This window comes from Bacillus glycinifermentans (assembly GCF_001042475.2).
In the GTDB taxonomy this organism is placed as follows: Bacteria; Bacillota; Bacilli; order Bacillales; family Bacillaceae; genus Bacillus; species Bacillus glycinifermentans.
Map to the genome: position 1 here is coordinate 115344 of NZ_LECW02000015.1, position 57671 is coordinate 173014.

A 57671-nucleotide genomic window follows, 5' to 3' on the forward strand; every position below is an offset into this window, starting at 1 on the left:
GCTCCTCGATGAAACGAAAACGGCTATGGGCGGCCGCCTTTTAAAGCAATGGATCGACCGGCCGCTGATCAGAAAAGGGCAGATCGAAGAGCGCCAGGAGATTGTCGAAACGCTGATTGCCCATCTGTTTGAACGGGAGGATCTGCGCGAGCGGCTGAAAGAAGTGTACGACCTCGAACGGCTTGCCGGCCGGGTCGCATACGGAAACGTCAACGCAAGAGACTTGATCCAGCTGAAAGAATCGCTAAAACAAGTCCCGGCGATTAAAGATCTAGTCGCTTCTCTCAATCATCCAAAGGCAAAAGCGCGTGCTGAAAAAATCGATCCATGCGGCGATTTGCTTGAGCTTTTGGAGGAGGCGCTCTACGAAAACCCGCCGCTTTCATTGAAAGAAGGAAACTTGATAAAAGACGGCTACAACGCGAAGCTTGACGAATACCGGGATGCGAGCAAGAACGGAAAAGACTGGATTGCGAAGCTCGAGCAAGAGGAGCGCCAGTACACAGGCATCCGTTCGCTGAAAGTCGGCTTTAATAAAGTATTCGGCTACTATATCGAAGTGACGAAAGCGAACATCCATCTTCTCGAAGAAGGCAGGTATGAACGGAAGCAGACGCTCGCAAACGCTGAACGCTATATCACGCCTGAACTGAAAGAAAAGGAAGCTTTGATTCTCGAAGCGGAAAACAATATATGCGAGCTTGAATATGAGCTGTTTTCCGAGCTTCGCGATCGGGTGAAAGAATATATTCCCCGCCTGCAGCGGCTGGCGAAAATGATGAGCGAGCTCGATGTGCTGCAATGCTTTGCGACGATCAGCGAAAACCGCCATTACGTTAAACCTGAGTTTTCCGAAGACGTCGTTCAGGTAGTCGACGGACGGCATCCGGTCGTCGAAAAAGTGATGGACAGCCAGTCGTATGTACCGAACAGCTGCGAAATGGGCGAAGGCAGACAAATGCTTTTGATTACAGGACCGAACATGTCAGGTAAAAGCACGTACATGAGACAAATGGCGCTGATTTCCATTTTGGCGCAAATCGGCTGCTTCGTTCCCGCGAAAAAAGCGGTTTTGCCGATCTTTGATCAGATTTTCACGAGAATCGGCGCAGCCGATGACTTAATTTCGGGACAGAGCACCTTTATGGTAGAAATGCTTGAAGCCAAAAACGCGATCGTCCATGCAACGAAAAACAGCTTGGTTTTATTCGATGAGATCGGGCGCGGGACATCCACATACGACGGAATGGCGCTCGCCCAAGCGATCATCGAATATGTGCATAACCATATCGGCGCGAAAACGCTCTTCTCCACGCACTACCATGAGCTGACAGCGCTTGAAGAGAAGCTTTCCGACTTGAAAAACGTTCACGTTCGGGCGGAAGAATACGAGGGGAAAGTCGTCTTTCTTCACCAAATTAAAGAAGGCGCCGCAGACAAAAGCTACGGCATCCATGTCGCCCAGCTTGCGGAGCTCCCCGACGATTTAATCAGCCGGGCCAAAACGATCCTGCAAGAGCTTGAAGCAGGCGCAAAAGAACCGGCCGTTTCCCAAGCGGTGCCAGTACAAGCAGAAACAGCCGGAAAATCCCAGGCGCCTGCGGTTGAGCCGGCGCAGCTGTCCTTCTTTGAGACGGACAAGCCGCGGGAAAAGCAGGCCAAGCTGTCCAAAAAAGAACAGGGTGTGCTTGACGAATTTAAGGCGCTGAATCTGCTTGATATGACGCCTTTACAAGTGATGAATGAGCTGTACAGGCTGCAAAAAAAATTAAAATAAAGAGAGGTGACCGCACTTGGCAAAAATCGTTCAGCTTCCCGACGATTTATCAAATAAAATCGCGGCGGGAGAAGTTGTCGAAAGACCGGCCTCCGTCGTCAAAGAGCTTGTTGAAAATGCGATTGACGCAAACAGCTCGGTGATCGAAATCGATGTCGAAGAAGCAGGGCTTTCGTCCATCAAAGTTCTTGACGATGGCGAAGGGATGGATGCGGAAGACTGCAAAACGGCTTTTTTGCGCCATGCTACAAGCAAAATCAAGAATGAAAACGATCTGTTCCGCGTCAGAACGCTTGGGTTTCGCGGAGAAGCTTTGCCAAGTATCGCGTCTGTCTCACATTTAAGCATCAAAACGAGCACAGGGGAAGGCGCGGGAACCCATCTGACGCTTCAGGGAGGAAGAATCATTTCCGAGCAAAAATCGTCTAGCAGGCGGGGAACCGAAATTACGGTGTCCAATCTGTTTTTCAATACACCGGCAAGGCTGAAATATATGAAAACGATCCATACGGAGCTCGGCAATATTACAGATGTCGTCAACAGAATCGCCCTCGCGCATCCGGAAGTGTCACTCAGGCTGCGCCATCAAGGGAAAACCTTGCTGCAGACAAACGGAAACGGGGATGTCCGCCATGTACTGGCAGCGATATACGGTACGGCCGTCGCAAGAAAAATGATTCCTCTTCACGCGAGTTCCCTCGATTTTGAAGTGAAAGGCTATATCGCGCTCCCGGAAATCACGAGGGCATCGCGAAATTACATGTCATCCGTCGTCAACGGCAGATACATTAAAAATTTTCCGCTCGTCAAAGCGATTCATGAAGGCTACCATACGCTGCTTCCGATCGGGCGGCATCCGATCACGTTTATTGAAATCAACATGGACCCGCTCCTGGTCGACGTCAACGTGCATCCGTCAAAGCTCGAAGTCAGACTGAGCAAAGAGACAGAGCTCCATGAGCTCCTCCGCGACGCCATTAAAGACGTCTTCAAACAGAGGCAGCTCATTCCTAGTGTACAGGCGCCGAAAAAAACGGCGCCGCCCATCATCAAACCCGAGCAGCAAAAGCTGGACTTCGACAATCGGCCTGAACCGGCTGATGAGCCAAAGACAGAACGGGAAACAGCTCCGGCCTACTCACCGATGAAATTAAGCTCGATTGTCAAGGAAGCGCCGATCCATACGGAGGAAAGAGAAGAAAACATCGCGCAGGAAGCGCCTCCCGAACCGCCGGAAATCGAAGTCCGCATGCCGGATGAGGAGGATGAAGCGCCTCCGTACATCGAACAAGAGGAAGAGATGGTCGAGCCGAAAGAGCGCGTCCCGATCATGTATCCGATCGGCCAGATGCACGGCACCTATATTCTCGCCCAAAACGAAAACGGCTTGTACATCATCGACCAGCACGCCGCACAGGAGCGGATTAAATACGAATACTTCCGCGAAAAAGTCGGGGAAGTCGAACCGAATGTCCAAGATCTCCTCGTTCCTTTGACGCTGCACTACTCAAAGAACGAAGCGATCATCATCGACGAGCACCTGGAAGACCTCGCAAAAGTCGGCGTCTTCCTCGAATCATTCGGCGCAGGCAGCTACATCGTCCGCTGCCATCCGACATGGTTTCCTAAGGACGAAGAAACGACGCTGATCGAGGAAATCATCCAGCAGGTTCTCGATAACCGGAACATCGATATCAAAAAATTGCGCGAAGAAGCGGCCATCATGATGAGCTGCAAAGGCTCCATCAAAGCCAACCACCACTTGCGCGACGACGAAATCAGAGCCCTGCTCGACGAACTCCGCCGGACGTCCGACCCCTTCACATGCCCGCACGGACGTCCGATTATCATTCATTATTCGACGTATGAGATGGAGAAGATGTTTAAGCGGGTGATGTAGCAAGGCTTTAAATGGTGGGTGAATAGGTTTGCCCACCATTTGCCCACCGATTAATTATTAAGGTACTTTTCGAAACGCAAAACGCTTTCTGTTTCATGTTTTTTTGTAATGTGAAGATAAACATCCGCTGTCATGTAAACAAGAGACGCCGGATATGATTGCGGCGTGGACGGCAGCAAGTGATTTTAGTGAACGAAAGAGAAAGATTGATAGAACAACAGAAAGAAATTGAAGAAACCATCAAAAAATTGATTTTAAAATTGAAAGATATGAAGATGTCATTTTAACAAAAGAAAGAGAACAAGAATCAAATAAAAGCAAACCCAGTCATATGAATCAAAAGAGAGCTGACATCATCTCGATAAGATTCGTATCAAAGACGATTCATGCCGACAACTTCTCATTACAATCATAAGAGCCTAGTTATAATATTGAGGCAGCAGGCTCTTATCATTTTTGACATTATTTTTTTGTATAACGCACCCAGTCGTAATGAGCGTATAGAGGTGTTACACCATTGTAGGAACCGAGCCAGTCATCGACACCAATACCATTCCACAAGTTCATCATGATCCTTCCTGGCGTAGTCGGAATTTGGCTCGTCGCGGTATGTTTTAATTGCCCATCGACATACCATTTAATCGAGTTTGGCTGCCAATCGAACGCATACGTATGATAGGCATTGGCTGCATCAAATCCGAGATTCACAAGCTTCTCATGGTTTCCTACACCATTCGTATAATAGTTAAATTCAACCTTTGTTGTGTCTTTTCCTAAAAATTCGATATCAATCTCATCCCAAGGAGTTCCATCCGTTGGACCTGTGTAAGTGAAGAACGATGAAACGATCCCTACGTTTTTAGCTGGTTTCATTCTGACTTCATAAAGTCCATAACCATATGTTTGAACAGAGCGATTTTCCCCGCAGTCAAACTTGTTATAAGATGGACTTGTTAGCCCCAAACGCATTTCACCTAATGACGTCATTGATACGTTATTTGCACGCCAAGTGCAGTTGAACACATCTCCATTCGAATAACCATTTGCTTTTTGCCATAAACCGGAGTTATAGCTGTTAAAAGGGTCATAAAACGATCCGCCTGCTTGAGCCGAGGCAGTAGAAGTGACTGTAGACAAACTCAAAAACAATCCAGTGACAAGAAGCAACACCACTCGTTTCATACGATAAGGCATGTTGGCATTCCCCTTTCATTGAAAGCGCCTTCTCAATTGATCATACCTGATTCTTTTAAAAGGGAACATCGGTCAAAATAATGATAATAACTTTTCATAAATAAAAACCCCCCGTTTAAAACGAAGAGGGGGATTTACCATGTAATCATATTTTCGATCATATTAGATTGCCAACCATTACTTCTCCTAATCAAGTTTATTTTCGAAAGAGAATCTTAAAAAAACTTTATATAACGTTTTAGTTGATTGTCGTTTACTTTCGAAACCTCAAATGTATTCGACGTATGAGATGGAGAAGATGTTTAAGCGGGTGATGTAATGATGAAACGCTCATAGCCGCTGGCAAATCAGCGGTTATGAGCGTTTTTGCTGTTTTTTATGTGGTGATTTTATTTTTGAAAGCATAAAAGCAGGAGCAGAGCCGCTCTTCAAGCAAGAAAACGATGCGCCGGTTGAAGAAGATTCTCTTACTGAGAACGACAATCAGGATGACCAGGAAGATGAGGTAAACGGAGCTGTATAGAGGGTGGACAAACCGTCCTCCTCTATGCACCTATGAAATTAGCCAACAAAAAAACCGAAGCGGTTGCTCCGGCTATGGTACACACAGTGGGCACCTCTATCATAGCACAGGGAGCGATGCAGGTGATCAGCCCAAGACAATTAGACGTCAACCAAGATTTATCGATTACACATAAAATTCAACGCGGAAAGTAACTGCCACCGTTTTATACAACGGCCTACGACGCCGAGGCACCGGAGTATGGAAAAACGATCACTGAAACAGCGAAGGGTGATTTTGCCTGTGTTAATTGGTTACAAGATTAAGTAGAAACTTTATAAAAACATTTAAATTCTTCTTTTGTCATACCAAAATAGATTTCATCAAAATATGAACCATTTGTATAAATCATATTTCGTAACCTGCCTTCTTCAACAAAATTAAGATTTTTGTGAAGAGTTATAGATTCATTGTTAAACGAGTAAACGCAAATGGTTGCCTTTTGATATCTAAGTTCAAAGAAATAGTATCTCAACACAGTTAAAATCATATCTTTACTAAAACCTTTCCCTCTATAGCTAGGGAAAACAGATAGGGCATAAGAAAATGTACCATTTTTAATATCACAATCAAATGTTTCAATCGTGCCGATTACATTTTCATCTTCATCTTCAGCAATAAAATAAAAATCGTCACTTTCATTTGAAGGAGTTTTTGATATAGTATCAATCCATTCTTGAATTTGTATTCTGGTTCGAGGAAAAGAAATTGAATTCAGATTCTTTAATATGTCACGATCCAAAGTATCAAATATATGTATATCTTCTTTTAAAGGTGCTCTTAACTTAATTTTACTACCGAGCCAATAAGCTGATTTCATTAAGCCTCATCCCTTTCTATAAAAATTTAAATCAATCAAATTATACCATTTTAAAATTGGTTGGAGAGGATTAAATAAAATATATAAAGCCAATCACCGTTAATTCAAATACCTATATTGTCCGGCGAACCGTGCCAGCCAGTGGGATTTCAAGATGGGGCTACTGTTATGAAGATTACAGAAAAAAACACGTTCTTTGGATTGATTAGAGGCTTTGTGGTACACTTTGACACGAAAGCAGAGCTGTATATTCATTCGAATGATGTAATTGTTCACCGTGTGTCAGGAGGGAAACAACTTGAGACTAAAAGCCCACTACTAAAGTAGTCAAGGTAGGAAAATATGTTTTCAAAGCGAATAAAGGTGCGAAAACGGCGAAAAGGGTTTCGACTAGTACTGCTAAAAGGCCAGGGGGATATCTCAAGGAAGATGTTGATGAACATGGCTATTTAAGCCCAGGGGTTAATCGTGCACCAGGGAACAAAAATATTGCTTCTGATAATCGAGTACAGTCTCACCACCCAATACAAAATGAATGGGCGAAAAGATGGGCTAAAGAAGGTGGATTTGATTATAACGAAAAGAAAGCATCCGCAATACTTCTCCCGTCAAGCTCTGGCCATTCACACGCAAAAATTTCTTCTATGCAGAGAAAGCGGAGAAAAATCGAGGGATTTAATACTGACATACGTTATGAATTTAATGTGAGTTATAGGGAAATGATTGAAGCAGGTGTTGATCAAAAAGCTACCCGAAAAGCAATGAAGGATGCATATAAATATTTCGATGGTTTGGGAGGTTTTGTAAAGTGATTGATTTATCAATGGTTTCAGATTTGATAAAAAATAAGCCGGCAAGTGAAACTGAAATTCAAGAGTCAGAAGATATTCTACAAGCTAAATTACCAAATGTGTATAAGGATTTATTAAGAAATACAAATGGTTTTTCAATTGGTGGCGGGGTGGCTATTTATGGTACAGAAGATATTGTGGAAAGAAACGAGACATGGGAAGTAGATGAATATGCAAGAGGATATGTCTCTATTGGCGATGATGGCGGAGGTAATGTTTTCCTAATGCTTCAAAATGAAAAGGAAACAGAAGTATTAATTGTAGATTCTGGGGATATGGATCCAAGCCATGCTACTGTAATTACTTCAGATTTTATTGAATGGGTGAATAGTGGTTGCATTATAAGTGAATCAGAACAGAAAACAATAAGTGAGCCACCTGATACCTGCAATATAGTGTTAGCAAAGACCCCTAATGGAGGATTGAAAGATTTAATAAGAATAAAGAATGTATTAGGGACTGAGATTTCAACAGCAGATCTACTAAAGGGTTCAAAAAATCCCCCTTACTTATTAATGGGGAGATTCCCATATGGAAAGGCAAAGAAACTAATTGAAAAATTAGGACCCATTGGTACGGTGCTGAGTATAGAGCCGATTGTCAAAGATAATAAACATTAGCAAATTAAAGAGAAATATTGCTGAAAATCACCAAAACCTTGATTGGCTATGGCCTTTCAAGGATTTTTTTATGTTCAAATCCGAGAAAAATCCCACACAAAGGGGGATAAAATAGGGGACTTTTTCTATTCCACTTTGTCATACGATAGAGACAAGGAAAACGAACGTGAATATCAGGTCCAAGACGGAGAGCCTGCGGACGCTGATCTTTTGCACATTGATATTGTGCAGCTGATTGGTGGCCGCTTTTTTTATGGCCAGAACGGGAGACGCACCTTTCCCTTATCAAGTGTGCACCTAGATGTATCGAATGATGATGATGGTCGTCAGCTTCACAGGAGGAGCGGCTGGAGTCTATGCAGTATTGCGCGCGACGGGGAATGCAAGCGGTGAGATCCCGTTTGCACATGAAGTCACTTTCACAGGCTCCTTTTAATCTTTGCGTCCTCCTGGAGAATAGCTGGAGCCATTTCAAATAAAAAAAGCGAATAGTGCAAGGTGTTGTTTATTCGATAAGGAGAATGAAATATGAAGATGAGAGATGTTTTATCAGCTAACACGAAGCAATAGCTTAAAAAGTATTAAGCACTCAACGAAGGAAGATGAATCTTTAACGAGGCGGGAGTGGAAGAGATCATGGGAGTCAGGAAAGACACATATAAACGACAAGGCGGCCGCATTCGCAGAAAACAGTAAATAGCCACGACGCCTAGTATGAGCAACGGGTGGTTAATAACGTAAAAAAAGAGATCTTCCGGTTACAGCTCCAAAAAGGTCATCACAAGACTTGAAAAAATGTATACAGGTTCTAAAATTGAAATCACCGACTATCAAAAAGGCTCGATTTTAAAGCCGGATGAGATGGATGCTTTGTGCGGGGATCAAGAGTCAGCGATGGGAGTCATGTTGGATAAGCTTGATAAGAGATCAAAGCTTGAAAAAGAGATGAGCGAAGTTAGCGAACATGATATAAGAATTGCCATGCTAAAAGAGAAACTTGACAAAACACTTGACCATGGTGAATATATTAAAATTGCTGATGAGATAGGATATGACAAACTTACAATTAAACAGCAAGTTATTTACAATCTGACATTTAAGAAGGCATTTTTAACGCTGCTGTGGATCTTGGGAAGGATTTTGTCGATGGAGGATTAAACTAGGCGGACAATTGACTATTTACACAAAGATCCGCAAGTAGTTAGTGATGCAATTCTAGGATATGACTTTCGGGCCTTTCAAAGTATGGTTGACACGTTGATGGATAACTTAATTTTAATGAAAAACGATCCTTCTATAAAGCAATTACTAATAAGCAGAATGCTTTAACAAGAGGATTGGCTCCTAGACAAACAAAAAAATAAAAAATTGGCCAATACCGAGAAAAGTAGCGGGAGGGAAATCTTAATGTGGAAAGCACATATAGAAGAGATTCGGAAAATAGAGAGAAAATATGGAGATGATCTCAATAAACCAGTCCCTATTGACGTCCTAAAAGAACTGGAACAAAGCGTTCAAGAAAAATTTTATGATGCAGTGCTACCTGAGGGATATAAACAGTTCCTCAGCACTGTCAATGGACTTGATTTTAATGGGGTGGTGATTTATGGGATAGACAGTTTTATAAGAGAACATGAAGCAGATGAAGAAATACATGGATTTATAGAAACAAATGAACTTTGGCATGAGAATGATTGGCAAAAAAAATATCTTTTCTTCGGAGATTCAGATGTCTCATTGTACTGTCTAGACACTACCGAAGAGAAATATTTAGAATTAGATAAGCCTTCAGGAACCATAATGAGCGAATACGAAAATTTTAATTCAATGTTAGAAGAGGCATTAAGAACAAGTCTTTCCTGAGCAAAATCGAGACTGAACAGGGCGCTATAATTGGCGCCTTCTTTCTTTTTGTGGTATATGGATTGTGGGAAAATTCTTTGGACTATCAACACAGTTGGCCAAGACACACTACGATACTATAAATACGGAGGTTAATTATGCAGAATATTAACTGGAGAAAGCGCAGTACGTTTAAAGAGGCAACGAAAGAGGAAGTTTATAGTCTTGAACAAACTCTCAACATCGAGTTTCCATTAGATTTCAAAGAATACATAAAAGAATTCAATGGCTGTTCCCCAGTAGATAAACATGTTATTGTTTTTGAGGGATTTAGAGAATCGATTAATAATCTGCTTAGCATTGGAGACCCAGAGAGACCAATTGATCTTTATAAAACATTCAAAAATGTTAAGGATAGATTAGTAGACAACGTTATTCCTTTTGCAACAGATGCAGGGGGCAACTTATTTTGCTTTGATTATAGAGATTCTGAAACAAACCCAACTGTGGTTTTTTGGGATCACGAAAAAGCATTTGAGAATCCAGAAGCTGCGGTAACCTATGTCTGTGATAATTTCACTGAATTAATTAACAGTCTGAGAGAGTATGACGAAGAGGAGTAAGGTGATCTCCATGTCAAAAAAAGAGTTAGTCTCCCTTGTGGAGAAACTAATGAATCCTGAAATAGATGATGAAACTTTAAGTGAGTATATCGACATGTTAGAAAAAAACGTACCTCACCCAGCACCTAGTGACCTAATTTTCTGGAGTGAAGAGGATTATTCAGCCGAGCAAATTGTTGATATAGCTCTTAACTACAAAGAGTAGGGGGAAGATTTTAGGCACCGATTATGGCGAACTCTTACGTATAAATTCCATCTTCACGTTGATATAGCCTCCTGCGGATTAACAGGAATAATTATGAAGCACTTAACTTTGGTTGAGTGCTTTTTTTATGCTCAAATCCGACAAAAAGGGGGACTTTTTTCTATTCCACTTTGTCATACGATAGAGACAAGAAAAACGAACGTATACCTGAGTCCAAGACGGAGTAACCTGCCGGCCGCTAATCAGTTGCATATTGATGTTGTGCAGCTGATTGGCGGCCGTTTTTTTAAGAGCCAGAAGGTAGACGCACATTTCCCTTATCAAGCGTTTACCCGGATGTATCGAATAATGATGAAGGTCTTTAGCTTCACAGGAGGAGCAGCTGGAGTCTATGCAGTACTGCGCGCGATAGTCTCGGGGAATGCAAGCGGTTAGATATCGGTTGCACAAGCAGTCATTTTTCATGCCCTCCTTAAAATCTTTACTTCCTCTTGGAGATTTGCTGGAGCTATTTCAATCATATTCAATAACAACAATTTTGTTTTTTGCATGTTGAAGAAAATGAATAATCTCGCGAACTAATTCCACTATTTCTTTTTTAAAGCCATCTGATGTATCTAGTTTGTTTACATCAAAATTTTTTATTTGGCTTATGGTTAAGGGAACATCTATCACCCAAGGTGAGTCATCGTGCCATCCTTCTTGATAAAAATATTCTTTGATCATTCCTTCTTTTTCAAGATTGTTATCCAATAAAGAATCTAATAAAGTCTCAAAGTATCCATTCCAGATGACGAACTTGTTTTCTCCATCAGACAAGACAAGTTCAGGTTCACCCTCAAACCCATCGTAAAATTTTGTATTTAACAACTCGATCAATCCTTACAATACAATGCACTTTTTTAAAACTCTTCTTTGGCGGTTCCAGCTTTTTCTGCCTCTAATTGCTTTATACCACTTATGTCATCCCTCGTTTTCTCTGATTTTAAAGAATCTTATGGTTGTTGTCCATGACAGGAAATGAAAAAAGGAAGAGGTTTGATAGTAGCGACAGCAGGGGAGTTGCTTGACGTTGCACGACAGCGATTAAGTACTCTAGTGAAACACATAAAGAAGGTAGGCATGGTGAGTTTGTTCCTTTTGAGTCATGTCAGGAATTGGCCTTTTTACGAAACAAACTGACATCTCTTGCAGCTTCATAGCTGTCCATTTGATTGTCTGTGCTGTCTCAAGACCTAACTATATCTGGCTTGAACCTGTTTTCTCATCCATATGTTTATAGAAAAATCGCCAAAAGTTGAATGGGGAAATAAAGAACGAACAGTTCACATGACTTGGTATGATAAGCAGTGCGATTAAATTTGAAATTCACCATCAACGTCCTAGAGAATATGGTGGGGGACACATGACAAAGAATTTAATTCCTGTGAAAGATTATTCAATAGGGGAGAAATTCATCCTTGGTGGCACCATATTAAAAAGACTCCAAACAGAGTCTTTTTTAAATATTTTCATAGTAACCCTTGACATCTTGATTTAGTTCCCAATATTTACTGCCATTCGAGCTTAGCAATCGATCAAACCATATTTCAAAATTCGAACCTAAATCCTGTGCCTCTTCAAATGGATCTATTGAATCTAAATAGAACATGTAATCTAATCCGTTGTGATATCTTTTTGTATCAATTACATAACGTCCATCAAAATGATACCCAATTAATATACATTCCTCAGGAAGATCTTGAACCTCGTTATATTGAATTACATCATTTATACTAAGAATCTCAATACCGTCAATAATCTCCATTCCATTATGCAATCTAAGAAATTCCTTATAATCATTAGGCAATGTAACCTTAAAGACATTTTCTAAGTGTGCAATTTCAGCTTCGGCTGCTGGATCATTAAAATTAAAATATGGATCTTCAAAAACAAAACCACCCGGCTGCAGCAGTGGAAATGTTCCATGAGTGTCAAGGATGCTTTTTAACCCTTTAAGTGTCAGCTTAATCAATTCACCCTCTTTAATATATCTCCACTCCCTTCTTCATAATGGTTACATCCATTATACATTTTTTCTGGATATTTATTTAAATTTGCATGTGGGTCTTTTTGTCTATATCTGTTCAACCCCTACACCACCCTCGAATTTAACGAGATTGGCGTTCCTTTGAATTCACTGAGGTGAATGGCCTTGATTCTATACTTTGACAGCGTGTTTAAGAAAGCCGTGACAGCATTTCAATAGGCGCAAGAGCGTATCGAGAGACTGTTTTTTTGAATTAACGACATAAATTTGAAACTTTTCATTTTTTAAATCGTAGATATAGTAATTTGAAAATGAAACATTTTATAGGGAGTGTTAAATTGAAGATTGCACTATGGATTATCTTAGCTATAGCAATTTCTCTTGGTTTAGTAATAGCAATCGGAATTTTGATGTTTCGGAGGGAAATAAAAAAGTTAAACCCTGACTATATTGTACAGTTTGTCAAAGCAAAATCAGGAAGCAGAAATGTCTCATTATCCATAAAGCACAATGGTGAAAATTGGGTAGATGTTAACGGACACGAGCAACTTCCTCTAGCAAGTACTGTCAAAATCATCTTAGCAATTGAATATGCGCAACAAGCAGCAGAAGGGAAAATTGACCCGCAAAAAGAAGTAAGGTTAAAGGAATTAGATAAATTCTATATTCCGAAAACAGATGGTGGTGCGCATGAGGCCTGGATTACTCAATTGAAAAAAGGCAAAGAGACAGATAGTGTTCCATTATGTGAGGTAGCAAATGGGATGATTGCCTACAGTTCTAATGCAAATACTGAATACCTAATTGAGGTGCTGGGCCTTCAAAACATCAATCGTGTTCCAAAGAGCTTAGGTATCTTAAATCATGAGCCTGTGTATCCCATTGTCAGCGCACTGTATATACCTGCCCAACTGATGAATGAAAAGAACTTATCGAAAGAAGAAGTACTAGACGTAATGAAAAACATGGACATGGATGAATACCGCAATAGAGCGATTGAAATTCATAATAGATGGCTGGGCAAACCGCTAACTGAACAAGAAATAAAACAAATAAGAAAAACTCTGGACATGGATTTTCAAAAAATTTGGTCCGATCGTTTGCCCCGATCAACTACTAGAGACTATGTATCTATTATGAAAAAACTAAACAGCAAAATACATTTTAATGCAAATGTATATAAATATCTCGATCCAGTCATGGAACAAATCATGAAAAACCAAAACAATCGTGAATGGCTTGTTCATGCGGGACAGAAGGGAGGATCTACTGCGTTTATTCTTACAATTGCAATGTATGCGACAGATAAAGAACGAAATCAGACAGAAATTGCTTTTTTTGCAAACGAATTAAATACATTAGAGAAAGCAAAACTTTCTCGAAATATGAACGGTTTTCAGCTGAAATTTTTAAAAGATTCGAAATTCCGCACACATATCAAAAAAGAATTATCCAGTTTAGCTTTGTATGATAGTTAAAGGTCAATTTCTTATACGGAAATTGGCTTTTTTAATAGAAATTTGCCTGCTGTATAAATTTCCGAAATGTTGTCTGTACCCCATGAAGGAATCAACCACACTTGCAATATGGATCTTTTTTGACCACAGTAATAGTCAAGTCGCTCGCATGACATTTTGCGAAAATCTTACCTGTTGCCGTCCTGGTGCAATTGATCGGTGCAAATTGAAGGAAGCACCGATGTCAGTGCTTCCCGGAGGATTGCTTTACATGAGCGGGGTCATGCGGGAACGGGTTATTTTGGTTATTTCTTTAAAAATTTACGAAAGCTGCACCAACAATGATAAGCAAAATGAACAAAACAACAATTAGCACAAAGGTATTACCGTAACCTGACATCATATTTCACCTCCTGCTTCCTTTTCTTCATATTACGTGAGAGGTGTACAAACTGTAACGGCTTATAGCGTTGAAGAATACGCCTTAATCTTGAGAGATACTAACTTGTCATTCGCGGAAGAAAATGATTCCTTGCCTATGACTACCGCCGTCTGACAAGCGGGGATTTCTGTATTTGGAATATCTGGGATTGTTATCCGGAACCTATCTAGATTATAATGGAAAAACAGAGGATAGCCTCATCTGTCTCAAAAAGATGGTCTATGCTCAAAAACAAATATTGAAAGGGGAATGTTTGTATGAAGTCTAACATGAAGATTGGCTTAGGGGTTCTTATCATTGGACTCAGCTTTCTTTGTCATGTGTCCACCGATAAAGTGGATGTAGCTTCAAGAAACATAACAAGCGCACCCAGTCATTATTTCTTTGCTTAATCAAAAAATATATATTTTTCATTTCCTTCTTCCAGCCGTTTTTAACGGCTTTTTGTATATACTTGAAAATACCCTCTTTTTACTTATCCTTAATCAACGATAGTAGGTTTATTGGCTCATTCTTAAAGATTTATTTTCGTGGGTGAACAGGATTTATTCTCCAGTATGCTTCTGTAAAGTGGTACACTCTATAGTGGTCATTACTTTAGTCATGCAGTTTTTGAGAAGCGAGGTATTGAAAATGAGCGGTTCAATCCTGGGAGAAACGCTGGATTCTGGCTAACAAGAATTCTCGGCAGAACTGAAAACTTGCCGTAAGGAACTAAAGGCTAAAACGCCATTTTTTCAAGTAGCTTTAAATAAGCTGTAACCATTTTACATACTTAAAAAACATCCAACACAGCCGTTAAACCATCGGCTGTGTTGTTCAATTGATCCGCTGGAAGAAGACGAACACATAAGTTCGCCTCCTTCGCTATAAAATCAAATCGGCACACCGTCAATTTTCCACTGTATAATAATCCCTTAAACCCTTGATATCCAAAGGTTTTACCCATCAGCCCATTATTCTGACACCTGAACTGTTGAATTAAACTCATTTCCATGTCTTCTCTATTTGGGCCATGTCAAGCATCGGCCTTTTTACTCTATTGTGGTTGGATTCTCATTTCCGAAGCAAACTGACGTGCTCCGGCAGCATCATAGATGTCCATTTGATGGTTCCCCGATGTTTTAAGTTGCCATCTTTCATGATATTCATCTGTTATGAGTCAAATTAGAATTAAAGGAAGCAGCTTTTAGCAGTGGTGAAAGCACCTAAGATAAATTTTAAGATAAAGCTCAATGGCTTTCTTTTCTTTAATTTATGTGTCATAGTACCGATATAATAATTAAGTAGAATTGAAAGAGTGATGCCCATTGTTATCCTTAGGAGATATCATAACAATAGAATTTGAAAACGAAAATCAAGAAAATATCATTGCGAAAAGCAAAGTGTCATCTATTGAAGAAAATGTTTTAAGAGTACATTATCCTGTTGATGTAGAGACAGGAAGAACCATTATTATTCCAACAAATACAATTGCGACGATTCACTTTGTAAATAAGCAACAGGATCTATATCAATTTGCCAGTGTAGTACAGGGGCGAGAGAAACACAACAATATACCCATATTAAATATGTATTTACCTGAAGAAGATCAAATGATAAAAATTCAAAGGCGGCAATTTTTTAGAGTAAATGCCACGATTCCTGTCACTGTTCGTCCATTTGGATCCGGCTCAATATTTAAAACTTACACAGCAAATATCAGTGCTGGAGGCGCTGCATTAATCATTGAAGAGACGCAAAAATACAAACCAGAAGAGGATTTGAATTTAAGTATCTCTCTACCAAATAAGGGGCATGATGAAACTGTGATTGATGTTCATGCCCAGGTCAAACGCACTTACCTCGATCGTAGAACAAACAAACTGATCATGACAGTTGAATTTATCATGATGAATGAGCATGATAAACAAACGCTTGTACAATATTGCATAAAATGCCAATTGACAGAAAGAAGAAAACTTAAATCTGAATAATTAATTTTTATCTCTTATATAAATAGTTTTTAAATGGCTTAGCTTACCGTGTGTAGGCAGACGGTAAAAAATCGTCAAGATAGAGTATGTTAACCCTCCAAAAATTGAGGAAGACAGCGATCTGTCCCGGCCCCCTTAATTCAAGGGGGCTTTTTCTTCTCGATCATTTACCTGTTATGTTGTCTGAACATGTTATTCATGACAAATTGATCTTCACAATGTTTAAAAACATGGGCAAAGCACATGAGCAAAATCTGTCCTTGCCAGTCTATCTTTAAGCAGTTTTTCTTGAACTGATTTTCCGTCGACAAATGCAAATGCTGATAAGCTTCCGTATTTGTCAGTTTATTTCGTTAAGAACTACGTTACTACGTCATGAAGTTATGATGTGATCTGAATAAGGTTGCCGCATGCAACGTCGAAGACAGCTATGGTGACTTCGACCATCCCATAAAGGAACCGCATCATGCAATCTTAACAAGTTAAAGTCACATTATAGTAGTTTGAACCATTGATGAAGGAGCAGTCGTTCGCGACATACAATCAAAGCCCGGCGGGATATGACTTTTGGCAACGGCCGAAAAGTACAATTTCCGTGAAATCCACATTATTAAACGCACGAGGCCATTATAATAATTGGATAGAAATGATTAAAGTGCTGAAGGACCTTTTCATAAAGGCGCATTTGACTGAATTATGATATGCATGAATAGAGGGATCTTATGAGCAATAAAGCATACATTTTGTACGTTGGCCGCTGGTACAAAAGAAACGTCAGCAAATACAGAAGCTGTTACAAAATCATCACAGAAACAGCTCGTTTCAACGGAGAACATCTCCTATGCAGAAGAATCTCTATCCCGTCATTTGCATACGTTAACAACCATGATAAAGCCAAATTTACTTTGTGTTCATGGCTGGTTAACCTTTGATTTAAGACTGACATTTTTACTGTTGATGTTAATCAAAAACGGAACGAACTTAAAAGAGTAAGTTTGTTCCGTTAGAATGACTAGTCCAAATTTTGATCGATAGTCCCTTCAAAATAGTCATCACTGTTTCAGCCAACCCTTTTTCCAATTGCGTGGTGCCTTTATAATCCGAGGTGTCGAAATATTTTCCAGCCACATCTGTGGTGCTATCTATGTTTTCTTTATTGTGAGTTTGTGTTTCAGTGGTTACATTCTCTGTTTTAGCGCCGCTATCTAAAGATTGTTGAGAATCATATTCATTGTCTAATGAAGAAAATCTTTTGTAATCATTCGGTCTGTCTGCTCCGTTTTTTTGAGTCATGTTACTCACTCCATATTATTAGTTTGTCAGATGGGATTGAGGCAAAAACCTGTTTTGTTTTTTAGGATCATCTGTTTTGAAAGCTGTTTTTAGTCTCAGGGTCATTTTTTATTTGTTCAATGCTTGAATCATTCTTTTTTACTCAATGGGTTTCACTCCTTTACAAAATGGAAATATCAACTCTTCTTATTCTGTCTGTTAAGATGGTATTCATTCGTTTTTTTTCGTTGACTCGTTCCCGTTCGTCAGTTGAGGCGGGTGTATATGATCTGCGCATGACCGGAAAGGTCTTCGGGTTTTTGGCTTAACTAGAAGAATGGCCGCAGGATGAAGTGATAGAGGCCTCCCCCAAACATTGATTGCCCCATTAAACGAGCAGGGAGCAGGAGATTTGATTATCCGTATGGTATTGGTGGAGATGTACAGTCATACTTGCAATCATTCTTTTTTGTATGTTTCGGCAGCCAGAGCCTTTTCTTATGGAGGATCTGGTTGAAATAAATCTGTTATTCGTTTATCGAATAGCTGGATATTGAATATAGTTATTTTTTTTATTTCAAACGCTGCAATAAAATATTTCTTATAAGAGTGTTGTAAAGTACTTTTAACAAGAGGAAATCCATTCTTTTTATGAACGAAAAGAATATGGAGGGAACGACGGCGATGAGTAAACTGGGAAAACAAATCAAAATTCCGGCAATTTATATGCGAGGCGGAACAAGCAAGGGCGTCTTTTTTCTTAAAGAAGATTTACCAGCTGATCCATCTGAACGCGATAAAGTTTTACTGCGTGTAATAGGCAGTCCGGATCCTTACGGTCAGCAGATCGATGGCATGGGGGGTGCCACATCGAGTACGAGCAAGGTGGTGATTGTTAGTAAGAGCAATCGTCCTGGATGTGATGTAGACTACCTGTTCGGACAGGTGGCCATAGGACAGCCGTTGGTTGACTGGAGTGGAAATTGCGGGAATCTTACTTCAGCTGTAGGTCCTTTTTCGATATATCGGGGTCTGGCAGATGCTCCGCAGGATGGCATGGCTGTCGTGAATATCTGGCAGGAAAATATCGGGAAGAAGATCGTGGCGCATGTCCCGATGAAGGATGGAGAGGTGCAAGAGCTTGGAGATTTCGTACTGGACGGTGTCACTTTCCCTGCAGCGGAAATAAAGCTTGAATTCCTTGATCCGGGTGCTGATGGGGGAAACATGTTTCCGACCGGGAATCCGATCGATATCATTCATGTCCCAGGTGTAGGAGAGGTGGAGGCTACCTTAATCAATGCTGGAAACCCTGCCATCTTTGTTTCGGCATCCTCGATGGGATTAACGGGAGCGGAACGGCAAGGAGATATCAACAGTGATGCGAATCTATTGGCCCGTTTTGAAGCGATTCGGGCGCATGGCGCGGTGATTATGGATCTTGCAGAAAGCGTAGAGTACGCAATGGCCAAGCGACAGCACACGCCGAAAATTGCGTTTTTTGGAAAAGCGGCAAGTTACGCAACATCCGATGGAAAACAAATACGTGGAGAAGATATCGATATCATGGCACGGATCCTTTCCATGGGCAAGCTTCATCATGCCATGACCGGTACAGGCGCTGTAGCAATTGCTGCCGCAGCTGCGATACCGGGAACGATTGTCAGCAGGATTTTAGGGGGTACGAGGTCGGAGCTTCGCTTCGGTCATCCATCCGGCACTTTGAAAGTGGGGGCAGAAGCTGCTCATGATCATGGAGAATGGGTAGTGACGAAAGTTGCTGTGAGTCGAAGCGCCCGAAGATTAATGGAGGGTTCGGTTTTGATACCGAATCAGGAATATTAGTACATAAAAGGGCTGCATGGATGGCAGCCCTTACGTTTACACTTCAGTTATTTGGAAATAACTGAATCTAAGTATTTGATCGTCGCTTCTTTGTCACCAGAAAAGAGAAAATATGAAAATATTTTCAAAGTTAATCAACGGTGGAACTCTTTAGAGGTAGGAGAAGATCTGGATTATGAATGGAATACCGATTCAAACTATATAAAAGAACCCGCCTTTCCTTCAAAACTTAGAAGTGGAAGCTGCTCTGATTCAATCGATCAAGAGGGGGCTCGTGCATTGGTTGTACTTGGGGATTCAATCACAACCGATTGATGCTTCGTCATTTTATAAGCGGTGCAAATTAAAGGGATGGTGAGAGTGGGCTATCAAGATGCAATTCATATTCTCAATCAATTTTCAAGAGGGACAGTTGCTGAGTTTTGAAAATGAACAATCGCACTTGTTAACGATTAGTTAGACAGAGCAGAGGAATTCAATAGTTGAAAAATGATTCCATCTTTAAAGGCGATATGAAAAAGCCGAACAATACGGGCGCATTCTAAAATGAACTTTGAAAATATCCAGCAAGAACCACCGATTCCGGTGGTTTTTTGATTTATTCCTGCATTGCGTTAATCTGAATCTCAAAAACAGGGTACAACTTACTATTGATGCAGAATGGTTAGCAAATGGCAGAGCAGAACTTCAATATGTCCCTTGTATATTTTAGGTGATGAGATTCATTTCACATCATATTAACCGGGTAATTTGTCATTATCAAGAAAAAACGGGACGGAAAAATAGGAGGAAAATATGTTGTTTTATGTATTTTAATAGAATATATTAATTTTCGTGACAAATTTTCGAAAGAAGGATGTATGATGATGAAAAAAAGTTTTTGTTCAATGGTGATGTTTGCTGCGCTTTTGGCCGGTTCTTCTCTGCCGGTGCAAGCAAGCGACCTCGGTCATGAAGTGTTGGGGAAAAAAGACGGATGGGGGGCCTACGGGGAAGGAACCACCGGAGGAGCAAGGGCTTCAAAAGATCATGTTTATACGGTGACAAACCGTAAAGAGCTTATTGAAGCATTAGGCGGAAACAATAATAAAAACAGCACAAACAGCACACCGAAAATGATCTATGTGAAGGGCACGATCAACCTCAGTGTTGATGATAAGAATAAACCTTTAGACTATGACGATTACAAAGATCCTAAATACAGCATCGAAGCGTATTTGAAAACTTACGATCCTAATAAGTGGGGGGAAAAAGAGCCGTCAGGAGCCCTTGAACAAGCAAGAGCCCGTTCAGAAGAAAGTCAAAAAGAGCACGTCGTGATTAACGTCGGATCAAATACGACGATTATCGGCGAGGGAAATAATGCAAAAATTATCGGGGGCGGCCTGCATGTAAAAGATGCCGGCAATGTCATTATCCGAAACATTCAATTTGAAGATGCCTACGATTATTTTCCGCAATGGGATCCGAAAGACGGAAAAAACGGCAACTGGAACTCTGAGTATGACAACCTTGTCATTGAGAAATCTGCACATGTTTGGGTTGACCATTGCACATTTGACGACGGAAGCCGTCTTGACGAACAGACTCAGACATATTTCGGACGCGAATTTCAGCATCATGACGGATTGCTGGACGTGAAGAAAGAATCTGATTTTGTAACGGTTTCATATAATGTTTTCTCACATCATACAAAAAATACGCTCATCGGATCAAGCGACAGCAACAAAGCTGATGAAGGCCATTTAAGAGTGACATTCCATCACAACTTGTACGATAACATTAAGGAGCGTGCACCGCGTGTCCGTTATGGCCAAGTGCATCTATACAACAACTATTACAGAAGCGCTGAAAAAACGTACGAATACTCTTGGGGCGTAGGGTATTCTTCAAAAATTTATGCGGAAAGCAATTACTTTGACATGCCAAAAGGAACGAAGCCGGAGCAGCTGATGGAGGTCTTTAAAGGGAACGCGTTATATGAAAAAGACACGCTTTTGAACGATCAAAACAGCGTGACAAAGGTAAATGTGGTTGATTCTTACAATAAAGCCAACAGAACGTCTATCAAAAACACAGTGGGCTGGACGCCTAATCTGTATGAAAAAATCGATCCTGTTGAAAATGTTCCTGCCATCGTTCAAAAACAGGCGGGAGCAGGAAAATTGCAATAAATGAATAAGGGACATGCCGCTGATACCGTTGATAAATAGGTCGGATTTTTATAATCCGGCCTGCTTTTGTCGATAAGACACCGGCGATTAAGGTCTCCGTTGTCCAATCCGACAGCTTTTTCTTTCATGTTTTTGTTTTCAACACCAGTTCAATCGTTTTCTCATCTCCTTTTGTTCTTTCAGCTCCGGTAAGCCGCGTACATGCCTGTTATTTTTTGACTGAAAAACACAGATGTATAAATATCACCAAGGATTTTTGTATATAAAAAACCGAGCAACTATTTTCTGCTCGGTTTTTCTTTCGGTTTAGAATCAATAATGCGGCCAGCCTTTGGAATCCCCATACAAATCATTGATTAACAGCTTGGAAACCCCATTATCAAGCGCGTCATAGCTATGCCTGATGATGATGTTACCGTTAAGTATATCCTCACCGCCCGGTCCCTTCCAGCGGATGTTTCCGGAATCGAGGATGGTGCCTCCGCCTTCTGTCATTTGCTTGCCGCTCTTGTCATAATAAGGTCCCGTAATCTTTGTTGAACTTCCGTAAGCAATTTTATAGGTGCTGTTAACACCCTTGCAGCATTTATCAAAGGAAACGAATAAATAATAGTAGCCGTTTTTATATGTAATAGTCGGTGCTTCAAGCGCTCCTCCATTCCTTGGTCTTGATGCGATGGAATAAAGTTTTCCTGTGGGTTTCATCGTGTTTTGATCAAGCCTCGTCAGCTTGATGCCGCTCCAAAATGAGCCAAAGGAAAGCCATGGATTTCCTTCTTTATCAACCACCATGTCCGGGTCAATCGCATTATAGTTGTTAGAAGCTGTCGTCCTGGTAACCAGCCCGTCATCGCGCCAATTACCAGAAGAGATTCGGTCTGTTGATGCCAATCCGATCGCCGAAGTATTCGAGCCGAACGATGAGACTGCATAGTAAAGCCAGTACCGACCTTTGTAATAGCTGATATCAGGAGCCCATTGATTTTGTTCATGCTTTGGCACGTATTTTTTCCACCATGATAATGGGGTTGAAAATATCGTTTGCGATGTACTCCAACTTTTTCCGTCTTGAGACTTGATGACGCGGATCCCTTTGCCAACCCCCGTACCGAATGTATACCATGTATTTCCTTCTTTAATCATGGAAGGATCATGAATGGTATTGTCGCCTTTTGTATCCCAAAAAGCTGCTGAAGCAGGTTCAGCTGCCAAAAAAATAAGCATAAAAGATAAAATAAAACCGGATATTATCGCCTTATGCACTCTGACGTTTCTCCTCTCAATTTTTCGCTTTTTATAAAAACTCGGCCCTCCTGTGAAAAATAGAATTTCCTTACAAACCGCACTTTATTTTATCAAGCGTTTATAATCCCTCAATCAGACATTGGCCTTATTTTCTAGTCCTGAACTGAATCTTAAAAACCAGAAAATAGTCATATTAATGTGTCAATCGATCAAATATAATTTTTTTCTGATTCTTTTCCGGGACGATTTATGACTTTGGAATTTATTTAACGGAATTTTCATGAAAATATATTGAAGCACTGCCTTAAAAAAGGAGGCGCAGTTTTCTGGATTAAGTACTGATCAATAATCGCGCCATCTGGATGGTCAAAATCGGAAAATACAAAATTATCCAGAGGTGAGAGGCGCTGGATGATAAGGGGCAGAGCAATGCAGAAAACGAAAAGACAAAAGGAGTTTGGCACTTTAAAAACGATATTTACTCCGTTAGCATTTTTCAAAGGTGATGATAAGATTGCCGCATTTCTAGTTCAGGGAGTATACCCCCTGAACTCCCGATCTCTAGAGCTGGTCCGTTTAAAGGTTCCATTAATATAGATCGGTTATTAAGTAGAACGGGGGGATAAAGGAAGTACTCCCTCGCTTCTCTTACCGAAAAAAACTGCTGAAAAAAAAACAGCCGGCTTTTAAACATTTTCTCCTGAAAATAATATAAATTCTCGAAAAGGGGACAAGGTTAACGTTCTTGATTTATCAATGGAAGCGGCTCAGCGACTGCTTTTTCCGCTGCCCCCCCAAGCCCGGATTCTACAGAAAGACCCGGGCTGTTATTCGCCATCGTCATCGATAATGAGCTTATTTTCAATCGCCGCCGAAAGCACGATAAGCGTTGAAGAAAAACCGTACGGGCTGCATGAATCAAGAAAAGCGGTTAACGATTCCATCGATGCTGTGATGATTTTCATCATGAAGTTATACTCCCCGCTGATTCGGTACAATTCGATGACATCCGGAGAATTCGAGCAAAACGCCTGAAAATCCAGACAATTGTTTGTCTTAAATAGCACAAATGCCGTTACGTCTTTTCCGAGTTTTTTAGGCGCGAGAATCGCCTTGTAACCGGCAATGATTCCTTTTTCCTCAAGCTTGCGTATCCGTTCGGTTACGGCCGGTTGGGTCATCGCGATTTTCCGGCCGATTTCGGCAATCGGCATTCGCGCGTTCTCATGAAGCAGTGAGAGTATGTTCCTGTCGACGCTGTCCATAAAGCATCCTCCTTAATTTTGTATGATGAAACTGCTTTTTTATCTTTAATATTAAAAAATCTTCTTCATTATATCATGATTTATATATGTAAATTGCAGATCCAACCTTATAAAATGTTATTCAAAGATAAATTAAAGGAGTGGATTTCATTTGATAACTGCAAAATCACTTACCCTTGACACCCCGTTCACCATTGGCGGCAAAGAATTTCGCAATCGGCTCATTATGGCGCCCATGCAGCAGTACAAAGGCTCGCCGGAAGGTTATGCGACAGAACATCACATCCAGCATTACGCGAGAAGAGCAAAAGGTATCGGAATGGTGATCGTAGAGTCGACGGCTGTATCGGATAATGGCAGACTGTGGCCCAACGACATCGGCATTTATTCAGATCGCCACGCCGATGCACTGAAGAGAGTAACCGATGCCGTTCATGCCCAGGATACGCCGATATTCGTCCAATTATCCCACGGAGGAAGAAAGTCGGCACCTAACGTGACGAAGCGGCTGATTGCGCCGAGTGCAATCGCCTATGACGACTCATATGGAAAGCCGGCGGAATTGACAGTTTCCGAAATTGAGGCTCTCATTGAGAATTACCGAATGGCTGCCAGACGCAGCATTAAAGCGGGTTTCGACGGAATTGAGGTGCATGCTGCTCACGGATTTTTGATTCATCAGTTCTTGTCGCCGATCTCGAATCACCGAAGCGACGCATATGGAGGATCGCGCCTCGGCAGGATGAAATTTTTGAAAGACGTGCTTGCTGCCATTCGTTCAGAAACCGGCCGCCATTATCCGGTTATCGTGCGGATCTCTTCGACCGATTACATCGAAGGCGGCTTAAATCCGCAGGAACTGGCGATGATGCTCAAACCGCTCGCAGAGGATGGACTCCTTGACGCAGTTGACGTATCATCCGGGGGCCTGCTGCCGATTCAACCTGACGATATTCATCCCGGGTACCAACTTCCAGACGCAGCCGTCATTAAGCAGCATCTTCAAATACCTGTGATCGCCGTCGGCAAAATCTATACACGCAGTTTTGCAGACCGGATCATCAGGGACGGGCTGGCGGATGCCGTCGCGATCGGACGCCCGCTGCTGGAAGATCCCGATTTCGCGCAGAAAATGATTGGTTTAAAGGAGTGATCAACGCTTGACAGGGGGAGAGTTTTTTGACTTCAAATTTTAATGTCACCAAAATACCCGTGCATTTATCTACCATTGACAAATATAAAAATAAGAAGAAATGTCGTGTGGTTTAAAACCGAAAGAAAAAGAATGTAACCCTCCATTATATACTTGAAATTCTATTCAATTAATACCGGGTTCCAAGCTATCCAAAAAGGCGATGACCAAAATAAAGGTGTTCTCATGTTTTGTTTGGAAGTTTCCAATTTTATGTATATAAGTATGCCATGTCAATCATTTTTTGCTTCTGATCGTATTTTATTAATGTGCGGCTTGTAAAAAGTTAGAACTCATCTGACTATCAGTGAGTTCTATTTTTAAATTTTGGGAGGCAGGTTAGTAGAATATGGTTGTCACTAATGTTAGTATATATATGGTTATTTCTTGGCTGTAAGTAGGAACTTTTTTTAGTAGGTGAATTGTATGGCAAAAAAAATGGCAAAAACAAATGCGGTTCGTTTGATTGAACAGCAAAAAATCTCCTATGAGTTATTAAGTTACAAAACAGAAGCCGGGCAACCGGTAGATGGCATCACGGTTTCTGAAAAAATTGGTTATCCTTGCGAGTATGTATATAAAACATTGGTTGCAACAGCAGGAGCCAAGCATTATTACGTCTTTGTTGTACCCGTTGCAGAGGAATTAGATTTAAAAAAGGCGGCAAAGGTAATAGGTGAGAAGAAAATAGAAATGGTTGCCATGAAGGAACTTCTGGGGTTAACCGGCTATGTCCGCGGCGGCTGCTCGCCGATTGGCATGAAAAAATGGTTCCCGACATATATTGATGAAAGCGCAGAATCGCTTGATTTTATGATTGTCAGTGCAGGTAAAATCGGCATACAGCTAAAATTAGCTCCACAAGATTTAGCTAAAGCATGCCATGCAAAATTTGCAGCAATCGTTTAATCAAATATAACCCTTCTCTTAAAATACGATTCATACATATCGATATACTTGTTCAGATGGCTCAACTTCCTTGTCAGAGCAGAGCTTTTTTTGCCCATAAATTTTTCAAAACGTCTTGAAAAAACATGAAAATAAGAATAGATTAGGAATAGATGATATATAAGGTGGAATTTTGATTATGAAGCGTGAGACGCTGTCTGTTTCGCGCTTTTTTGTTTGAAAGATAAAACGGAATAGGGCCAATCTGCTCGACGCCTAAGAGGATAGATTAACAGCAGGTCAACTGTTTAGGAGGTTTTGAAACACATGAATAATAAACGGCGCGCTAAGCGATTCATCATGTTATTGGTGGTTGCCGGAATCACTTTCACAGGAATGTTTGTCTCAACGGGTAAAGCCGAGGCTGCTTGGTCAGGCTGGCAAACCAGGAGCGGATACACCGCAAAAGTGTATACAAATGCCGCTGCTTATACGACAAAAGACCATTCCATTAAATGGAGAATCAAGAAGAGAGGCAATAAAAAGCTTTATTATAAAGCTTATATCTGCAAATGGATAAACCGTGGCTTATATAGCGCGGGGAGTGTGTCGGGATCATTTAAATCCACCACCCCAATCAAAACATTTAAAGTGAAATCGGTCAGAAAAAAGCTGGGCAGCGGAACGTATATGGTCCGCGTAATCGTTTTCAAAGACTCCAAAAAGAAAAAAATGATCGGAAGCTTTAACTCTAAAAAAATTCGTATTACAGAAGGGATTTAAATAAGGGGGCTTCCCTTGACTGAGAGGGAAGAATGGTGAATGACATGAATTTTTGTCATACGATAGAGACATAGAAAACGAATGTGAATTCCAAGACGGACAGCATGTGGCCGCTTATCTTTTGCACATGATCATTTGTGCAGCTGACAGGCAGCCGCTTTTTTTAATTGTGGCTCTGTTATGATATTTGATACGTTTCCAAAATGCTGTCATCATAAGAACGAACATTCGTATAGGAGAGTCGAAATGAGCAAATCGTTTAGCAATTTATTAAAACATATCGATTATCACATACAGATAATGAACGAGTGTTTCAATGGGTAAAACGCTATGTCGAACCTTCCCCAACTGTCGGTGGTCGTCTAATAGACGAAATGAGAGAAGCACGTTTCAAGGAAGGCTTTAAATGCCCCCCATTGTACTTCTGAACACGTCAATAGATTTGGCAAAACTAATGGTCGCCGACATTATCGTTGTAAGGTTTGTCGTAAAACCTTTACAGACACTGCAAATACGATTCTGTTCCGAACTCGAAAAGAAAACGAATAGATTACTTTTGCTGAATGTATGTTTAAAGGATATTCCCTACGAAAATCAGCGGCTATTCAAGAAGGCAATTGCATTACGTAGTATAAAAAATAAGGAGTACAAAGCAGTGAATGAATTTTATAAGGCGTTAACATATGTAAATAAAATTTTTTATGAACCAAATCACTTAACTATAAATGCTATTAGAGAAGAAGCTCAAAATTCAGATTATGGGGCTGGTATGTTTCAACTAAATTCAAAATCGGTTAGATTTAGAGTCGCAAAAATAACACCTAACAAGATAGGACAGTTTGTTGCTTTTTGGGAAAAAGATTAACAAAAACCAAGCCTTTTCATATGAAAAGGCTACTGATTTATTGGTTATCAATACTTTTACTAGTAATAATAATTTTGGACAATTCGTTTTTCCAAGAGAAGTACTTGTAAAACAAAATATCCTTAAAACAGCCACTACAAAAGGAAAAATGGCAATTAGAGTTTACCCTAGATGGGAAAATCCTACTAGAAAACAAGCTATCGAAACACAAAAATGGCAGTTAGCATATTTTGTTGAGGTGAACAATACAAATAGTTTTCCAGTACAAAAACTATTAAAGCTATATTCTAACTAAAATTGGATAGCCCTGAGTCGGCTAATAGTTTGTGAAATTTAACACTTCAACTAACAGGTGCGTTAGTTAAAGAAGGACGGGGAACCTCAACAAATGAGGTTTTCCTAATTATTATATAGAAATCAACATTTAAATTTAACAGAGTCTAATTGTTAAACTAAAATAAAATTTTAAAGCCGAGGGGAAAACGGAGCTATCATTGGAAAAACGAAACAGTCCGCAATTCGTATAGAGTCTTATAATAAGAATATGGATAAAGGCTTCTTGTGAAAATCCTCCTTTTTCCAGATACATCTCACGGGAAGTCTATTTTTCTTTCTTAGACAACACGGCAATTAACATGCCGAACGCAATCATTAAAGAGATTGTTTCGAATGTTGTCATGTACACCATCCCCTTTCAGAGGGGATGAGCCAACTTCCCTTAAGTGAGCCGAAACTTTGTAAAATGAATATTTTACCATAGCACCCTCAATTTCCGAGAGTGTTTTTTGTGCAGGGAAAAAGCTTATTTATATGATTCACACATTCGATGTATTAAAATGGTAGATAAGGGGATGGTTTACTGGATTTAAGGACGATCTCCAAGCTTTTACTCTTTTAAGAAAGGGGAAGCCGCCATGCAAAAAACACTTTTTCGAGGCGCCGCGATCGTCACCCTTGATCCGAAGCTTAAAAATATCGAAAAAGGGGACATGTTGATTGAAGGTTCAACGATTGTGGATGTGGCCGAATCAATCCAAGCTTCTGATGCAGAGGTGATCGATGCCTCAAATATGGTCATCATGCCGGGACTTGTCGATACGCATCGGCACGTATGGGAGTCCGTCATTCGGGGAATCGGCGCCGACTGGTCGCTGCAAACCTATTTAAACCGGATTTATTATGGGAATTACGGAGCGATGCGCAGGCCTGAGGATGATTGGATTGCAAATTATTCGGGAGCGCTCGAGGCGCTGGATGCAGGTGTGACCACCTTGCTTGACTGGACGATGATCGAATCGCCTGATCACACGGATCAGCTGATTGCCGGTCTGAAGGAAGCCGGGATTCGTGCGGTATTTGCCTTTGGAACGTCAGGCGATGCGGCATATTGGGACAGAGACAGCACCCTTTCCAACATGGATGAAGCAGAACGGGTGAAAAAGGCCTACTTTCAGTCAAACGATCAGCTTTTGACCATGGGGCTTGCGATTCGCGGTCCTGAGTTCTCATCATGGGATACATCGGTCTTTGAAATCAAAACGGCCCGGACGCTAGATGTTGTATGCAGCATGCATATCGCTTTTGGCAATTGGGGGGCGAAAGACCGTTCAATTGAAAAACTGCATCAAGCCGGTTTGCTCGGCCCTGACTTGAACATGGTGCATGTTAATGCCATTAGTGAAGAGGAGATGAAAATGCTGGCGGCGCACGGAAGCTCGATTTCTGTTACGCCGGAAATTGAGATGATGATGGGACACGGCTATCCAGTCACTGGACTTGCTCTGGAACACGGAGTGCCCCCAACCCTCGGCGTCGATGTTGTCACATCAACGGGGGGAGATCTATTTGCCCAAATGAAATTCGCCCTTCAGGCAGAGCGCGCCAAACAAAACGAAGCACTGCTTAAAGAAGGGATCATGCCTGGGCCCGAATTAGGCATATTCGCCGAACAAATTCTACAAGCGGCTACGATTGACGGCGCGCGGGCCTTAATGCTGGATCATAAAATCGGCTCGCTCACACCCGGCAAAGAAGCCGATTTTATCATGGTAAAAACGGACAGCCTCAATTTGCTTCCGCTTTCTGATGTCATAGGGGCTATTGTTCAGTGCGCACATCCCGGCAATATAGACTCCGTATATGTTGCAGGAAAAACGGTAAAGCGAAATGGAAAATTGGTTGGGGTCGATCTTGATGACGTGAGAAAAAGAGCAGTCGAGGCTCGCGATCATATATTATCCCGCACCCCTGAAGCCGCTTTTTAAAATAAGACAAAACGCAGCCCTTCCTAAAAGGAGGGCTGCATCATTTTTATATCATTCTTACATATTGTCTTTTCTCTTCATCTTGAATGACGACTCCGAGTTTCGCCAGATCTTTGCGCAAGATTTTTGCCTCATCATGATTATTGTTTTGTATGGCTCTCTCCCTTGCCAGCAAAAGAGCATTTACATGTGAGGGGAAATCGGGATGATCCTCAACCCAGCGCTGATACTGATCTTTAAAAGGGTCTTCTTCTGTCCAATGATAACCGTGATTTTTAAAGGCTTCTGCAACATGTGCTTTCTTAGAATCAATTTGTTCACGATACAATTCATTTTGATCAATACCGAGAATAATGAGATGCTTATTCTCAATATAAACTGCATAAATGTCTTTTTTCTCAAAGCTTTCTTCTTTTTCTTTAAATCTTAATCTCACGTTTTGTTCGGAAATGTAGACTTCAAGAATTTCGTTGAAAACATAATGAGAAAAGAACAAACCGGCAATGATGCCTATTACAGCAGCAATAACCGATACCCATAAATGATTGAATGAAACAATCAATTCGATAGGTCCTTTAAAAGGAACGAAAGGAATGGTCAAAGCCCAATTTGCAATAACAGGAAAAAAGCACCCAAGAGCGGCCCCGAAAACGGCCGGAATGAGTAAGATGAATGCTTTCTCCAGTTTTGACGGTCCAATATACGTTTCCTGAATCAATATCATTTCCTTCCTTTCATGGCATGACGAACTGCGAGTTCCCATGTTTCTTCAACATTCATTTCAACTCCCAGCATCATAAAGTTGCTTAGATTATCAAGGACAAGCGCGAGGATATGTGCATTCCCTTTCGTATGTTGAGAAGAGACGACGCCGAGTTCAACGCCGTAAGAAAGCAAAGAGTCAAATCCTTCCAGGAAGTGCTGCATCATTGCTTTCAGTTTTTCTTCGTATTTTGGTCTGCACGCTGCGCTTAAAACAAACTCATGCACCACTTTCAAAGCAGGGGAGCTATTTTTATATTCTTCAACATAGCGCAGTCCATCTGCTACTAAACGTTTCTCAAAGTTTTCTTTCGTGTACTCATCGATCGGAAAATAAGCAGAGAAATGATGCTCATCAAATATTAAGTGAAAAAGGTAATCGATCAAATGTTCTTTGGACGGAAAATAATGATAGATCGCCGGCTTTGAAATGCCCACCTCTGCTGCAATCATCGATAAGCTCGTACCCTGCAGTCCATGCATGGAAATAAGAGTGAACGCCGCTTCAACAATCGCCTCTTTTGTTTTGCTTTCCTTTTTCAAAAAATCAGCCCTTCTCATAATTTATATATTATTTTACTTACCGGTAAGTAAAAAAACAAGTGGAGACAGAGAATGTTTAAGAAAGAGCCAAAAGAATTTGGCGGGATTCGCATGAAAAAGCGCAAATGTCCTCAACATCAATAAAACCCTTCTCTGCAGAGAAGGGTCAATTTGATATTACATTTTTTAAGGCATATACATCGTAAATTTGCCGTTTGCCGCGAGGCTGTTCAGCATGTACAGGCAGGATCCGTAATAATCGTCAGGAATATAGGCGCTGTTAAACGCATTCGCAAACCCTGTCCTTAATGAGCCATTGCTTGCTGCTGTGGCACCGCCTGCATTGGCCGCGATCAGACCCATCGCACTGCCTTTTTTAACGGCCGTTCCATTCAGCATATATTCATGGGCCGTTCTCCCGTAGTTTTCCCGTTTCATAAACGTCAAGAACTTGTTAACCGCTTTTTGCTCTCTGGCACGATATGGGTTATCTGCCGAGGACCACAGCGTATAATCCATGGCGACATGGGACACTGTCCGCCAAGCATCATAGCTGAAATTGCGGTCTGTTTTCGTTGAGGAATGTGCCGCGTCGCTTACACCATCGAAGCCGGCTTCATCTGGGAAAAGGCCGGTGGCTGCATTGGTAACGGTTGATCCATTAGGTAATACGCTATTAAACGTCGTTTCAGACAAGTATTTTCGAGACTTGTTTGCCGCGTCTTTCCAAAAATACTGCTGGCTGCTTCTGGCACTTTTGGCGAATAGCTCGAAAAAAGCCGGCACATGATACGAAGGATCCGTCCAATTGACATAAGGGCCGAATCGAACCATCGCATAGCGCTGATCATTGCCGTTTTTAATAAAAATCCTTGATTCCATGCTGGCGTTTGCGTATTCACCGTCACCGGCCAAGGCATCAAGCATGTCTTGGGCCCGCGCTTTGTAATCATACGGGTATTGTTTATCTTCCCAGCGGCCGGACGCCATCATGAGCGCTGCCGCAAACCAGACCTCGCCGTCAGATGCTACGTTCTGATCAATGGTTTGCACGTCAGAGCCGTTCGTTTTCATATGCCAGCGATGGTAGCCGTACAAGCTGTCATTTTTGTCGGTATGGCGCATATATTTGCGGACGAAATCCCACAGCCTTTGAAATTTATACTCATCATTCATTTGCAGCGCGATCATCATCCCGTAGCTCATGCCTTCCGTTTTGACGCTGTAATAGCCATTGCCAAGGTCATCGTCCAACGTCGAAGCGATGAAAGCCGAACCGTCTCTCATATAATGAAACAGGGAACCGCCTTTCCCATCAAAATATTTTTTGTAAGCCTGGTTCAAATTTGTTTTGCCGGTTGTTCCGAGAATATCCGGGGTCTTGGAATGTACGGCTGCCACAGCTGTTTGGGCAAAAGCTGCAGAAAAACATGTAAAACAAACAAAGACAGCCGCGATCCATTTTAAACATTTACGCTTCATATCATTCTCACCTTTCTAAAATTTGTCACGGTGACAGACTAATCTTAATTAATAGTGCTGTGAGTGTATAGATGATATTGAACTATTTTATTTGGACCGAAATGATTGATTTTATTCGGAGGGGTGAGGCATAAAATTGAATGGGGGAGCGGAATACGGGGATACAAAAGTAGGAATAGAGAAAATGTCGATTTGTGAATACCTAGAGTTCAATATTGAAGAAGTAGAGGTGTTTTGTTGAAGAAAATACAAAACACTACAAATAAAAAAGTCGCCCATTAATGAGCGACTTAACCTTGCCTTCCTTTTAGTCCCGGTTCTTTCGCCTTGCTTAAATCTTCCTTGCCGTCATAAGTTATCTTTCCCTTATAGGACTTATAAAAATAATGAACGTTTGGATTGTTTTTATAAATTACCCGAACCAAAATTCCGTAGTCACCGCCTTTTGAGCGTATACCTTTTATCTCTTTCATGTCCTCTTTTTTCTTATTTTCTTTGTCTATAAGGTAATTCTCCGTTTTCTTTGCAATTTTTTCAGCTTGAGTATTATAAAAATAATGAACCGAAAAAATTGCTGCTACAACCAAACCAGCTACAATAAGAAAAGACAGTGCAATTTTTTTCAATCTCAATCACCGATCCTTTAAAAATTAGGTTTCGCGGTAAATCATTACCTAAATGGGACATTATGATTTAGCCCTCTCTATTTTAATAAAAATGTTTAGCTATATTCAAAAAAAGTTAACATATAAACGGGTAAAGCTTTACTGACATTTTAACGAAGGGGGGTGTTTACAACTTGTCAAAAAAAGAGAATCCATTCAGATGCCTTAGTTTAAAAGAGGAAAAGTAATTTATCTGACTTAAGCGAAGCAGATCCTTAAAATAAGATGCTGCTTTCATATCCTTTCTTACAGACAAGTATAAAGTTTTGTATTATCATGGCAACAATACTTTGCAATAAAGACGCAAAGCGAGAGGGGAAATAAACAGAAGTGTTTTACATATTCATGATACTTTATATAATCGCGGTACTTTTACTTAATTTTTTAATTGATTTAAGCAATGTCGTATTAACTGTTTTGTTTGCTATTTTCATTGGCGCGCTAGTGATTTATAGAATTGTTGAACGAAGCAAAAGGTAATGGAGGAAATTCCCGTGGAAGGCGGGGGATGTAGTTCTGCAGTTCCTCAATCATAAATAATGTCCCGATCATCAGTTTTGTCGGTGTTCCTATATTTACATCAACCCCTTACTTTTAGTCGTATAAAAAATACGATGGGGATTACATAAGATTTTAAAGAAAATGTAAGCTGATAAGCATCGTTTTAACAAAACTAAAGGGAGGTTGTAATGAAATAGACAAGGGCTGAAATGAGCATATGGATTAAACTTTAAAAAAATGAATGGACAGTCTTGAGCGTTACAAAAATACAAAGTATTGATCAGGAAAATTGACTCAATTATTTGATTTTTTATGTAATGCAAAAAAGAAACATGTTAGAGTTAATGTGTTTAAAAGATTCTCGGGTTGCAATCAAATATGCACCGAGAATCAATTGCTAAACGGGGGGAGCTTAATGAACAACAAGAAAATTATTTTTGATATTGTGATGTACATTATTTTCGGTGTAATGGGTCTTTATTTAGTATCAAAAACTGATTTTGGCACTGGAGTATTAGTGTTTATTGCAATTTTATACCTCGCTGTACTTGCTTATAAAGTTAAGCAAGTATATAGTAATTCTGATTCGTAAGGTGAAACACACAAGAAGTAGGTTTGTGCTTGAGGCGCGATTTATATTCGAAGTAATTTCGTTCTATTCAAAAGCAAAACCCCTCTAGGGAAGGGATCTTGATGTTCAATAAAAGAGGGATTTTAATGTACAACCTCGCATCTGCAAAAACAACTCCACAAATATTTACACGTATAGTACTGGAGCTGATACCTTCATAATCTCGCCATCCCTTATAAAAAAACGAGGGATGCGGCGGCTTAATGTAGACACGACTTCATAGTTAATCGTATTAAGCATTTCAGCAACTTCATCAACGGAAATCTCGGCTCCCTTTTGCCGGCCGTAAATCACGACTTCCTCTCCTTGCTTACCTTCACTTTCTCCTAAGCTTACCATTATGAGATCCATTGTTACTCTTCCCACCACCGGCACGCGTCTTCCGCGATGAAGAACAAACCCGCGATTGGAAAGTGCACGAGAATAGCCGTCAGCATAGCCGATCGGCAGTGTAGCAATGACTTCCCCAGGTTCTGCGATGTACGTAGCGCCATAACTTACAGTCCGCGGTTCTGTCAGCATAGTTTTCACATAAGCGATACGCGCCTTTAAACTTAATGCAGGCTCAAGCTTTACGAGGCCTAGCTGCTTGATATATGCTGAAGGATATAAACCATATAAGCCTATACCTAAACGAATCATATCAGCACTAAACTCCGGGAAAGCGATGGCTGCAGCCGTGTTGCACATATGCACGGTGGGCAGCTCAATGCCTTGATTTTTTAAAAAGCTGAGAAAACTGATAAATTTATCGTGCTGCAGTTTGGTGAGTGTTGCGTCTGGTTCATCAGCTGTTGAAAAATGTGTGAAGATCCCTGTCCACTTGAGGAATTTGCTTGCCTTTAGCGCTTTCACTACTGCTAAAAGTTCTTCTTTTGTGCGTACACCTAATCGGCCCATACCAGTATCCACGTTAATATGAACAGCCAGCCGGTTAGTACTCGCTTCTTTTTCCAAGATCTCGTTAGCTTTTTTAATCCAATCAACCTGAAATGCCGATAAAGTTATATTCCAAGCTGCTGACTTTTTCACACAACCAAGGGATGTAAAACCAAGTACAAGGATAGGCGCTGTAATCCCTGCTTTTCGTAAAACGATTCCTTCCTCCACACTGGCTACAGCAAGCTCACTCGCCCCGTGTTCCAGTGCATGGCGCGCCACTTCTACAGACCCGTGACCATAAGCGTTCGCTTTTACAACGGCCATAATTTTGCTCTTATTTGGAATATGATGGCGAATCGCTCGTAAATTTTTTTTAATTGCATCAAGATTGACTTCGATCCAAACTTCTCGGCAAAGCTTATTCATCAACGATTCCTTCCTTCCTATAAAATAGTAAAACTCACTGACATCAATGGTAGGGTCTCTTTCAATCTAATTTTTATTCAACTTTAGCTGAAATCATTCAACAGTAAACGAGAGGCTCTCATCAATGCCCGAATATTGACTGACAAGTTTACACTTTATTTTTTTTGCTTCGGGAAGGAATGTGGTGCAAGATAAGGATTGATTCTGCGGCCTGGAAGGTGACTGAAAAAACATCCGAGCAAATATAATCAGCCTGAGTTGTTGACATTTGGTTCTACGTTCGTTGTTTATTAGTCTTCATATGAAAATCGCTATAAGGCTGCGGGTAAAGTTCATTGGTACATTCTCTTGTGAATCGCAAGAGTAAATCGAGGCTGTTCCTGCAAAAACAATCGGGACTTTTCTAAGTCCGTACGCTGTTATGTCCGGCTGTTGTTCCGAAACGATGTAACCGTTGTTTTTAGTGATGCATACGATCCGATAGCGGCATAGCCGTAGAAACCGCCCATAAAGATACCGGCTATGAGGCTGTGCCGATGGCTGATGCAGACAGATATAATCAAGCCGAGGGCCAGGGCCACTGTCGGCACATACTTTTTTGGAACCTTTAAAAAGATTTTGATGAGCTGTGTCATGAAGATGATAATTGGTACCGCTGTAACAGCATCCCATACATTCGTATGTATAATCGGGAAATCCATAAAAGCACCACCTCACGAAATAGTATCCCTTTTTGAACAGGAAATATTTCAATTTTTCCGCTGGGACGGCCGACGGTATCCAGATGGGGTGAAGCCTGTGAACGAATATATCAATCTCATTATTCGCTCGGAGCGATTACCGCGAATTTGACTTTCAATTCCAATATTAAAATCCACCATCATGTAATCCCTTTTTTTATGTTTGTGGGCGTTATTTTGGCGACAGCACACATTTTGATGTGGAGCCAAAAAAGCCGGACGTTTTTTGCGGGTGATCCGACAGTGGTGATTCAAAACGGAAAAATTCTCGAAAAAATATGCGCAGCATGCGCTACACCGCCGACTATCTTAATCAGCAGCTCAGGGAAAAAGATATTTTCAATATCGAAGAAGTGCACTTTGCCATTATCGAGATTAACGGGGAATTAACCGTACTAAAAAACCGTAGTTCCGGCAGGTGACAAAGCAGGATTTATGGCTTGCGGCTGTACCAGAATCGAAGCTTCCAAGCGAATTGATCATGGAAGGACAATATGAAAGAAAATCAGCTTACCAAATCATCTGCTCATGTCTGAACTGCAAAAACAATACGCTACATTGGAAGAAGTATTTTACGCAGTAAAAGTTTATATCGATACATACAAAGACCATATCCATAAAGAATAGGGTTACATCTCTAGCTGGGTTTCTTTCGGCCCGATACGGTCATCATTATGGTAAAATGGTATTCGTGTGAAAAAAAGCAAATGAATGAGTCGGCGGAGAATATCATGTCTTCCGCCGATTCACCGTTTCACTGAATATGCCGAAAGGTCTGTTTAGAAAGGATTGAATCACATTGAAAGCTGCGTATTATCGCTACATCATGCTTTTGCTTCTCTGTTTGATCGCAGGGATTGTAGATGTAATAGGGTACTTAAGCATCGGCCGCGTCTTTACCGCCAACATGACGGGGAATATCGTACTGCTCGGATTGGCCCTCGGAAACTCTCTCCAAAAAACCGCCATGTATTCTCTCATCGCATTGCTCGGTTTCATACTCGGCGTGATCATTGCGTCTTTGATTGTCGGAAAACAGGAAAAATCCTTCTGGCCGTCATCCGTAACGACAGCGCTTATTGTCGAGGGGGGCGTTTTGCTTCTGTTTGCATGTCTGTCATCACTGCAAACGTCAGCGTATATATTGATTATACTGCTCAGCATTGCGATGGGGCTTCAGACAACTGCGGCTAGAAAGCTCGGTATCGCCGGTATTTCGACAACCGTCTTAACCGGGACGCTTGCCAACTTTTTCGAAGATATAAGCGGGCGGTTTTTTAGCAAAAAAAAGCAAAACATCGTACATACAGATGCACTGCTCCGCGCTTTAACGATCGTGCTGTATTGTCTCGGAGCCGTCATTGCTGCTGTTGCCGAACCGGCTTATTCATTTGCGGTGGTATGGATTCCGATTGTCATCATTCTCTGGATCGTTGTCACAGCGGGAATCAAGTTTAAAGGGATTGGAAAATGAACATGCTTTGTACGGGATGAAGCCGGCCGAAGTTGCCCCGAAAAGCAACACCAAGAGGGAAGGGGTTTTTCGGGGCTTTACAGTTAGATATCTTAATCGGTGTTCTACAATTTAAAAATGACACAACATTACCGGTTTTAGAAACGCATACTTTTTGATTATCGAATGTAATGGGGGCCTTGTTGTGCTTGTCATCTTTTATGCCTCAATATCAAGCCGAAAGCGTTGAGCAACACATTGACATCATTCGTTTATTAAAGGCCTATTCCTGTATCACCGCCAATTCTCCGGTACCGTAAATAAGTGTGACGGTCTTCCCGTTTTTTTCGTACGTTCCCGCCAGGCCCGTTTGTTCCAGATGATGCCAGCCCTGCTCCGCGATTTTCATCAGGTAAACCGGGCTCGGACCGTTTTCTTCTTTAGCGGGGTAGTAGGTGTATGTGACCGCTTTTTTCCCCTTCTCGTATTCGTTCGTTTCCTTGATTTTGGCGAATAATGGTACGGGGAATGCCGATTCGGCGGCGGAACTTTTAAACCCGTAAAATAGAAACAATCCGAGCGATAATAATATAAACATCCACAAAAACAACGTTTTTTTCATCATTCTATCTCCTTCCATCATACATAGTCGAAAGAATAGAAATAAAGATACATAGATGCGATTTTTGATTTGGTATATAATGAGAACATCATAAATAAGGAGGCGTTTTTATGAAGTGCAGAAAAACAATCGGGGTACAAATTAAGGGGGGGAAGCGCATCATCTGCCCTATAAACTGCGTGATTCCCCCTGACATGCGGGGGTATCATTTTGGTGGAAAAAGAATTATATTCAGAGACGGAAAAATCTGTTCATCAGCGAAAATCAGCGTTTGGCTGGCTTAGCTTTGTCGCGTTTTTCAGCGTCATGAACGAGACCGTATTTAATGTCGCATTGCCCGACATTGCAGCGGATTTTGGCGTGCCGCCGTCCGCGGCCGGCTGGGTGAATACAAGCTTCATCCTTTCGTTTGCCGTCGGCTCGATCATTTACAGCAGAATTTCCGATATGTACGGTTTAAAAAGGCCGCTTCTCATCGGCCTCATGATATATGGAGCAGGCTCCTTATTTGGCATGCTTGCACACGCTTATTTTCCGGCCGTCATTTTCGCGCGCTTTTTGCAGGGCGCCGGCGCATCGGCCGTGCCTGCGCTGATCATGGTGATGATCACGCGCTTTGTCCGTTCAGAAGACCGCGGAAAAGCGTTTGGAATCGTCGGTTCATTGGTGGCGGCGGGGGAAGGCGTCGGTCCGGCGATTGGGGGAGTGATCGTCCATTATATTCATTGGTCATTTCTCTTTCTCCCGCCGATGGCAGTGCTTTTGTCAGTTCCTTACTTTTCTGGGCGGCTTACTGACGAAGCGGTCTCAAAGCGAAGCATGGACGTTCTGGGGGTATGCCTGCTTTCGCTCGGCATTGTGATGTTTGCGTTGTTTACCGCACAATACCGAATGCTCTATATCACGGCGGGCATCTTGGCATTGAGCGGATTTGCCCTTCACATCCGCCGTGTAAAACATCCTTTTATCGAGCCGTCATTATTCTCAAATCGAACGTTTGTCATAATCGTTTTGTCAGGATGCCTGTTATTGGGAACCGTTGCCGGGTTTATCTCAATGGTGCCTTATATGATGAGAGCCGTATACCATATGAGTGCCGATACGATTGGAGGCGGAATTATATTTCCCGGAACGATCGGCGTCATCTTTTTCGGTTTCTTGAGCGGCGCATTGGTGGATCGGTTCGGCAATCGTCGGGTGTTTTCTCTCGGATTAACACTCATTGCCGCAAGCTTTGTCGCCGCATCGCAAATCGGCGATCGGGCGCCCTGGGTCATGACTGCGCTGCTTGTGTCCACGTTTTGCGGCCTCTCGTTTATCAAAACGGTGATTTCCAACAGTGCTTCAAAAACCTTGAAGGAAGAGGAAGCCGGGGCAGGCATGGGAATCCTGAGTTTCGCCTGCTTTCTATCTGAAGGAATCGGCATCGCCTTTGTCGGCGGCCTGCTGACAATTCCGGAGTTTGACATTCCGTTCCTTCCGGCAATGGGACATGAAAAGGCAGTAAAGTTCAGTTATATGCTGTTTCTTTTCACAGCTTTTGCTCTGGCAGGCGGCTTGCTGTATGTACTGACTGGCAGACGGAAAAAACGTTAAATTTCCGCTTGAGCGGCTGGGTATGCGACATGACCCGGCCGCTTTTTTTGCGTGCTTTTAAAGGTGCAGTTTCATTGAAAAGAAAAATCGGTAAATGTACGGCTTTCTTTTTGAAGAGCCGCTTGTTTTGTGGATGAAAATTTCATGAAGACTGGTTGAAAATTGGGACAAATTGTGTATTTTATTTTAAACTTTGTAAATAACATACAATTATCGTTTACAACATCATCCAAACGAGGTATATTATGATTGTGATGCCGTCAGATCACAACAAAATCTGACAGGGAGTGACACTATCTATTCCAAACTTGCTTAAGTTAGGAACATCACAATCTGCTTTTGCGGTAAGCAGACAAGCAAAAGTTTCACATTCTAAGAAAGGATATGGAGCACATTTTATATTTTTGTAATCGAAATGGTTTCATCTTAAGAGTATAATTTTTAAAGCAAAGCACAGGAGCGCTACGGGAACTGGGAACAATCTGGGGTTTCATTAAGCAATCCAGTGCCCATGTTTGGAAGCCCTTGACTGAATGTAACGATCTGGATGAGTTTACATACGGCCGGAACGGCTCCTGAGCAAACAATCATTGAAATATGATCTGTATCATCCTCTTATCTGAAATGGAGGGAGTCTATTGGTAGACAAAACCTACGCATTAACTCATGCTCAACGGAGAGTTTGGTTTACTGAACTGCTTGATCCGGGTACAAGTATCTGCAATCTTGCTGCATGTGTAAAATTCAGGGGCGAAATCGATCCGGAGATCCTGCAGCGTGCACTGGACTTTTCATTTTCCCGTAATGTTTCGCTTCAATTGCAGCTGACGGAGGGGAACGGACCCGAGCCTGAGCTGTATCTTGCTGAACATCGGCCGGTTTCCTTGGAGATAATTGATTTTACCAATTCCGGCATTGATGAACGGGACAAATGGATTGAAGCTCAGACTTATATACCGTTTAAGTTGTTTCATTCGCCTCTTTATCAAGCCTTTCTGCTAAAGATTTCAAAAGAAGAAGTTTGGCTTTATGCAAAATTTCACCATATTATCATGGACGGCATTTCACTTAACCTGCTCGGCAATCAGCTCATTGACATATATCAAAAAATAATGCGGGATGAGCCTTTGCCTGAACATGATGGACCTTCTTACCTAACCTATATGGAAAAAGAACAACAATACCTGCAATCTTCCCGTTTTGAAAAAGATCGTTTATTTTGGACTGAAAAATTCGATTCAATTCCAGAACACCCAACACTGACCGAACACTCCCCAGGCAAACGACAAAGTACCGCCGCTTCAAGAGACACGATTACACTTTCTCACTCTCTGGAAAAATCGATTCGACGTTTTTGTGAACACCACCAGGTCAGTATCCTATCTCTATTTATGGCTTCGTTATACATATTGATCAGCAGGCTGACATCAAAAAAAGATATTGCGATCGGCACCTATTATGGAAACCGCGGCTCCAGACTGGAAAAAGACATGCTCGGTATGTTTGTCAGCACACTGCCGGTCAGAATGATGACAGATCCTGATTCTGATTTTATTTCTTTCGTCCACAGTGTGGGAAAAGAGCAGCTTTCTGTCATGCGTCATCAAAAATACCCTTACAATCTGCTGGTGAATCAGTTGCGGCATGCACACCATGATCTGCAAAATTTGATCGGCATTTCAATGCAGTATCAGCCGCTTCAATGGAAGCAGGCTGACGGCTTCGATTATGAGACAGCCCTGTACTTCAGCGGACATACTGCGAATGAGCTTTCCGTTTCAATTAAAGAACGTATCGATACCGGCATGATTCAGTTAAATTTCGATTATCAAACCGCTTTGTTTACTCAATATGAAGTGAAACGGATTCAAACCCATCTTTTGACCATTGTAGAAAAAGCGATTGCCGATCCAAAACAGCTGATTCGAAACATTGATATGGTTGATTCGAAAGAGAAGGACAAGATTTTGTTTACATTTAACAAAACTGAGACTTTAGAACCATTGGCGCCGACGCTTCATGCCTTGTTTACCCGCCGCGCGGCTCTTTCGCCGCACCTTCCGGCGCTCCGTTTTTCCGGCGGCATCATAACGTACGGAGAGCTCGATCAGTACACAAACAGGCTCGCTATACAGCTGAAGAAAAAAGGCGCAGAAGAGGGAAGCGTCATCGGCGTGCTTGCTGAACGCTCGCCTGAGATGGTGATTTCTGTGCTGGCCGTTTTGAAAGCCGGCGGAGCTTACGTGCCACTTGATCCCGCGTATCCTGAAGAACGGCTCGGCTTCATGCTGCACGACAGCGGCGCCAAACTTCTTATCGTCCAGCCCGGTTTATCGGTGCCGGGATTTTCCGGTGAGACGATGGAGGTTGACCTTGCTGCTCTTACGGAGGAGACATCGGAAACAGAGCCGTTATCGGTTGATATAGACGGCGGATCGCTCGCCTATATCATTTATACGTCGGGTTCGACCGGACGACCGAAGGGCGTCGCGGTGGAGCACCGCCAGGCTGTAGCCTTTTTATCGGGTATGCAGGAACAGTTTCCGTTAAGCGAAGATGATGTGATCGTACTGAAATCATCCTTTTCTTTTGACGCTTCGATCTGGCAGCTATTTTGGTGGGCAATCCCAGGCGCTTCCGTATATTTACTTCCGCCAGGGTGGGAAAAGGACCCCGCTTTGATGGCAGAAACATTCACAGCCGAAGGGGTAACGACGGCACATTTTATTCCGGCGATGGTCAACAGCTTTTTAGAGCGGCTGGAGATGGAAACAGAAGAGAAAAGGACAAGCCTTTCGAACACATTGAAGCGTGTATTCGCCGGAGGTGAAGCGCTTGCGCCCCAGACTGCGGCCCGGTTTGCCCGGTTATTGCCGGAGACGGCGCTTATCCACGGCTACGGGCCGACAGAAGCCACGATCGATGCGGCATTTCATGTGTACGACGCCAGGAAGGACAGCGAACGGACGCGCCTTCCGATCGGAAAACCTGTACCGGGTGCCCGCCTTTATGTGTTAGACGATCAGCGGGCTGTTCAGCCTGTGGGTGTGGCCGGAGAGCTGTATATCGCAGGCTCGGGCGTCTCGAGGGGGTACGTGAATCGCCCGGAGCTGACGGAAGAACGGTTTCTCGATGATCCGTTTTATCCGGGTGAACGAATGTATCGAACCGGGGATCTGGCACGCTGGCTGCCGGACGGTCACGTTGAATGGCTCGGCCGCCTGGACAGCCAGGTGAAAATCCGCGGCTACCGGATCGAACCGGGGGAAATCGAGGCGGCGATCCGGCACATCGAAGGTGTACGGGAGGCAGCGGTTGCCGCCCGGACTGAGAACGGGGAAACCGGGCTTGTCGCCTATATTGAAGGACAAAATCAGCAGACTGTGCGGACGGAGCTGGCAAAACGGCTGCCGGCTTACATGATGCCATCTCATGTCATCGAAATGAAACAATGGCCGGTCACCCCGAGCGGAAAGCTCGACCGAAAAGCGCTGCCAGCTCCTGACGGAGCGGCTGACCGGGGCGCATACGCTTCGCCGAGAAATATGACCGAAATGAAGCTTGCCCGGCTTTGGGAAGAGGTGCTGAAAAACGGCCCTGTCGGGATCCGTGACCACTTTTTCGAGCGGGGCGGCCATTCGCTGAAAGCGACGGCGCTCGTCTCCCGTATTGCCAAAGAGTTTGGTGTGCAGGTGCCGCTGAAAGACATCTTCGCCCGTCCGACAGTGGAAGAGCTCGCCGCCGTCATTCAGGAATTAGACGAAACCCCTTATGCGGCGATTGAACCGGCGGAAAAACAGGATACCTACCCGGTTTCCTCAGCGCAAAAGCGGATGTACGTGCTCCAGCAGCTTGACGAAGGCGGCACTGGGTACAATATGCCGGCAGTGCTCGAGCTGACAGGCCCGCTTGATCGCGCGCGGCTCGACACGGTTTTCAGGCAGCTGATCCGCCGCCACGAGTCGCTCAGGACGTCGTTTGAAACCGGCGCAGACGGCGAACCAGTCCAGCGCATCCATGACGAAGTGCCGTTCCGGCTCATGGAGGAGGCATCCGCGGAACACTTTGTCCGTCCGTTCCGGCTTCATGAAGCGCCGCTTTTCCGCGCGGCTCTCGTGAAGGAAGCGGAGGAACGCCACCTGTTATTGGTCGACATGCATCATATCATTTCCGACGGGGTGTCGGTGAACACGCTCATCCGCGAGTTTTGTGAGCTGTACGCCAGCCGGACGCTTGACCCGATGCGGATTCAGTATAAAGACTATGCCGTATGGCAGCAGGAATTCAAAAAGGGGGAGGCGTACAGGCGCCAGGAGGCCTATTGGCTGAAGCAGCTCGACGGAGAGCTGCCTGTGCTGGAGCTTCCGGCTGACAACGCCCGCCCGGCCGTGAGGAGCTTTGCGGGTGATACAGTGTCCCGCACGGTTGACGCGAAAACGGCGGCAGGGCTTTACCGGATCGCCCGGGAAAACGGGTGCACCCTGTACATGGTGCTTCTCGCCGCATTCAACACGCTCCTTGCGCGGCTTGGCGGGCAGGAGGATATCATCGTCGGTTCGCCGATCGCCGGCAGGCCGCACAAAGACCTTGAACCTATCCTCGGCATGTTTGTCAACACGCTAGCGATCCGGACGCATCCGACAGAAAACAAACGTTTCAGCGATTTTTTAAGGGAAGTGCGTCAAACGACGCTCGCCGCATACGAACATCAGGATTATCCGTTTGAAGAGCTGGTTGAGCGCCTTGGCGTCGTCCGTGATATGAGCCGAAATCCGCTGTTTGACGTCATGTTCGTTCTACAAAATATGGAACGGGAATCACTGACTCTACATGACTTGCATTTGGTAGCTGCAGCTCATAACACCCATAAAGTCTCTAAGTTTGATATGACCCTTTATGCAGCTGAAGAAGATCAAGGGACAATCCGTTTTGATGTTGAATTCAACACAGACATCTACCAGAAACAGACGATCAAGAAATGGATTTCCTACTATATTCATATTCTCAATCATGTGATCGAACATCAGAACATTCATCTCGGAGATATCCATGTATTGGATGAACACGAGACAAACTCAGTGATTCACAAATTTAATCAGACAAAACAAGACTACCCGAAACACGAAACGATCAGCCGTTTATTTGAACATCAAGCTGCCAAAACGCCTCACGCCCCGGCTGTTATACATGATAGACAAACATTGACATACCGGGAACTAAACGAACGGGCCAACAGAATAGCCGCTGTGCTTCGGGCAAATGGCGTCGGTTCAGAAAGTGTCGTTGCATTATTAACAAATCGCACCCCTGAACTTGCAGTCGGAATTCTCGGTATTTTAAAAGCTGGCGGAGCCTATCTTCCCATCGCTGAAGACATGCCGCCGGAACGGTTGGAATGGATGCTGTCTGACAGCAAAGCTGATATTCTTCTCCAATCAGATCAATTAGAATCTCATATTGTTGGAAAACGGTTATTCATAGAGGACATCCAGCTGAAGGCCGGAATACCCGCCAGCAATCCCGAACAGCGGGGCGGTTCTGACTCTCTCGCTTATGTGATCTATACATCCGGATCAACCGGCACGCCAAAAGGCGTAATGGTTGAACAGCGCGGCGTCGTCCGCCTCGTGAAAAATAGCGATATGGCGTTGACGCCTGAAGACAGGCTCTTATTGACAGCGTCATTGGGATTTGACGCGATGACATTTGAAATATTCGCACCGCTATTAAACGGCGCTCGTTTATACCTTAGTGATCAAGAAACTTATTTAGATTCCGATCATCTCAAGACATTCATCCAGCATAACGGAATCACGACCTTATGGCTGACATCATCGCTATTTAATCAATTATCAGAACAAAATGAACGAACATTTTCCGACCTGTCCAGGTTGATTATCGGCGGAGAAGCACTGTCGCCAAACCATGTCAACCGCGTCCGCAACGCAGCGCCAGACCTGCTCCTATGGAATGGTTACGGCCCAACGGAAAATACAACATTCTCAACCTGCTTCCGGATTGAACAAGAGTATAGCCTTTCAATTCCGATCGGCCGTCCAATCGCTAATTCAACCGCTTATATTGTTAACAGCCGCGGGACATTGCAGCCCATTGGCGTCATCGGAGAATTATGCGTAGGCGGGGATGGGCTAGCCAGAGGCTACTGCGGAAGACCTGAGCTGACGAGAGAAAAATTTGTGGCAAATCCCTTCGCACCTGGTGAACGAATGTATCGGACCGGTGATTTGGCCCGCTGGCTGCCGGATGGGACAATTGAGTATATCGGACGGATGGACGATCAAGTAAAGATTCGCGGCTATCGGATTGAGCTGGGAGAAGTTGAAGCGGCATTGCGGCAGATCGACGGTGTCAAAGAAGCAGCCGTCATCGCGCGAACCGTCTCCTCGGGACATAAAGAACTGCTTGCCTATATGAGCCTGCAAGCGGAAATGAACACCGAAAAAGTCAGATCTCTTCTTTCTCAACAATTGCCCGGGTTTATGGTCCCGACGCATTTGGTTGAGCTTTCCGCCTTGCCGCTGACACCAAACGGAAAGCTCGACAGAAGAGCGCTGCCTGAACCGGAGATCACAACGATCAACACAGCATATACACCTCCGCGCAATCAGCTGGAGGAACGGCTTGCCGTGATCTGGCAAGAGGTTCTCGGCGTTGAAAAAGTCGGGATCGAGGATTCGTTTTTTGAGCTGGGAGGCGATTCGATTAAAGCCCTCCAAGTATCTGCGCGTCTTGGCCGTTTTGACTTAAAAATCACGGCAAGCGACTTATTCCGCCATCCAACCATCAAAGAAGCCGCACCTCTCATCCGCAAGACTGAGAGGATCATCGATCAGCGGCCGATTGAAGGAGAAGTTCCTTGGACGCCCGTTCAGCGCTGGTTCCTCGCGCAGCATATCGAAGAGCCGCAGCATTTCAACCAATCTGTCATGCTTCACAGCCCGGAAGGATTCCAGGAACAGCCGCTTCGAACAGCTTTACAGCATCTTGTTATCCATCATGATGCCCTCCGTATGACAGTCAGCGATGAAGGCGGGCAGCTGAAACAAATCAACCGGGGAATTCTTGGCGAACTTTACAGTCTGAACATAGCAGACCTTTCTAAAGCAGCACAATGGGAAAACATGATTGAAGACGCAGTCGCTGATTTGCAGCGCAGTATCCATTTGCAAAAAGGCCCATTACTAAAAGCAGGCTTGTTCAACACAATGTCGGGAGCTTATTTATTTCTCACCATTCATCATTTAGTCGTTGACGGGGTGTCGTGGCGGATTTTGCTCGAGGATTTATCGGCAGCATACAGTCAAGCGGCCGCAGGACAACCGGTCCAGCTTCCGCCGAAAACGGACTCATACCAATATTTCGCAAACCGGCTTACGGAATACGCAGAGAGCAGCAAAGTCATTCGCGAAGAATCGTACTGGCGTACTGTTGAAGAAGAAAAAGCCGCTATACTTCCTTGCGAAAAACCGCAAAGCGCTGCGGATAACATTCGGAAAACGGTGAGTTTTTCACTTTCAGAAGAAGACACATACGTTTTAATCCACAAGGTCAACAACGCCTACAGCACAGATACCCAGGATATTCTGCTGACGGCAGCATCGTTAGCCCTGTGTGATTGGTTGGGAGAGCGGAAACTGCGCATTGCGATGGAAGGACACGGGAGGGAACAGATCCTTCCTGAATTGGATATCAGCCGGACGGTCGGCTGGTTTACCTCAATGTACCCTGTATTGATTGATTTACATGCAGCAGAAGGCGAGCTGGGATGGCGGTGAAAACCGTCAAAGATATGCTCAACAGAATACCTGACAAAGGAATTGGGTACGGTGTTTTGAAATATTTAACAACTCCTGAACGGAAAACGATCCAGTTTGGCAAACCGCCTGAGATTGGCTTTAACTATTTAGGACAATTCAATGATACAGAACGACAACAAATGTTCAGCTTATCAGGGCTTGCGAGCGGGAAAGACATCACCCCCACATGGCAGCGCGAGCAAACGCTGGACATGAGCGCCATGGTAAGGCAAAATCAGCTGTATTTTCATTTGAGCTATCCGCCAAGCCGCTTCCAAACAACAACAATGAAACAGCTGTTGCATGCGTTGAAACAATATTTGCACCAAATCATCAAACATTGCACCGGGAAACAAGAAACAGAAAAAACAGTCAGCGATTTTAGCAGCAAATCGTTAACAGCGGAAGATTTGGACAATATTGCGAGCTTTGTCGAAGAACTGTAGAAACGGAGGCAGGGATAAAATATGACAAAAAAGCATGAGATTCAGGATATTTATCCGCTTTCTTATATGCAGGAAGGCATGCTATTTCACACCCTTCTCGAAAAGGACTCACAGGCATACGTCGAACAGGCCTCATTTTCAATGACAGGAAAGGTTGACACAGAAATTTTTCAGAAAAGCATTGCTGTTCTTTGTGCCCGGCACGATATTTTCAGAACGATTTTTGTCAGCCAAAATGTATCCGTTCCACAGCAGGTCGTCTTAAAAGAACGGACGATCACCGTAGAAGAAAAAGATCTGATTCATTTGGACCGATCCGGCCAGCTCGCATTTATCGATGACGTCAAAAAAACAGACAGAGCCAAAGGGTTTCATCTGCAAAAAGATGGACTAATGCGCGTCATCCTTCTCAAAACGGGTGAACGCGAATTTACATGCATATGGAGCTTCCATCACATCATAATGGACGGCTGGTGCCTCGGGATTGTCCTGAAGGAGTTTTTCCATATATACGCTTCCCTTTTGCGCCAAACGCCATTAAAGCTTGAGCCTGCTGTTCCATACGGGACTTATATTCAATGGCTGATGGAGCAGGAGAAAGATGCAGCCGCCCGATACTGGGATTGTTATCTTGAAGGATTTGACCAGCAGAGCGGGCTGCCGAAGCAAAAAACAGCGGGCGCCAAAAACAGTCAAGAAGAAGTCACCTTTTCCCTTTCAAAAACAGATACAGCCAAGCTGAAAGAGCTGGCCGCAAAGGAAGAGGTCACACTGAGCACCATTTTTCACACGCTTTGGGGAATTTTGCTTCAAGCTTATAACCAGACGGATGATGCGGTTTTCGGTTCGGTTATTTCCGGAAGGCCGTCTGAAATTGCAGGGATAGAGCGGATGATCGGCCTTTTCATTAACACGGTGCCGGTGCGGATTACCGGAACAAAAACCCCTTTTGTGAAACTGATCAAACAAGTGCAAAAAGATGCGCTCAATGGGCAGCCGTACAGCTACCACCCGCTCTATGAGATACAGGCGGGATCTGCCGTCAAACAAGGCTTAATCGACCATATTCTTGTTTTTGAAAATTATCCTGTCGAAAAAGAAATCGCACTGCTGAACAACGGACAAGATGCAGAGGATCTGTTTCACATTCATGATTTCAACATGGAAGACGAGACCAACTACAGCTTTTATCTAATGGTGGCACCAGGTGAAGACATACATCTCAAAATGAGATTTGATTCCGGTATCCATGAACGTTCTTTCATCGAAAGTGTCAAAGGCCACTTGCAGCATATTATCGCACAAGTGCTGCAAAATCCGAATTTGACCCCGGAGGAATTGACGATCACAACACCACAGGAACAAGAAGATCTGCTCAGCACGTTGAAAATAGAGACAAAGCAGCGCGAATATGAAACGATTCAGTCTATGTTCGAACGTCAGGCGGCACAATCGCCTGATGAAAAAGCAATTCACTATGAAGGGCAGTCCATCACCTATAAAGAGCTGAATGAAACGGCCAACAAACTTGCGCGCATTCTCCGTAAACGGGGTGTCAAACGCCAGGAGCCGGTGGCGATCATTGTCGAACGATCTCCGGCTTTAGCGGCGGGAGTCCTCGGCATAATAAAAGCGGGTGCGGCTTTTGTTCCGATTGACCTGAGCCATCCCGTCGAACGCATTCGCTATTGTATAGAAAACAGCGGCTGTCAGCACATTGTATCGCAGCGTCATTTGGCGGCTGTTGTAAAGTCAGTCGAAACAGAGCAATGTGTGACATTCATGGAAGAAGCAGTTGCGGAAAGAGACGGAAGCAATGTTGAGACAGTAAACACAGCGGAGGATTTGCTTTACATCATGTATACATCTGGAACAACGGGGAAACCGAAGGGTGTTTTATTTGAACATCGAAATATGGCCAATTTGCTTGATGACCAATTTGAAAACGCATGTATTGATTTCAAAACAAATGTGCTCCAGTATGCATCTTGTGCGTTTGACGTCTGCTACCAAGAACTGTTTACAACCTTGCTTAGCGGCGGCACGCTTTGCATCGTGCCTGAATCAATCAAGCGCGACCCAGCTCAGTTGTTTTTGTTGATCAATGCGCAGCAAATAGAAGTCGTCTTTTTCCCGACGGCTTTTGTGAAAATGCTTTTTAACGAGGAACACTATGCGAACAATTTTCCAAACTGTGTGAAGCATGTCATTACAGCGGGAGAGCAATTGACGGTCTCTCACATTTTTAAGACATTGCTAAAGCGGAACAGAATACGCTTGCATAATCATTACGGGCCGGCAGAAACCCATGTCGTCTCGACAAGCACCATTCATCCTGAGGGCGACATTCCGGATTCTCCGCCGATCGGTAAACCGATCAGCCATAACGCCATGTATATCCTTGACAAAAACAAACGGCTTCAGCCTCGCGGTGTAGCGGGTGAGCTTTATATATCCGGCGCGAGCGTCGGGAGAGGATATGTCAACAATCCAGCCTTGACAAAACAGAAGTTTTTGCCCGATCCGTTTAGAGCGGGAGCCGTCATGTATCGAACAGGAGATATAGCAAGGCTTCGCACAGACGGACAAATGGACTATATCGGCCGGACTGATGATCAAGTGAAAATCAGGGGCTACCGGGTCGAACCGAAGGAAATTGAGGTGACATTGGCGAATCATCCTGCCGTTAAGGAAGCGGTTGTCCTGGTTCAAAAAGACAGTGAAGGGGAACATGAATTGTGCGCATACTACAGCACGCGAAAACCTATCGATCCTTCTGCATTGCGTCACGATTTGGCCGACGTCATCCCCGACTACATGATGCCAGTAAAATGGACTGCTGTGCCAGCGATTCCGCTTACCGTAAATGGAAAAGTCGACAAAAGCGCCCTCCCAGAACCAACATCATCCGCTTCACATCAGTCATACGCCGCACCGCGCAATTTGAACGAACTCAAGCTTTCGCAGCTTTGGGAAGATGTATTGAAAAGGGGCCCGGTCGGCATTCGCGACAACTTTTTTGAACTGGGGGGCCATTCTTTAAAAGCAACATCGCTCATCTCTCGCATCGCCAAAGAATGGAACGTTCAGATTCCATTAAGAGATGTCTTTGCCCATCCGACCGTGGAAGGGTTGGCAACTGTCATCAGTGAAGCGGAGGAAAACCCGTTTGCCTCGATTCAGCAAGTACAGACGAAGGAGACATATCCGGTTTCTTCCGCACAAAAACGGATGTATGTTCTGCACCAGCTTGATAGCGGTGGAATCAGCTACAACATTCCGGCCGTTTTGGAGCTGACAGGCGAGTTCGATCGGCATCGGGTGGAAGCTGTATTTCGAGAACTGATCCGCCGCCATGAGCCCCTTAGGACATCATTCGAAACAGGAGAAGACGGCGAGCCGGTGCAGCGGATTCATGAAAAGGTGCCATTTGAATTTCTAAGCGAATCTTCATCTGAATCATTTATCCGGCCGTTTGATCTTGGAAAGGCTCCGCTTTTCAGGGCAGGCTTTGTGACAGTTGAAAAAGGACGGTATCTGCTTTTAGTGGACATGCACCATATTATTTCAGACGGTGTCTCCATCCATTTGCTCATGCGGGAATTCAGCGAGCTGTATAAAGGACATGAACCGGCCCCGTTACGCATTCAATACAAAGACTATGCCGCATGGCAAGAAACATTCAAAACAAGCGACATATACAAGCGGCAAGAATCGTATTGGCTCAAACAACTGGCCGGGGAGCTGCCAGTGCTCGAATTGCCGACGGACAAACCGCGTCCCGCGGCAAAAAGCTTTGCAGGTGACAGGGTTCCGTTTGTGATCAGTCGAGAGCTTACATCACGTTTACAACAGCTCGCAGGAGAAAACAGGTGCACACTGTATATGACGCTTCTTGGGATATACACCGTTTTATTGTCACGGCTAAGCGGGCAGGAAGATATCATCGTCGGTTCGCCGATCGCTGGCAGACCGCATGCTGATCTTGAATCCGTGCTCGGAATGTTTGTGAATACACTGGCTCTGCGAACACGTCCGGTGAGCGGAATATCTTTCAAACAATATTTGCAGGACATTCGAGAAACAGCACTAGAAGCCTATGAACATCAGGATTATCCGTTAGAGGAGCTGGTTGACCGTCTCGGTGTTCAGCGGGAGATGAGCAGAAACCCGCTCTTTGACACAACGTTTGCGCTGCAAAATATGGAGCGGCAACAATTGTCGATGGAGGGGCTTGAGCTTCGGCAGAAAGATATCAGCCACCCGGTTTCTAAATTCGACCTGTCACTGTACATGGCCGAAAGCGGCGGACAATTATACTGTCAGTTTGAATACAGTACAGATTTGTTTGAACGGGAAACGATTCAAAGATGGGCCGATTTTTTTAAAACTCTGGCCAAAAACGCTGCACATCATCCTGAGCTGGAGCTGGACCATTTGTCCATACTTTCGAAAGAGGAAGAAACCGCACTTCTGCAAAACTTCAGCCCGATGAAAAAAATCGATTTCCCACTGGATCAGTTGCTTCATGATCAGCTCGAGCAGCAGGCGGAAAAGACGCCTGATCGCCCGGCCGTTTTGGCGGATGGCATCTCTATCACTTATAAAGAACTGAATGAACGAGCCAATCAAATCGCTTGGAAGCTGATAGACCGCGGTATTCAACAGGAAGATGTGATTGCCATAATGGGGAGACGTTCACCAGAGATGCTGATCGGGATTTATGGCATTTTAAAAGCGGGAGCTGCTTATTTGCCGATCGACCCGGACTATCCAAAGGAACGGATCCGTTTTTTAATGAGGGACAGCGGCGCAAAGATCCTGCTTGCGTCATCTGATCTTGCCGAAGCATCGATGTTTGAGGGAACCATTTTACCGCTCGATGACAGCTGTAAAAGCCACAGGGAAGCGGTATCCAATCCGAATTTGCCGGTGCCGCCCGATGCCTTAGCCTATATCATCTATACATCCGGCTCAACGGGACGCCCAAAAGGCGTGCAGGTTGAACACCGTTCCGCGGTCAACTTTTTATATTCGCTGCAAACCCGCTACTCCCTTATCGACTCGGACATCATTCTGCATAAAACGTCTTACTCATTTGATGCTTCAATATGGGAGCTGTTCTGGTGGCCGTTTGCTGGGGCTTCTGTCTATCTGCTTCCTCAAGGAGGGGAAAAAGATCCTGAAATCATCTTGAAAGCGCTGGAGGAAAAGCGAATGACAGCGGCTCATTTTGTCCCTTCTATGCTTCACTCATTCTTGGAATATATCAATAATAGAAATAAACCGGCCAACATCAGACATTTAAAAAGAGTTTTTGCAGGCGGCGAGCAGCTGGGGGCGCACCTCGTCTCCCGTTTTCATGAGCTTCTTCCGGGGACGGAATTGACAAATTCCTATGGGCCGACGGAAGCGACGGTAGAAGCGGCATACTTTGACGTCCCTAAAAGGAAAGTGCTTCACCATGTCCCGATCGGCCGTTCAGGACACAATATGAGACTGTATATTTTAAATAAAAAGCGGCAGCTCCTGCCGTTCGGCTGCCGAGGAGAACTCTATATCGCAGGAGCGGGTGTCGCAAGGGGCTACTTGAATCGTCCGGAGCTGACAGAAGAACGGTTTCTCGATGATCCGTTTTATCCAGGGGAACGCATGTATCAAACAGGAGATCTGGCGAGGTGGCTTCCGGATGGCACCGTTGAATGGCTGGGCCGCACGGACGGCCAAGTGAAAATCCGCGGCTACCGAATCGAACCGGGAGAAGTCGAAGCGGCGCTTCGACAGATCGACGGTGTGCGGGAAGCGGCGGTTGTTGCCCGGTCAGAAGGTGCTGAAACCGAGCTTTACGCCTATATTGAAGGTCAAGATCAACAGACCGTGCGGATGGAGCTGACCGAGCGTCTGCCGGCCTATATGATGCCTTCATCCTTTATCGAGATGAAAGAGTGGCCTGTCACACCGAGCGGAAAGCTTGACCGCAAAGCGCTGCCCGCTCCTCGTGAAGCGGCTGGGCGCCGCGCTTACACCGCACCGCGAAACATCACGGAAATGAAGCTTGCCAAGCTTTGGGAAGAGGTGCTGAAAAACGGTCCTATCGGCATTCACGATCACTTTTTCGAACGGGGAGGCCATTCGCTGAAGGCGACAGCGCTCGTCTCCCGCATCGCCAAGGTGTTTGGCGTGCAGGTGCCGCTGAAAGAGATCTTCGCCAGGCCGACACTGGAAGAGCTCGCAGCCGTCATTCAGGAATTGGATGAGAGCCCTTATGCAGCGATTGAACCGGCGGAAAAGCAGAACACATATCCGGTGTCCTCGGCACAAAAGCGGATGTATGTGCTCCAGCAGCTGGAAGACGGCGGTGTCGGCTACAATATGCCGGCGGCGCTTAAGCTGACAGGACCGCTCGACCGCGCGCGGCTTAATGCGGTTTTTCGAGAGCTGATCAGGCGCCACGAATCACTCAGGACCTCCTTTGAAACAGGCGCAGACGGCGAGCCTGTCCAGCGTATCCATGACGATGTTCCGTTTCAGCTCATAGAGGAGGAGTCGGCTGAAGACTTTGTCCGTCCGTTCAAGCTTCAAGAAGCGCCGCTTTTCCGTGCCGGTCTTGTGGAGGAAGCGGAGGAGCGCCACCTGTTATTGGTGGACATGCATCACATTATTTCAGACGGGGTGTCCGTGAACACGCTCATCCGCGAGTTCTGTGAGCTGTACGCCAACCGGACGCTGGCCCCGCTGCGGATTCAATATAAAGACTACGCCGTCTGGCAGCAGGCATTCAAACAAGAGGAGAGGTATCAAAGCGAGGAGGCCTATTGGCTGAAGCAGCTCGACGGAGAGCTGCCGGTGCTGGAGCTTCCGGCTGACAACGCCCGTCCGGCGGTGCGGAGCTTTGCCGGGGATCATGTGTCCTTTTCACTTGATGCGGACACTTCAGCAGGCCTTTACGAGATCGCCCGCGAGAACGGCTGTACCCTTTATATGGTTCTTCTTGCCGCCTACAGCACACTCCTTGCCCGTCTCAGCGGACAGGAAGACATCGTCATCGGTTCGCCGATCGCCGGGCGGCCGCACAAAGACTTAGAGCCTGTTATCGGCATGTTTGTCAACACATTGGCAATCAGAACGCATCCGACAGAAAATAAACGTTTCAGCGATTTCTTAAGGGAGGTCCGCCAAACGGCGCTTGAGGCATTCGAACATCAGGATTATCCGTTTGAGGAGCTTGTCGACCGGCTCGACGTCGTTCGTGATATGAGCCGTAATCCGCTGTTTGACGCGATGCTTGTCGTACAAAATATGGAACATCAAGAGCTTTTCCTGGATGGTTTGCATATTCAGCCTGCCGATATGTCTCAGACCGTGTCGAAGTTTGATCTGACACTGCAAGTTTCAGAAGGGGATGAACGCATACATTTTCGATTTGAATATGCATCATCCTTGTTTAAACAAGAAACGATCGAACGCTGGACATCTCATTTCATGACAATGCTTCAGCATATTGTCCATGCGCCGCAGACAGCGCTGCAGGCGATCAGCATGCTGACAGCTAAAGAACAACAGCTGCTGAAGACAAATTTCAACAGGATGCCGGAACAACATCGCCCTAACATAACCGTTCACGAATTATTCGCCCGCCAGGCAGCAAAATCGCCGAGTGCAACTGCACTCATCACTCGTGAAGGGGTGCTCACATATCAAGAATTAGATGAATGGTCAAACAAAATAGCGAGAACATTGCAAGATCGCGGAATTGGTCCGGATATCGCTGTGGGTATTATGATTCCCAAATCAACAGGCTTGATCGCAGCCGTTCTCGGAACCTGGAAAGCAGGGGGCGCCTATGTCCCGATTGATCTTGGATATCCGGACGAGCGCAAACAATATGTATTAGCCGACAGCGGAGCAAAACTGCTGATCACCGATAAAAAGGCAATTCATCAAGTACCTGATGGTTTTAAAGGCGAAGTGCTTCTGATTGAAGATGTACGGGAACAGGACACCGCACCTATTCTATCTGCTTCTGGACCTGATGATTTGGCCTATATCATTTATACATCAGGTACGACGGGCAAGCCAAAAGGCGTCATGGTGGAACACAGAGGAGTCGCTTATACAGTTCAGTGGCGCAGTGCTTTTTATGAATTTCATGATCAGGATATCGTACTTCAGCTTTCCTCATTTTCCTTTGACGCATTTGTCACAAGTATGTTTGCACCGCTTATATCAGGAGTGCAAACCGTTATCCCGGCTGAAGAAGAAGCGAAAGACATTCTCGCTATTAAACAATACCTGGCCCATTACGGCATTACGCATATGAATCTCGTTCCGATTCTGTACCGGACACTGCTTGACGTATTGCAGCCGGAAGATGTGCAAACACTGCGGCTTGTCACATTAGGGGGCGAAGCGATTGAACGGAATTTGCTGGAGCGCAGTTTCTCGCTCCGCCCTGACATAGAAATTTCCAATGAATACGGACCGACAGAAAGCAGCATCACGGCCACGGCGGCCAGAAGATTAAAACGACAGGAAAACGTCACGATCGGCCGGCCGATTGCTTATACAAATGTTTATATTTTAAAAGGAGATCACTTGCAGCCTATCGGTGTCACCGGAGAACTTTGCATTACAGGACCGGGGCTTGCAAGAGGTTATATCAATCTTCCTGAGCAAACGGCTCAAGCTTTCGTTCAAGATCCGTTCCATCCAGATCAGCGCATGTATCGGACGGGTGATTTGGCGAAATGGCTGCCGGACGGCACATTGCAGTATGTCGGCAGGATGGATGAACAAGTCAAAATCAGAGGCCACCGGATAGAGATAAAAGAAGTCGAAGCGGCACTCTCCGGCCTTGCGGGAGTAAAAGAAGCGGCAGTGGTGGATTCCGTTACCGCAGCGGGTCATAAGGAACTGTGCGCTTATCTCGTTGTTGAAAACGGCACAGATTGTGGCATGGTGCAGAGAGCGTTGGCAAAAAAAGTGCCGGCTTACATGGTTCCGGCGTTTTTTCA

Annotated in this window: 37 protein-coding genes and 7 pseudogenes (2 of these 44 cut by a window edge); 26 read left to right on the forward strand and 18 right to left on the reverse strand. The window is 43.9% G+C overall.

The genetic code is table 11. The features are described 5' to 3' along the window. Together mutS and mutL are read left to right on the forward strand one after the other, a co-directional pair. A protein-coding gene (mutS, locus tag AB447_RS10815) for a DNA mismatch repair protein MutS (RefSeq protein ID WP_048354771.1) crosses the window boundary here: on the forward strand, positions 1 to 1777 show its 3' portion. The gene continues 830 nt to the left of window position 1, outside the view; 1777 of the gene's 2607 nt are visible here — the last part of the coding sequence; its start codon lies beyond the left edge, outside the window; the stop codon is at positions 1775 to 1777. 16 nt (positions 1778 to 1793) lie between these two features. Further along, positions 1794 to 3677, forward strand: a complete 1884-nt coding sequence (mutL, locus tag AB447_RS10820) for a DNA mismatch repair endonuclease MutL (protein WP_048354772.1) — start codon at positions 1794 to 1796, stop codon at positions 3675 to 3677. A gap of 462 nt (positions 3678 to 4139) precedes the next feature. Here the strand turns inward: mutL and bglS are convergent, their stop codons facing one another. Both bglS and AB447_RS10830 read right to left on the reverse strand, forming a co-directional pair. Continuing rightward, positions 4140 to 4871 (reverse strand): beta-glucanase, encoded by a 732-nt coding sequence (bglS, locus tag AB447_RS10825; protein WP_048354773.1) that lies wholly within the window; start codon positions 4869 to 4871, stop codon positions 4140 to 4142. A gap of 824 nt (positions 4872 to 5695) precedes the next feature. Continuing rightward, positions 5696 to 6253 (reverse strand): GNAT family N-acetyltransferase, encoded by a 558-nt coding sequence (locus tag AB447_RS10830; protein ID WP_048354774.1) that lies wholly within the window; start codon positions 6251 to 6253, stop codon positions 5696 to 5698. Between the two features lie 524 nt (positions 6254 to 6777). On the opposite strand from AB447_RS10830, the gene AB447_RS25195 reads away from it, so the two are divergent. The 7 genes from AB447_RS25195 (at position 6778) to AB447_RS10870 (ending at position 10394) form a co-directional block, all read left to right on the forward strand. Then, on the forward strand, positions 6778 to 7065 hold the full coding sequence (locus AB447_RS25195; protein ID WP_231592831.1) for a hypothetical protein: 288 nt from the start codon (positions 6778 to 6780) through the stop codon (positions 7063 to 7065). After that, entirely contained in the window at positions 7062 to 7724 is a 663-nt protein-coding gene (locus tag AB447_RS10845) for an SMI1/KNR4 family protein (RefSeq protein WP_048354776.1), read from the forward strand. The genes AB447_RS25195 and AB447_RS10845 overlap by 4 nt, the downstream gene beginning before the upstream one ends. A 301-nt stretch (positions 7725 to 8025) precedes the next feature. Next, entirely contained in the window at positions 8026 to 8160 is a 135-nt protein-coding gene (locus tag AB447_RS27235) for a hypothetical protein (RefSeq protein WP_269769333.1), read from the forward strand. A 359-nt stretch (positions 8161 to 8519) separates the two neighbouring features. Then, on the forward strand, positions 8520 to 8882 hold the full coding sequence (locus AB447_RS10855) for a hypothetical protein (RefSeq protein ID WP_057957561.1): 363 nt from the start codon (positions 8520 to 8522) through the stop codon (positions 8880 to 8882). Between the two features lie 249 nt (positions 8883 to 9131). Then, the gene (locus AB447_RS10860) at positions 9132 to 9587 is read left to right on the forward strand and encodes a YrhA family protein (protein WP_048354778.1); all 456 of its coding nucleotides are present in this window, start codon (positions 9132 to 9134) and stop codon (positions 9585 to 9587) included. A gap of 137 nt (positions 9588 to 9724) precedes the next feature. After that, complete coding sequence (locus AB447_RS10865) at positions 9725 to 10189, forward strand: SMI1/KNR4 family protein (protein ID WP_048354779.1); 465 nt, start codon at positions 9725 to 9727, stop codon at positions 10187 to 10189. Between the two features lie 10 nt (positions 10190 to 10199). Then, complete coding sequence (locus AB447_RS10870; RefSeq protein ID WP_048354793.1) at positions 10200 to 10394, forward strand: bacteriocin immunity protein; 195 nt, start codon at positions 10200 to 10202, stop codon at positions 10392 to 10394. A gap of 513 nt (positions 10395 to 10907) precedes the next feature. Here the strand turns inward: AB447_RS10870 and AB447_RS10880 are convergent. Continuing rightward, positions 10908 to 11264 carry a hypothetical protein gene (locus AB447_RS10880; protein WP_048354780.1) on the reverse strand — a complete coding sequence of 119 codons (357 nt, stop codon included), beginning with the start codon at positions 11262 to 11264 and terminating at the stop codon, positions 10908 to 10910. 631 nt (positions 11265 to 11895) lie between these two features. Then, positions 11896 to 12423 (reverse strand): SMI1/KNR4 family protein, encoded by a 528-nt coding sequence (locus tag AB447_RS10885; RefSeq protein WP_048354781.1) that lies wholly within the window; start codon positions 12421 to 12423, stop codon positions 11896 to 11898. A 338-nt stretch (positions 12424 to 12761) separates the two neighbouring features. Here AB447_RS10885 and AB447_RS10890 point away from each other — a divergent pair, with 338 nt between their 5' ends. Further along, positions 12762 to 13901, forward strand: coding sequence for a serine hydrolase (locus AB447_RS10890; RefSeq protein WP_048354782.1), 1140 nt, complete (start codon positions 12762 to 12764; stop codon positions 13899 to 13901). 292 nt (positions 13902 to 14193) lie between these two features. Here AB447_RS10890 and AB447_RS25200 read toward each other — a convergent pair whose 3' ends face one another. Continuing rightward, on the reverse strand, positions 14194 to 14283 hold the full coding sequence (locus AB447_RS25200) for a YjcZ family sporulation protein (protein ID WP_082142430.1): 90 nt from the start codon (positions 14281 to 14283) through the stop codon (positions 14194 to 14196). 1349 nt (positions 14284 to 15632) lie between these two features. On the opposite strand from AB447_RS25200, the gene AB447_RS10900 reads away from it, so the two are divergent. Then, positions 15633 to 16298, forward strand: a complete 666-nt coding sequence (locus AB447_RS10900) for a flagellar brake protein (protein ID WP_048354784.1) — start codon at positions 15633 to 15635, stop codon at positions 16296 to 16298. Positions 16299 to 16541: 243 nt separating this feature from the next. Here the strand turns inward: AB447_RS10900 and AB447_RS27625 are convergent. Continuing rightward, positions 16542 to 16640, reverse strand: a pseudogene (locus tag AB447_RS27625) (hypothetical protein); the annotation flags it as partial. A gap of 387 nt (positions 16641 to 17027) precedes the next feature. On the opposite strand from AB447_RS27625, the pseudogene AB447_RS26775 reads away from it, so the two are divergent. Beyond that, positions 17028 to 17189 (forward strand): annotated as a pseudogene (locus tag AB447_RS26775) (methyl-accepting chemotaxis protein); the annotation flags it as partial. A 121-nt stretch (positions 17190 to 17310) separates the two neighbouring features. Here the strand turns inward: AB447_RS26775 and AB447_RS10910 are convergent. Together AB447_RS10910 and AB447_RS27505 are read right to left on the reverse strand one after the other, a co-directional pair. Further along, positions 17311 to 17591 (reverse strand): annotated as a pseudogene (locus tag AB447_RS10910) (DUF4025 domain-containing protein). Between the two features lie 18 nt (positions 17592 to 17609). Next, a pseudogene (locus AB447_RS27505) lies at positions 17610 to 17712 on the reverse strand (hypothetical protein). Between the two features lie 542 nt (positions 17713 to 18254). On the opposite strand from AB447_RS27505, the gene prpF reads away from it, so the two are divergent. Further along, complete coding sequence (gene prpF, locus AB447_RS10915) at positions 18255 to 19415, forward strand: 2-methylaconitate cis-trans isomerase PrpF (protein ID WP_057957567.1); 1161 nt, start codon at positions 18255 to 18257, stop codon at positions 19413 to 19415. A gap of 866 nt (positions 19416 to 20281) precedes the next feature. Beyond that, positions 20282 to 21589: a pectate lyase family protein gene (locus AB447_RS10920; protein WP_057957568.1), complete on the forward strand. Its 1308-nt coding sequence runs from the start codon at positions 20282 to 20284 to the stop codon at positions 21587 to 21589. 312 nt (positions 21590 to 21901) lie between these two features. Here AB447_RS10920 and AB447_RS10925 read toward each other — a convergent pair whose 3' ends face one another. Both AB447_RS10925 and AB447_RS10935 read right to left on the reverse strand, forming a co-directional pair. Continuing rightward, a complete protein-coding gene (locus tag AB447_RS10925) occupies positions 21902 to 22813 on the reverse strand; it encodes an arabinan endo-1,5-alpha-L-arabinosidase AbnA (RefSeq protein WP_048354794.1) in 912 nt (303 codons plus the stop codon). Positions 22814 to 23661: 848 nt separating this feature from the next. Continuing rightward, positions 23662 to 24099, reverse strand: a complete 438-nt coding sequence (locus tag AB447_RS10935) for an Lrp/AsnC family transcriptional regulator (RefSeq protein WP_048354786.1) — start codon at positions 24097 to 24099, stop codon at positions 23662 to 23664. 151 nt (positions 24100 to 24250) lie between these two features. Here AB447_RS10935 and AB447_RS10940 point away from each other — a divergent pair, with 151 nt between their 5' ends. The 5 genes and pseudogenes from AB447_RS10940 (at position 24251) to AB447_RS10955 (ending at position 28122) form a co-directional block, all read left to right on the forward strand. Next, on the forward strand, positions 24251 to 25252 hold the full coding sequence (locus tag AB447_RS10940; RefSeq protein ID WP_048354787.1) for an oxidoreductase: 1002 nt from the start codon (positions 24251 to 24253) through the stop codon (positions 25250 to 25252). Positions 25253 to 25717: 465 nt separating this feature from the next. After that, positions 25718 to 26200 (forward strand): Cys-tRNA(Pro) deacylase, encoded by a 483-nt coding sequence (gene ybaK / locus AB447_RS10945; protein ID WP_048406070.1) that lies wholly within the window; start codon positions 25718 to 25720, stop codon positions 26198 to 26200. Between the two features lie 306 nt (positions 26201 to 26506). After that, positions 26507 to 26962: a hypothetical protein gene (locus AB447_RS10950; RefSeq protein ID WP_053071212.1), complete on the forward strand. Its 456-nt coding sequence runs from the start codon at positions 26507 to 26509 to the stop codon at positions 26960 to 26962. A 246-nt stretch (positions 26963 to 27208) separates the two neighbouring features. Then, positions 27209 to 27508, forward strand: a pseudogene (locus AB447_RS25205) (transposase); the annotation flags it as partial. 109 nt (positions 27509 to 27617) lie between these two features. Then, positions 27618 to 28122, forward strand: a pseudogene (locus AB447_RS10955) (MepB family protein). A 306-nt stretch (positions 28123 to 28428) separates the two neighbouring features. On the opposite strand, the gene AB447_RS26780 reads toward AB447_RS10955, so the two are convergent. Further along, positions 28429 to 28515, reverse strand: coding sequence for a putative holin-like toxin (locus AB447_RS26780; RefSeq protein ID WP_326082501.1), 87 nt, complete (start codon positions 28513 to 28515; stop codon positions 28429 to 28431). Between the two features lie 226 nt (positions 28516 to 28741). Between AB447_RS26780 and AB447_RS10960 the strand changes: the two genes are divergently transcribed. Beyond that, positions 28742 to 30091 carry an amidohydrolase family protein gene (locus tag AB447_RS10960; RefSeq protein ID WP_048354183.1) on the forward strand — a complete coding sequence of 450 codons (1350 nt, stop codon included), beginning with the start codon at positions 28742 to 28744 and terminating at the stop codon, positions 30089 to 30091. Positions 30092 to 30137: 46 nt separating this feature from the next. Here AB447_RS10960 and AB447_RS10965 read toward each other — a convergent pair whose 3' ends face one another. From AB447_RS10965 to AB447_RS10980, 4 genes are all read right to left on the reverse strand, one after another. Then, positions 30138 to 30815, reverse strand: a complete 678-nt coding sequence (locus tag AB447_RS10965; protein ID WP_231592107.1) for a YqeB family protein — start codon at positions 30813 to 30815, stop codon at positions 30138 to 30140. Next, positions 30812 to 31396, reverse strand: coding sequence for a TetR/AcrR family transcriptional regulator (locus AB447_RS10970; protein WP_048354185.1), 585 nt, complete (start codon positions 31394 to 31396; stop codon positions 30812 to 30814). The genes AB447_RS10965 and AB447_RS10970 overlap by 4 nt, the downstream gene beginning before the upstream one ends. A 186-nt stretch (positions 31397 to 31582) precedes the next feature. After that, the gene (locus AB447_RS10975) at positions 31583 to 32878 is read right to left on the reverse strand and encodes a family 8 glycosyl hydrolase (RefSeq protein WP_048354186.1); all 1296 of its coding nucleotides are present in this window, start codon (positions 32876 to 32878) and stop codon (positions 31583 to 31585) included. A 290-nt stretch (positions 32879 to 33168) separates the two neighbouring features. Beyond that, positions 33169 to 33504 (reverse strand): DUF3139 domain-containing protein, encoded by a 336-nt coding sequence (locus AB447_RS10980; RefSeq protein ID WP_048354187.1) that lies wholly within the window; start codon positions 33502 to 33504, stop codon positions 33169 to 33171. A gap of 955 nt (positions 33505 to 34459) precedes the next feature. Here AB447_RS10980 and AB447_RS25780 point away from each other — a divergent pair. After that, positions 34460 to 34636 carry a hypothetical protein gene (locus tag AB447_RS25780; RefSeq protein ID WP_048354188.1) on the forward strand — a complete coding sequence of 59 codons (177 nt, stop codon included), beginning with the start codon at positions 34460 to 34462 and terminating at the stop codon, positions 34634 to 34636. A 165-nt stretch (positions 34637 to 34801) separates the two neighbouring features. Here AB447_RS25780 and alr read toward each other — a convergent pair whose 3' ends face one another. After that, a complete protein-coding gene (gene alr / locus AB447_RS10985; RefSeq protein WP_057957562.1) occupies positions 34802 to 35983 on the reverse strand; it encodes an alanine racemase in 1182 nt (393 codons plus the stop codon). A gap of 419 nt (positions 35984 to 36402) precedes the next feature. Next, a complete protein-coding gene (locus tag AB447_RS10990; RefSeq protein ID WP_048354189.1) occupies positions 36403 to 36684 on the reverse strand; it encodes a hypothetical protein in 282 nt (93 codons plus the stop codon). A gap of 326 nt (positions 36685 to 37010) precedes the next feature. Here AB447_RS10990 and AB447_RS26785 point away from each other — a divergent pair, with 326 nt between their 5' ends. Both AB447_RS26785 and AB447_RS11000 read left to right on the forward strand, forming a co-directional pair. Further along, positions 37011 to 37145 (forward strand): YetF domain-containing protein, encoded by a 135-nt coding sequence (locus AB447_RS26785; RefSeq protein WP_231592723.1) that lies wholly within the window; start codon positions 37011 to 37013, stop codon positions 37143 to 37145. Between the two features lie 377 nt (positions 37146 to 37522). Continuing rightward, a complete protein-coding gene (locus AB447_RS11000; protein ID WP_048354190.1) occupies positions 37523 to 38197 on the forward strand; it encodes a YoaK family protein in 675 nt (224 codons plus the stop codon). Between the two features lie 262 nt (positions 38198 to 38459). Here the strand turns inward: AB447_RS11000 and AB447_RS11005 are convergent, their stop codons facing one another. After that, the gene (locus AB447_RS11005) at positions 38460 to 38798 is read right to left on the reverse strand and encodes a hypothetical protein (RefSeq protein WP_048354191.1); all 339 of its coding nucleotides are present in this window, start codon (positions 38796 to 38798) and stop codon (positions 38460 to 38462) included. 213 nt (positions 38799 to 39011) lie between these two features. On the opposite strand from AB447_RS11005, the gene AB447_RS11010 reads away from it, so the two are divergent. The 3 genes and pseudogenes from AB447_RS11010 to AB447_RS11020 all read left to right on the forward strand — a co-directional run. Next, the gene (locus AB447_RS11010) at positions 39012 to 40394 is read left to right on the forward strand and encodes an MFS transporter (RefSeq protein WP_232517667.1); all 1383 of its coding nucleotides are present in this window, start codon (positions 39012 to 39014) and stop codon (positions 40392 to 40394) included. A gap of 638 nt (positions 40395 to 41032) precedes the next feature. After that, positions 41033 to 48657: pseudogene (locus AB447_RS11015) on the forward strand (amino acid adenylation domain-containing protein). A gap of 21 nt (positions 48658 to 48678) precedes the next feature. Beyond that, positions 48679 to 57671: the 5' portion of a non-ribosomal peptide synthetase gene (locus AB447_RS11020; RefSeq protein WP_057957563.1), read on the forward strand. Its footprint extends 1807 nt past the window's final position; only the first 8993 of its 10800 coding nucleotides appear in the window; its start codon is at positions 48679 to 48681; its stop codon lies beyond the right edge, outside the window.

Bases quoted from the DNA above. Each gene is read 5' to 3' on its own strand.
- bglS (WP_048354773.1), bottom strand. From the start codon at position 4,871: ATGCCTTATCGTATGAAACGAGTGGTGTTGCTTCTTGTCACTGGATTG.
- AB447_RS10830 (WP_048354774.1), bottom strand. From the start codon at position 6,253: ATGAAATCAGCTTATTGGCTCGGTAGTAAAATTAAGTTAAGAGCACCT.
- AB447_RS27235 (WP_269769333.1), top strand. From the start codon at position 8,026: ATGTATCGAATGATGATGATGGTCGTCAGCTTCACAGGAGGAGCGGCT.
- AB447_RS10855 (WP_057957561.1), top strand. From the start codon at position 8,520: ATGTATACAGGTTCTAAAATTGAAATCACCGACTATCAAAAAGGCTCG.
- AB447_RS10860 (WP_048354778.1), top strand. From the start codon at position 9,132: ATGTGGAAAGCACATATAGAAGAGATTCGGAAAATAGAGAGAAAATAT.
- AB447_RS10865 (WP_048354779.1), top strand. From the start codon at position 9,725: ATGCAGAATATTAACTGGAGAAAGCGCAGTACGTTTAAAGAGGCAACG.
- AB447_RS10870 (WP_048354793.1), top strand. From the start codon at position 10,200: ATGTCAAAAAAAGAGTTAGTCTCCCTTGTGGAGAAACTAATGAATCCT.
- AB447_RS25200 (WP_082142430.1), bottom strand. From the start codon at position 14,283: ATGATGTCAGGTTACGGTAATACCTTTGTGCTAATTGTTGTTTTGTTC.
- prpF (WP_057957567.1), top strand. From the start codon at position 18,255: ATGAGTAAACTGGGAAAACAAATCAAAATTCCGGCAATTTATATGCGA.
- AB447_RS10920 (WP_057957568.1), top strand. From the start codon at position 20,282: ATGAAAAAAAGTTTTTGTTCAATGGTGATGTTTGCTGCGCTTTTGGCC.
- AB447_RS10925 (WP_048354794.1), bottom strand. From the start codon at position 22,813: ATGCTTATTTTTTTGGCAGCTGAACCTGCTTCAGCAGCTTTTTGGGAT.
- AB447_RS10935 (WP_048354786.1), bottom strand. From the start codon at position 24,099: ATGGACAGCGTCGACAGGAACATACTCTCACTGCTTCATGAGAACGCG.
- ybaK (WP_048406070.1), top strand. From the start codon at position 25,718: ATGGCAAAAAAAATGGCAAAAACAAATGCGGTTCGTTTGATTGAACAG.
- AB447_RS10950 (WP_053071212.1), top strand. From the start codon at position 26,507: ATGAATAATAAACGGCGCGCTAAGCGATTCATCATGTTATTGGTGGTT.
- AB447_RS26780 (WP_326082501.1), bottom strand. From the start codon at position 28,515: ATGGTGTACATGACAACATTCGAAACAATCTCTTTAATGATTGCGTTC.
- AB447_RS10960 (WP_048354183.1), top strand. From the start codon at position 28,742: ATGCAAAAAACACTTTTTCGAGGCGCCGCGATCGTCACCCTTGATCCG.
- AB447_RS10965 (WP_231592107.1), bottom strand. From the start codon at position 30,815: ATGATATTGATTCAGGAAACGTATATTGGACCGTCAAAACTGGAGAAA.
- AB447_RS10975 (WP_048354186.1), bottom strand. From the start codon at position 32,878: ATGAAGCGTAAATGTTTAAAATGGATCGCGGCTGTCTTTGTTTGTTTT.
- AB447_RS25780 (WP_048354188.1), top strand. From the start codon at position 34,460: ATGAACAACAAGAAAATTATTTTTGATATTGTGATGTACATTATTTTC.
- alr (WP_057957562.1), bottom strand. From the start codon at position 35,983: ATGAATAAGCTTTGCCGAGAAGTTTGGATCGAAGTCAATCTTGATGCA.
- AB447_RS10990 (WP_048354189.1), bottom strand. From the start codon at position 36,684: ATGGATTTCCCGATTATACATACGAATGTATGGGATGCTGTTACAGCG.
- AB447_RS26785 (WP_231592723.1), top strand. From the start codon at position 37,011: ATGCGCTACACCGCCGACTATCTTAATCAGCAGCTCAGGGAAAAAGAT.
- AB447_RS11005 (WP_048354191.1), bottom strand. From the start codon at position 38,798: ATGAAAAAAACGTTGTTTTTGTGGATGTTTATATTATTATCGCTCGGA.